Here is a 54,766-nt window from a genome sequence, read left to right as displayed (position 1 = left end):
GCTCGGTGACGGTCGGGTTCTCGCCGCAGACCGCGCAGTTCGGGTCCTTGCGGACCTTGACCTGGCGGTACGTCATCTCCAGGGCGTCGTAGATCATCAGGCGGCCGACCAGCGGCTCGCCGATGCCCGCGAGGAGCTTGATGGCCTCGTTGACCTGGATGGAGCCGATGGACGCGCAGAGCACGCCCAGGACGCCGCCCTCGGCGCAGGAGGGGACCATGCCGGGGGGCGGGGGCTCCGGGTAGAGGCAGCGGTAGCAGGGGCCGTGCTCGGACCAGAAGACGGAGGCCTGGCCGTCGAAGCGGTAGATCGACCCCCACACGTACGGCTTGTTCAGCAGCACGCACGCGTCGTTGACCAGGTAGCGCGTCGCGAAGTTGTCGGTGCCGTCGACGATCAGGTCGTACTGGCTGAAGATGTCCATCACGTTCTCGGCTTCGAGCCGCTCCTCGTGAAGGATCACGTTCACGTACGGGTTGATGCCCTTGACGGTGTCACGGGCGGACTCGGCCTTGGAGCGGCCGATGTCGGACTGGCTGTGGATGATCTGGCGCTGCAGGTTCGACTCGTCCACCTCGTCGAACTCCACGATGCCGAGGGTGCCCACGCCCGCGGCGGCCAGGTACATCAGCGCCGGCGAGCCCAGGCCGCCGGCGCCCACACACAGCACCTTGGCGTTCTTCAGCCGCTTCTGCCCGTCCATGCCCACGTCGGGGATGATCAGGTGGCGGGAGTACCTGCGGACCTCGTCTACGGTGAGCTCAGAGGCTGGCTCAACCAGGGGTGGCAGCGACACGGGGACTCCGTTGGTCGGTCAATCACTACAGATATTCTCCCCGTAACACTGCCACGGCCTTCTTCATTCCGAGACACCCGTTCCGATGCGCGAGACGATTTCGTCCCAGTAGCCGGGCATGGTCTCCCAGGGGTCGCTGCGGCCGCCTCGGTCCGTGCGGTCGGTGAAGTAGATCGTCGCCGCTCCCTGCCAGCGCGCGATACGCAGTGCCTCCTCCAGATGGCCGCGGGGCACGCTGTGCACGAAGTGGCAGAAGCGGTCCGGCGGGTAGTCGGCGGTCCACTCGGCGACCTGCGACCAGCGGTAGTCGGACCAGGGGCCGGAGAAGGTCACCAGTTGATCGGCGTTCTCCGCGTACCCGGGGTGCGGATGGCTGCCGTGGCCGAGGACGATGTGGGCGGTGTCACTGATCGTCCGGAGCGTGGTGACCGCGCGGCGGACTTCGGGGAGCGCGGTGCGGTCGGTGGGGCAGCGGTCCAGCAGGAAGCCGTCGACGCGGTACCAGTCGAGGTGGCGGTGGGCGTCGGAGAGCAGGTCGGCGAAGGCGCGGGTGCCGTGGGCGAGGTCCAGGTGGCCGAGGACCCGGACGCCCGCTCGCCGCAGCCGGCCCGCGGCCTCCAGGCAGTGCGGGTCCGGGCGGGTGCCGGGGCCGGCGGCCACGTTCAGGACCACCCAGTCCAGCGGGGTGCCCGGGCGGGCGAGCTCGGCCCACTGGGCGGGAGCGACGAGGGGGTGGGCGTAGCCGGGGACGCCGATGGCGGTGCGCAGGCCGGTGCTCGTGGCGCCTGCTGTGGTGCTGGTCAGATGCGGCATGCCGCCTCCATCCAGATGTCGGCCAGGGATTCTTCGAGGTTGATGCGGGGCCGCCAGCCGAGCCGGTCGCGCGCGGTGCGCACGTCGGCCTGCTGCCAGCTGCCGCAGCCGTCCGGGTACGGGTACGCCATCGGGGCCGCGTGGTCGGAGTCGGCGCGGGGGTGGCCGATGGCGCTGCGCAGCGGGCCGGGCGGGGCGTCGAGTTCGTGCAGGGCGCCGCCGTATCCGGCCACGCGCGCGAGGACGGCGGCGGCGTCGCGGAGGCGGACGGCGCGGCCGGAGCCGATGTTGATGACGCCCTGCGCGGCGGAGAGCGAGGCGGCGTGCACGGCGCGGGCGACGTCGCGTACGTCGACGAAGTCGCGCTGCACGCCGAGGCCGCCGAGTTTGAGCTCACCGTCGCCGGACTGCATGGCGCGCCGCATGGCCTCGGCGAGCCGGCCCAGCGGGGAGCCGGCCGGGGTGCCGGGGCCGGCCGGGGAGAAGATCCGCAGTACGACGGCGTCCAGTCCGGAGCCGAGGACCAGCTCGGTCGCGGCGAGCTTGCTCACGCCGTACGGGCCGCCGGGGCGCGGTACGGCGTCCTCGGCGGTCGAGGAGCCGGGCTGGCTCGGCCCGTACTCGGAGCTGCAGCCGATCTGCACCAGCCGGGCCCCGCAGCCGCTGCGGCGCAGGGCCTCGCAGACGGTGGCGACGGCCACGGTGTTGTGCCGGGTCAGTTCGCGGGCACCGCCGCGGATGGCGCCGGCGCAGTTGACGACGACCCCGGGGTGGACCGCGTCGAGGAAGCGGGTGAGGGCGCCGGGGCTGCCCGTGGCGAGGTCGAAACGGACGTCGGCGTCGTCGCCGCGGCCGAGCGCGGTGAGCTGTACGGCCGGGTCGGCGAGCAGGCGGTCGGCGACGAAGCGGCCGATGTATCCGTTGGCTCCGATCAGCAGAACCCTCATCGGACGGCTCCCTGGGTGCGGGCGCCGGCCTGACGGGCGGGGCCGAGGTGATGACCGGCAGGGCCCATGTGACCGGCGGCGCCGAGGGGTTCCGTGGGCCGGGAGGGGGCGGCGGGTCCGCTCTCTCCCGCGGTGCCGGCGGATCCGGTGGTTTCCCGGACTCCGGCTCCGGCGGTCCCGGCGGATTGTGCGCCTGCGGCTGCGACTGCTGCGGACGCGCCGGCGGCTCCGGGGTCTCCGGACGCTCCGGGTCGGGAGGTGGTCATCTGGCTTTCTCCTTCAAAAGGCGTGGTGCGGTCGCCTCCGGCGGCGGTTCGGGCCGGTGGCGGAAGATTCAGTCGGGGGCTCCGGTGGGCGCGTGCGCCGAGGCCTGGGTGAGGGTGCGGCCGGCGTGGAACAGCAGGGCCAGCGCGGCCGTGCCGCAGGCGAGGGCCGGGACGGCGGCCTCGCCCCAGGCGTCCAGCAGCGTGCGTACGGGGGCCGTCAGGACGGCACAGCCCGGCAGCCTTCCGGCCAGCGGCAGGGCGAGGGCCACCGCCTCCGTGGCCGCCGCGGCACCGAGCACCACGGCCGGGGCGTGCCGGTGGCCGTGGACGGTGAGCAGGCGGGCGAGCAGCAGCAGGGCGCCCAGGGCGAGGGTCTGCGGGTAGGCCACGGGTCCGTGCAGGACGGTGCCGCACACCAGGAGCAGGGCGGTGAGCGCGCCCAGGAACAGGGCGAACGTGCCGAACAGCAACGGCTTGGCGGCGGCTGTGAAGTCCTCCAGACCCCGGCTGCCGGCGAGCCTGCGGCGGGCGCCCGCGCTGAGCAGGTGGGCGCACCAGGCCGCCGGGGCACAGGCCAGGATCAGGGCCAGGGCGGGGGCGACGGCCGTGGGCCAAGGGCCGTCCGGGATGCCGGTCGGCAGGGCATCGGGGCCACCGGTCGCGACGGCGTGGAGGAGGCCGTCGCCGAGGAGGGCGTACCCGAGCAGCCACAGGGTCCACGCACGCGTGCCGTACGCCGTGCGCCACGCGTGCGTGCCGGGCGGACTGGCGAGGGGGCCGCGGCGCAGCGCGGCGCGCGTGGCGAGGGCCACGGCGAGGATGCCGACGGCGGCGGCCAGGAGGCGGGGGTGTCCGTGGGTGAGGCGCAGTCCGGCCACGGTGGCCGCGCCGAGAGCGCCCGGCAGGAGGGTGAGCAGGATCCAGTCGGCGCGCACGCGGGGTACGGGCAGGGGCTCGGGGTCTGGGCCCTGCTCGCCGCCTCGCGGCACGCGCGCGTACAGCTCCTCGGCGAGCGAGAAGACATCGCGGTGGCGGAAGCGGGCGGCGGTCCGGTCGGTGACACCGTGCGCCTCCAGCCCGGCGGCGATCTCCAGCGGGTCCACGGCCCGCTCGCACAGCTCACGGTGCCGGTGCAGCAGGGCTTTCACGGGGTCGGCGGCGCCACGCCGGGGCGCGGCGACGCGCCGTTTGCCCGACTCCCCGTTGCCCGGGCGGGAGTTGTCCGGCGCCGGCCGTGTGGCGGCGCCCGTGGCGAGCGGTCCAAGGCGGCCCGGCCGCCCGTCCGGCGCGGCGGTGCCGACGGGGCCTCGCGCACCGGAGACGGAGGCGGACGGCGCCGACGAGGTGGCGCCGTACGGGACTTCCTCGGGGCCCCGCTCTGTCCCGAACCACTCCCCCGGCCCCGGGTCCCAGGGCTCAGCCGCGCTGGGCATCCCGGGCCGGTCCATCCCGCCCGGCGCACCGGCCACCCGCCCGCCGTCGTCACAAGCCCCCGGCGCGACGGCCGAACCGGAGCCCTCGGCTCCCTCCGGCACGCCGGTGCCCAGCCCGCTCAGCGCCTCCGGTGCCCCGGCAGCCGAGCCCAAGCTCCCCGCCCCGTCCGCCACCCCGGCAGCCGAACCCGACAACCCCATGTCCGGCGCACCCGGCGCACCCGGCGCCCCGGCGCCCGAATCCGCGTGGCCCAGCCCCGCCGGCGCCCCCCTGCCCAGCGGGCCGAGGTCTCGTAGCGCGTCCCGGTCGCTCAACTCGTCCACCGCCCCGGTGTGGTCTCGGCCCGTGCGGTCGTCCCGTGTGTCCATCACGCCCCCTCAGCGGCGGCCAGTCGTGTCGCGCGCACCGGTGGGGCCGTGGCCCAGCCGGGGACGGTCCGGGGCAGGACGCGGGCCGTGGGGCCGGTCCAGCGGCCGGGGATGTGGGACTCGGCGGGGGTGGCGAACGGCAGGGGTTCGCCGGCCTCGTCGAGGACGACCCGGCGGACCGGGCAGTGCGAGACGATCTGCAGGTAAATGCCGTGGAACGCGGCGACGTTCTGCTCGACGGTGAAGAGTTCGAGCGCGCGGGCGCGCGCGGCGGCGCCGAGGCGCGCACGGCGCTCGGGGTCGCGCAGCAGCGCCACGCACGCCTCGGCGAGTGCCCGCGGATTGCGCGGAGGCACGACGAGTCCCGTGCCCCCGATGACCTCCACCACCGCGCCGACGTCGGTGGACACCGTGGCCCGGCCGCAGAACATGGCCTCGATCAGGCCGACCGGGAAGCCCTCGACCACGCTGGACAGCACGGCGACCGCACCGGCGGCGTACGCCTCGGGCAGCGTGGGGGTCTCCGGGCCGCCGATCTCCTCGAAGGAGACCGGGTTGTCGCCGACGGCGTGCACGCCCTCCGCCTCGTCCGGGAAGAGCTGTGCGGCGAGCGCCCGGCAGTGGCCGAGGTAGGCGGCGCCCTCGGGTCCCGAGGGCGTGCCGACGATCCTGAGGCGCGCCTCGGGCTCCTCCTTGCGGACCTCGGCGAAGGCGTGCAGCAGTGAGATCAGGTCCTTGGCGGGTTCGACGCGCCCGACCCAGACCAGGGTGCCGGGGTCGGCGCGGTCCGGGGCCTCGCCGACCTCCGCGAAGCGGGTGGCGTCCATGCCCGGGTGGACCGTGCGGATCCGGGCCCGGTCGGCCCCGCACCGTTCCTGCCAGCGGCGGGCGTGGGCGTTGCCCGGGGTGAGGATCTCGGCGCGCCGGTAGACCTCGGCGGCGAGCCGGCCGTGGAAGGCGGCGAGCAGTGCGCGTACGGCCGGGGCGGCGGTGTCGGGGCCGAGGGCCAGGTAGTGGGAGCGGAGTTGCACGCCGTACTCGGTGACGAGCAGCGGTACGTCGGCGAAGTGCCGGGCGAGCAGCCCGGGGAGGGCTGCGGAGCCGCCGGCGGCGGCGTGGCTGAGGTCGGCCGCGCCGAGGCCGTCGTCGCCGTACCAGTCGAGGGAGAGGGGGCGCAGGGCGCGTTCGAGGTGCGCGGTGACGGTGAGGAGATCGGGTACGCGCGCCTCGCGCGCCGTGCGCAGCGCGCCGGGGGCGCGGCAGGCGCGTTCGAGGGTGCGTACGGCGGCGTCCGAGCGCAGGGCGGCGACCAGTCCGCCCTCCTCGCGGGCGAGTTCGGCGAGTCCGTACAGCGCGCTGCCGAAACGGTCCGCCAGATCGGTGGACGCCCCCTCGGAGGCGGCACCGGTCCCGTCGCACACCGCTCCGGCCAGTTCGCCGTAACACTCGGTGAAGCGCCGGCGCGTGCGCCGCCCGTAGGCGACCCCGTCATCCTCGGCCGTCCACAGCGGTGCCGTACGCACCCGGCCGACCTGCGGCGGGAGCGCGACCCAGCCGTCGTCCTCCTGGCGCCTGCTGCGGCTGAGCGCGTAGATGTCGAACTCGTGCTGGTCGAGCCCGCGCACGAGCCGGTCGCACCAGAGTCCGGCGTCACCGCTCACATACGGATAGCCACCCTCCGTAAGCAGTCCGATGCGCACGCGTGCACCCCCGATCTCCTGTCCGGTGAGCCGCCGTTCGTCCGGCGGCTCGCAGCGGGACGAACGTAAGCGGACAAGGCGGTGGCGCGACGGACGGTTGTCCATCGCGCCACCAAAAGGGGTGAACGGTCGTAACTTTCGCGTGCGGGTCGCGTTCGGCCGCGCTAAGGCATCACACGGCGATCAACCATGCACGAAACGTTACGCCACGGCCGGTTCGTGTCGCGCCGCGCGCCGCCGTGCCGCCAGTTCCGGGTCGAGTGCAGGTACGGCGGCCAGGAGCTCCCTGGTGTACGGCTCGCGCGGGCTGTCGTACACCTCGTCGGCCGGCCCGTACTCGACGACCCGGCCCCGGCGCATCACCGCGACCCGGTCGCTGACCTGCCGTACGACGGCGAGGTCGTGGGCGATGAAGACCAGCGCGAGGCCGAGTTCCCGCTGGAGCTCGCCGAGCAGCTCGACCACCTGGGCCTGTGTGGTGACGTCGAGCGCGGAGACCGGCTCGTCGCAGACGATGACGCGCGGATCGGCGGCGAGCGCCCGGGCGATGCCGATGCGCTGGCGCTGACCGCCGCTGAACTCGTGCGGGTAGCGGTCGAAGTGCGCCCTTTCGAGCCCCACGCGCTCCAGCAACTCCGTCACACGCCCCCTGATGCGCTCCTCGTCGTGGTCGCCACGCGCGCGGAGCGGGTCGGCGATGGACTCGCCCACGCTGCGGCGCGGGTTGAGGGAGGAGACGGGGTCCTGGAAGACCATCTGGACGGCCGGGTTCACGCCGGTGTGCGGGCGGTCCTCGTAGCGGATCGCGCCGGCGGTCGGCTGCAGCAGCCCGACCAGCATGCGGCCGAGTGTCGTCTTGCCGCTGCCGCTCTCGCCGACCACGCCGAGCGTCTCGCCGCGGCGGACGGTCAGCGAGACGTCGTCCACGGCCGCGAACGCCCGCCTGCCACGCCCGAACTCGCGCCGCAGCCCGGTGGCCTCCAGCACGACCTCGTCGGAGGCCGCGGAGGCGGTGCGGCGGGCGTCCACGCGCGGGACGGCGTCGAGGAGTTCCCGGGTGTACGCCTCGGCGGGCGCCGCGAGGACCGTGCCGACCGGGCCGTGCTCGACGACCCTGCCGTGCCGCATGACGAGGATGTCGTCCACGCTCTCGGCGGCGACGCCCACGTCATGGGTGACGAGCAGCAGGCCCATGCCGGTCTCCTCGCGCAGCGTGTGCAGCAGGTCGAGGATCTGGGCCTGGACGGTGACGTCGAGGGCGGTGGTCGGCTCGTCGGCGATCAGCAGGTCCGGCTCGCAGGCGAGGGCCATGGCGATGAGGGCGCGCTGGCGCATGCCGCCGCTGAACTCGTGCGGGCGGGACCGGGACCGCCGTGCCGCGTCCGGAATTCCAACCCGCTCCAGCACCTGCACGGCACGCGCGCGTGCGCTGCGGCGCGACACGCGCGCGTGCACGCGGTGGACCTCGGCGATCTGGTCGCCGATCGCGTAGTAGGGGTCCAGCGAGGACAGCGGGTCCTGGAAGACCATGGCGGCCTTGGCGCCGCGCAGCCGCCGCAACTCCTCCTCCGGGGCCGCCTGTACCTCCGTGCCGGCGACGCGGACCTGGCCGGTGACCCGGGCTCCGGTGCCGCGGTGCAGGCCCAGCAGGGCGCCGGCGACCGTGGACTTGCCGGAACCGGACTCGCCGACCAGGGCCAGCGCGGCGCCCTTCGCGAGGCTGAAGGAGATTCCGTCCACGGCCCGCAGCGGGCCGAACTCGACGGTCAGGTCCGTGACTTCCACCAGGCTCATCGGAGCACCACCCGTCGGTCGGCCACCGCGTACAGGACGTCCGCGACGGCGTTGGCGAGGACCACGAAGAATCCGATGACCAGGACCATGCCGACGACCACCGGCAGGTCGACGACGTTCACCGCGTGCACCAGTTCCTGGCCGATGCCGGGCAGCCCGAAGAGGGTCTCGGTGAGGACGGCACCGCCGACGGCCGAGCCGACGTTGTTGGCGTTCAGCGCGATCACGGGCGCCAGGGCGCCGCGCAGGGCGTGCCGGCCGACGATCGCGCGCTCCGCGACGCCGTACGCCCGGAAGGTGCGGATGTGGTCCTCGGCAAGGGTCTCCAGCATGGCGGCGCGGGTGAGGCGGGCGAAGGACGCCGCCTCGATCAGGGCGAGCGAGAGCCAGGGCAGCAGCAGGTTCCAGGCCCATTGCTCGGGGTCGTCGGAGAAGTTCACGTACTGCGGGAAGGGCAGCAGCTGCAGTTCGCCGCAGACGACGATCATCAGCACCAGGCCGATGACGAAGACGGGCGTGGCCGTGCCCGCGAGGGTGATCGCGGTCAGCACGCGCTCGGAGATCCGGCCGCGTCGCCACGCGGACAGCACACCGGTGCCGACCCCGAGGAGGAGCCACAGCACCATGGCGCCGAGGACCAGCGACAGGCTGACCGGCAGCTTGGTCAGGATGATGTCCAGGACCTGCTGGTCGGTCTGGTACGACTGCCCCAGGCAGGGCGCGGCGCAGTGCTCGACCGCGGTGCCCGTGGAGAAGTCCTGGCCGACGAACAGGCCCTGCAGGAAGTGCCAGTAGCGCAGGTAGAGGGGGTCGCCGAGCTTCAGCTGCGCGGCGACCTGGTGCACCTGTTCCGGTGAGCAGCGCGGGCCGCAGGTGATCTGGGCGACGTTGCCGGGAGTGACGTAGAAGACGACGTAGACGATCACCGAGATGGCGAGCAGGGTGACCACCACGCCCAGGGCACGGCGCAGCAGAAATCCGCCGAGGCCGCTCATGCGGTTGCCTCCTTGTCACTCATGGCGCCCTCGACGCCCTTGGCGTCCTCGACGTCCTCGACGACCTTGGCGTCTTTGCGGCCCGTGCCGACGCGCAGGCGGGAGGCGGCGCGCGGGTCGAGGGCGGTGCGCACGCCGTCGCCGAGGACGGTGAGGGCGAGGACGGTGACGAACAGGGCGCCGGCCGGCAGCAGCAGGTACTGGGGCGCGGCCTGGTACCAGACGTCCGCGGCGGTCAGCATCTGTCCCCAGGACGGGGTGGGCGGCTTCACGCCGACGCCGAGGAAGGACAGCGCCGCCTCGACGGAGATGTTCGTGGGCACCAGCAGGGCGGCGTAGGTGATGACGGGCGCGGCGAGGCCGGGCAGCAGTTCGCGGCGGGCGACGTGCCAGGTGCCCCAGCCGCTCAGCCGGGCCGCGGAGACGTGGTCGAGCCCCTTGAGCGAGAGGGTCTGGGCCCGCACGATCTTCGCGATGTTGCCCCAGGCGATCAGGCCGATGACCAGGGTGACCAGGACCGGCCGCGGGAAACTGGACGGCACGATGGCCAGCAGTGCCAACGACATGATCATGAGCGGCATCGAGACGATGATGTCCGTGGCACGGCTCAACAGTTGATCAACCCATCGGTTGCCGAGCGCGGATCCCACGCCGACCGCGACACCGATGGCGACCTGCACCACCGTGGCCGCCAGCGCGACGCCCAGCGACACCCGCGCCCCGTACACCAGGCGGGCGAACAGGTCGCGGCCGGTCTGCGGTTCGACGCCCAGCCAGTGGTCGGCGCCGATGCCGCCGAGGGAGCCGATGGGCACGCCCCCGCGCGCGGAGTCGACCAGGGACGGGTGGTAGGTGGTGGGGTCCTGGCCCTCCAGGGCGGTGAGCAGCGGCGCGGCGAGCGCGACCAGGACGAGCAGCGCGACGACGGCCGCGGCGACCAGGGCGGCGCGCTGCGCGCGCAGCCGCCGCCAGAACTGACGGGCCCCCGAAGCCGCCGGGACGGAAGCGTCCGTCCCGGCGGCCCCGACGGCGACGAGTGCCTCGCTCACGGCGCTACTTCACCGCGACCTGGGAGATGTCCAGCACGCCGGTCCAGTCGCTGATGACGATGTTCTTGACGTCCTTGCCGTACAGACGCTTGTAGACCGGGTGGAACAGCGGCACGACGAGGGCCTTCTCGCCGATCTTCTTGTCCAGTGCGCCCCACCGCTCGGCGGCCGCGTCAAGGTCGGTCAACTTGTTGATCGCGTCAATCTCGTCATTGACCGACTTGTCATTGAGCAGGCCCGTGTTGAAGTTCGCGCCGTCCTTGACGATCTGCCGGCCGTCGAAGATCGGCGCGAGGAACGGACCGCCGGAGGGCCAGTCGGCACCCCAGTGCGCGAGGAAGAAACCGGGCTCGGTCTTCACGCTGTGGATCTTGTCCCGGTAGTCGTTGTCCTCCAGGCCCTGCAGCCTGACCGTGATGCCGGCCTTCTTGAGCGCGTCCTGGACGGCGGTCGCGATCTCGGGGCTGGTCTCGAAATCCTTGGCGTTGGAATGGGTCAGCGTCACCGTGAGACCGCTCTTGTAACCGGCCTGGGCGAGCAGTTCCCTGGCCTTGGCCGGATTGCCGGACGCACCGGCCGGGAACGGGTCGTACGGCGTGTGGCCGAAGGACTTCTGGTCGGGCAGGAAGGTGGTGGCGGACTCGGCCAGCGCGCTGCCGCCGGCCGCGTTGACCACCGAGGAGCGGTCGACGGCGTAGGCGATCGCCTGCCGCACCTTCGGGTTGTCGAACGGCTTCACGGTCGGGTTGAACGCGATGTAGTTCGTGTAGCCGAAGTGGCCGGTGCCCACGCGCGCGGCCAGTTCCCTGTCGCCGCTGACCTTGGCGAGCTCGGCCGGGCCGAGGTTGGTGTCCGTGGTGACCGCGGCGGCGTCCACACCCTGGGACGCGGACAGCCGCTGGTTGATCACCGGGGAGTCGAGGCCGGAGCGGACGTCGATGGTGTCCGGGTAGGCCTTGCGCTGGTCGTCGACGGCCGCCGACCAGTACGTGTTGCGCTCCAGGACCAGGTGCTCACCGTCGTTCTCGTTCCTGACGACCTTGTAGGGGCCGGACGAGATCGGGTGCTCCTCGTACTTGGTGCCGTTGTCCTTGCTCCTGGGCACCGGGGTGAACTGCGTCTGCGTGGCGAGGAACGGGAACTCGCCCTCGGGCTTGTTCAGATGGAAGACGATGGTCCGCGCGTCCGGCGTCTCGATCGCCGAGAGCCCCTTCTTGTCCTTGTAGGGCCCCTGGTAGTCGGCCGCACCGACCAGCCAGTCCCGCAAGTAGGGTGCGCCGCCGGAGAGTTCGGGGGCGAAGGAGCGCTCGATGCCGTACTTGATGTCGGCCGCGGTGATCGGGGTGCCGTCCTCGTACTTGAGTCCCGCCTTCAGGGTGTACGTCCACACGGTCGCGTTCTTGCTGGGGCGCCCGGTGTCGGTGGCGAGGTCGGGGACGACCTTGGCGCCGGCCGCGCCGTTCGCGCGGTTGCGCGTGGTGAGGGTGCGGAAGACCAGCGAAGGGACGTTTCCGCCGCCGGAGGTGTAGAGGCGGGCCGGGTCGAAGTCGGTCTGCGGCTGGGAGTTCAGCACCGTGAGGGTGCCGCCCCTGCGGGGCGTGGAGTCGCCACCGGAGCCCTTGGCACCGTTGTCCTTCGGGCCGCAGGCGGCGGCGCCCGCTGCCACGACCAGGCTGACGGATGCCGCTGCCACGCGGCGCGCTATGACGGACGGTTGACGCATCGGAATGACGACCTCTCGAATACTGAGACTTACAGACAAGGGGTGAGACGATTGCGGGCAGACGTCAGCCCCGGCGTCGGTCGTCGAAAATCCGTGACTCACTCACGGACACAAAAGGGAGAAAAGGGTCGCGACGCGAACGCCAGGGAGGCGGCGTCAGCGACAGTGGACGTCGGCCACGCAGAGTGCGGTCACGCCGATGAGCGCCAGCTCGATGGCTGCGCTGTCGGAGGCGGCATGACTAGACCACATGCACAGGAATATGAACGAACTCGCGCCGCATGTCAATGTGACATAAGTGGTATCCGTCAACTCCTGGGATAAGGCCAGGGGTTGGGCAGACAGTGGATTCCGTCATGGTCGAGGAACTTGGTCTGCTGCTGCATGACGGGGGCGAGTTCGCCGTCCTTCTGACACGTCACATGGCCGTGGCCGAGCCGGTGACCGACCTCATGATTGATCAACATCTGCCGGTAGGCGTACATCTTGTCGCCATATGTCGTGCTGCCCTGGGCCCACCTGTAGGCATTGATCATCACTCGTTCGGTGGCAGCCGAGTCGCAGGAGACATTGTCCTCGGTGGTGTCGAGCCCTGACTTGGCGCACCACTCGGCGGTCGTACCGGGGCTCGCCAGCGTGATCACGAAGTCGGGCTTGCCGGAGGAGATCCGCTCGAAGGTGCGGGCGCCGGCGTGGGCCCAACTGCGGTCGTCGTTCAGGGTCTTCTGCACGGCCTCGGCGAACAGCTCGCCGTCCAGGCCGAGTCCCTGCTCGACGTCCACGCGGTAGGTGTACTTCTGCCCGGTGCCGGGCGCCTTGGCGAAACCGGGCACGGAGTCGAACTTCCCCGAGCCCTTCAGCGTGGAGCTGAGCGGGTACTTCCGGTCCATCTTCTGCTCGTACGACAGCGTGGCCGTGCCGGGCGAGGCGGACGGGGTCGCACCGCCGGGGGTGCGTGCGTCCCGGGCCTGGTCGGTGGCGGAGTTCGACTCTGCGCCGCCGTCGTGGTGCGACCCGGTCACCTGGCCGGCGACGACCACCGCGAGCACGGTGGTGACGGCGGCCGCCGCGATTCCGGTGAAGGCCCGTCCCTTGCCGCCGGTGCGCTGCGCGGGCAGGCCGGCGGGGCGCTCGGCGGGCGGGCCGGCCGGGGTTGCGTCATCGGCGTCCGCCTCCGGCGCGTCGGCCGGGTGTTCCACGGCGGGGCGGGGCGTCCCCGTGCGGGGCGTGAAGACGTCGTCGTCGATGTCGTCGTCGAGGCCGACGCCGCGGACGCGCCCGTCGGCGAAGGCGTCGAGGTACTCCTGCCGGGGCCCGGAGCCGGGCCCCGGCCCGGCCGACCGCTGCCGCGGAAGCACCACACCGGGACCGGCCGCCCCCGCGAACCGGCCCCAGCCCCCGCCGGTTTCCCGCTGCTCGGGATGCCCACCACGCGTGGGAGCGCCCTCACGAAGACGGGGGACGCCGTGCGCGGGCGTGCCGTCGGGCAGACGGGGGACGCCGTGTGCCGGGGTGCCGTCGGGAAGCCTCGGGACGCCGTGCGCGGGAGTGCCCTCCGGAAAGCCCGGGACACCGCGCGCGGGAGCGCCATGAGGGAGGCGGGGGACGCCGCGCGCCGGAGTCCCCTCCCCGAAACGCGGCACACCCCGGCCCGGCGTGCCGTCCGCGAACCTCGGAACACCCTGCGCGGGCGTGCCGTCAGGCGGACGAGGCACACCCCGCACCGGAGCCCCCTCCCCGAAACGCGGCACACCCTGGGCCGGAGTCCCCTCCCCGAAACGTGGCGCGTGGTCCTGCGGGAACGTCGGTGGTTCTTGCGGGCCGCGCGGCGGGTATCCGGTTGCGGTTGCGGCATCGGCACTGGTGCCGGCCCCGTCCGTCGGTGCCTGTCGCCGGCCGGGCAGGAGCGGCTGCCCGTCCCGGGCGCCGCCCTTCCGCCTGGCGGCGGGTATGTCCGCGGAGTCGCCCTTCGGAGACGGGCCGCGGCGGCTGTGACGTCCCACGCCGGCCTCAGCTCCCCGTGCCCGAGTCGGTGCCGGCGTCCCCGGTCTCCGCGAGGAGTTCCCGGAAGGCCGTGGCCACCACGCCCGGGTACTCCATCATCGCCACGTGCCCCGCGTCCGGCAGGGACAGCAGGCGCGAGTCGCGGAAGGCGCGGGCGGCCCGGCCGGCCATGCGGAAGCCGACCAGCTGGTCGCGGCCGCCGTAGATCAGCAGGGTCGGCGCGAGCACACGCTCGGCCTGGCGCCACAGCCCGTGCTGTCCGCCGAGCGTGTAGGCGTTGACGATCCCGCGCGCGGAGCGGGCCATCGCGTCCCAGAAGTACGGCAGCTGCAGCCGCCGCTCCAGTTCCTCCACGGCGTGCTGGAACGCCTCGGGCGACACCCGCCCGGGGTCGCCGTAGCAGAGCGCCAGGACACCGCGCACCCGCTGCTCGGCCGTCCACCCCCTGGTGAACCGGGTGAACAGGGCGGCGACGCCGGGCACGCCGAGCAGCGCGGTCGGCGCCGCGGTGCGCTGGATGCGCAGCTCCGGCAGGGCCGGCGACACGAGTGTGAGCGTGCGGACGAGGTCGGGGCGTACAGCCGCCACGCGCGTGGCGACCGCGCCGCCGAGGGAGTTGCCGAACAGGTGGACCGGGCCGCGCCCGGCCGCGTCGAGATAGCGGATCACCGCACGCGCGTGCCCGGTGACGGAGTAGTTCCCGTCGTCCGGGGGCGGGGAGTCGCCGAAGCCCGGAAGGTCGACCGCCTCGCCGTCGACCACGCCGTCCAGCTCGGCCATCAGCGCCGACCAGTTCTGCGAGGATCCGCCGAGCCCGTGGACGTACAGCGCGGGCGGCAGGCCCTCGCGCGCGGGAGGGCGGGAACGGATCGACAGGGTGACTCCGGGCAGCCCCACGGACCGCAGCCGCTCGCCCTCACCGACCCGGACGGGCGCCACCCGCGGAAGCACACTGGCGGCCGGCACGGACGGCGACTCGGTCGAAGACATGCGGCAATGTTACGAGGTGATCACGTCGTGGTTCATGTGTTCGCCGTCACAACCAGCGCATCCGTCACAGAGACGTTTGCACCGGAACCGGCGGGTGAACCCGGAGCGTACCGGCCCGCTACGAACAGGCGCGACGGCATGGCGTCCGGTTCTGCCGTCTCCTAGGCTCGTACACAGGGCACCCGTATGTTGCCCCTGCTGTTCACCAGGGACGTTCGTAGGAAGGGAGCCCACCATGGCCCATGACCCCACCGAGCCCGACACGATCGAGGATCTGGAGGCCGAGACGGCCCCGGAGATCGACGTCGAAGCCCCCGAGGTGGACGCCGCCGAGCAGCACACCGATGTCAGGCCCGACCGTGACGACCCCCTGACGGGCGTCCATGCGGACCGTGCGAACGAGGCCGATCTGATCGAACAGGCGCGTGTGGTTTCGCTCGACGAGGACGACTACCGCTGACCTCGCCGGACTCCCGCGGCCGTGCGCGGAGCCGGCTGCGGCTTTCGTCGCCGTCCGGTACGTGAAATTCTGCGCTCGCACCGCGCACACCACGGTTACCGAAAAGTACGATGGCCGCGCGGCCGACACCGCGATTTGGACGACTTTGGGAGGCGGCGTGACAGCCATCGAGCAAACTGAGGCAGCACGCCCGCGTGGCACTCGCCTGCCACGCCGAGCCCGACGGAACCAGCTGCTGGGCGCTGCCCAGGAGGTTTTCGTCGCGCAGGGGTACCACGCGGCGGCGATGGACGACATCGCCGAGCGGGCCGGCGTGAGCAAGCCGGTGCTCTACCAGCACTTTCCCGGCAAGCTCGACCTCTACCTCGCGCTGCTGGACCAGCACTGCGAGTCGTTGATCCAGTCCGTGCGCAACGCGCTGGCGTCGACGACCGACAACAAGCAGCGCGTCCGGGCGACCATGGACGCCTATTTCGCCTACGTCGAGGACGACGGTGGCGCCTTCCGGCTGGTCTTCGAGTCGGACCTGACGAACGAGCCCGCGGTCCGCGAGCGCGTCGACAAGGTCACCAACGACTGCGCCGAGGCGATCTGCGACGTCATCGCCGAGGACACGGGCCTGTCGCGCGCGGAGTCGATGCTGCTCGCCTCCGGACTCGGCGGTCTCGCCCAGGTGGTGGCCCGCTCCTGGCTGCACAGCGACCGCAGCGTGCCGCGCGACCAGGCGGTGCAGCTGCTGACCTCACTGGCCTGGCGGGGCATCGCCGGCTTCCCGCTGCACGGCACCGAACACCACTGACGGCCGTTTGTTCCCGCACGCTGTTCGCTGACGGCGTTCCGTCCCGCAGCGTGCGGGTCCCCTCACCGGACTAATGTGTGCTGGGTACGGCGCGGAAGATCGCGCACATCACTGACCGTCGGAGGGACATAGCCGTGGAGGTCAAGATCGGCGTGCAGTACGCGCCTCGCGAGATCGTTCTGGAGAGCGGCCAGAGCGTCGAGGAGGTCGAGCGCCTGGTGTCCGAGGCGCTGTCCGGCAAGACGCAGCTGCTGACCCTTGAGGACGAGAAGGGCCGCAAGGTCCTGGTGCCGACGGACCGCCTGGCGTACGTGGAGATCGGCGAGCCGACCGTGCGCAAGGTGGGGTTCGGCGCGCTGTAGGCCGACGTCGTGAGAAGGGCCCGGCGGCCGTGTGCCGCCGGGCCCTTTCGCATGGTGCGGCACCCGCGGCCTTCCGCTGGTGCCGCGCCCGCGGCCTTCCGCATGGTCCGGGCACACAGTTGGAGCACAACTCCTCCACAGCGGAGGATTGCACTCCGCAGGTCACGGGTATGACGGGCTACGACCGTTCAAGGCGGACCGGCCATGGGAGGGACCCCGACATGATCCTGGAAGCACTCGCATCCGCAGTGCTCGGTCTGGCCCTCGCCCTGATCGCGGCGTACCGCCTGCCCCACCGCCTGCCGGCCCGCCCGCTGGTCATCTCGACAGGCATCGCCGGGGCCCTCTTCGGCGACTTCGTCACCCACACCGCCCTCGGCCCCGGCGGGGCCTGGCTGAGCCTCCTGGGCGCCGCGATCATCTCGGCGGCGTCCCTGTCCCTGCTCATCCGCCCGGCAGGCAGGTTGCGCCGATCAGCGACGGCGTAGCAACGGCGCCTTCACGGACGGGGCGAGCAGCAACACCCTGGGGGCGCGGGGAACTGCGCGACCAGCCCCCACGCGCCCCGGCAGCCGCGAAACAACGGCACCCGCCCCACGGAGCGCACCGGCTCTCAGGCCGCGAGGCCCAGCGCAGCCATCCGCTTGGTGTGCGCCTCGGTGATCCGCGAGAACATCCTCCCGACCTCCGCGAGGTCGAACCCGTCGGCAACCCCGCCCACGAGCATCGTGGACAGCGCGTCCCGGTCGGCGACCACCCGCTGGGACTGCGACAGCGCCTCGCCCATCAGCCGCCGCGCCCACAGCGCGAGCCGGCCGCCCACGCGCGGGTCGGCGTCGATGGCGGCCCGCACCTTCTCCACCGCGAACCCGGCGTGCCCGGTGTCGTCGAGGACGGCGAGGACGAGCTCACGCGTGTCCGAATCCAGACGGGCGGCGACCTCCCGGTAGAAGTCGCTCGCGATCGAGTCGCCGACGTACGCCTTGACCAGACCCTCCAGCCAGTCCGAGGGAGCGGTCTGCTTGTGGAAGCCGTCGAGCGCGGCGACGAACGGGTCCATGGCGGCCGTCGGCTCCTCGCCGATCTCGGTCAGCCGGTCCCGCAGCCGCTCGAAGTGGTGGAACTCGGCCGAGGCCATCTTCGCCAGCTCCGCCTTGTCCGCGAGGGTCGGCGCGAGCTTCGCGTCCTCGGCGAGCCGCTCGAACGCCGCAAGCTCCCCGTACGCGAGCGCGCCGAGCAGGTCCACGACGGCGGCGCGGTACTGCGGGTCGACGGCGGCCTGCGCCCAGTCCTGGGCGGCGACACCGGTGGACTCGACGGAGGCGGCGGACGCGTTCTCAGGCTTGTCAGAGCTAGTCATGAGGCGCACAATAGCCCGCTTGCGTGGTGTCGGAAGGTCCTCGCCGATCAGTGTGACGACCACGACGTGACCAAATCGGCCATCGCATGTGCGCGAATCCGGGGTATGGTGGTAATGCGCCTGCAAGAGTGCGTCGACGGTGTTCGACGCCTCCCTACAGGCCGCACGCATGAGGATGCCCGGTCGGTGGCCCGATCGGCTCCGACCCGACAGCCCTCCCCGGCCGTACGGCTCAGTACGTACGACGACCGGAGGGACACCCTCAGCGGTACGAGCGCTAGAGCGTCGGCAGAGGTCCCGTGTCTTACGGCTTGCCTTAGTGGTTCGCCCGTACGGCAGCCGACGTCCCCGGCACGGTCGCACATGACCCCCGCGCTCGCCTCGCGCCGCGCACACAGAAGAGGCATGATCCTGACTACGACGTTTCGAGAACTCGGAATTCTTCCCGAGACCGCCGAGGCCCTGGAGGCCGTCGGCATCATCACTCCCTTCCCCATCCAGGAGATGACGCTCCCCGTCGCCCTTTCCGGCACGGACGTCATCGGCCAGGCCAAGACCGGCACCGGCAAGACGCTGGGCTTCGGTCTTCCGCTCCTCGAGCGCGTCACCGTCCCCGCCGACGTCGAGGCCGGACGCGCCGCCCCCGAGGCCCTCACCGACGCCCCGCAGGCGCTCGTCGTCGTACCCACGCGCGAGCTGTGCACCCAGGTCACCAACGACCTGCTGACCGCGGGCAAGGTCCGTAACGTGCGCGTGGTCGCGATCTACGGCGGCCGGGCCTACGAGCCCCAGGTGGAGGCACTGAAGAAGGGCGTCGACGTGGTCGTCGGCACCCCGGGCCGGCTGCTCGACCTCGCGGGCCAGAAGAAGCTCGACCTGAAGCACGTCAAGTGCCTGGTCCTCGACGAGGCCGACGAGATGCTCGACCTGGGCTTCCTGCCCGACGTCGAGAAGATCATCGACATGCTGCCGGTCAAGCGCCAGACCATGCTGTTCTCGGCGACCATGCCGGGCGCGGTCATCGGTCTCGCGCGCCGCTACATGTCCCGGCCCACGCACATCCGCGCCACCGCGCCGGACGACGAGGGCGCGACGGTCGCGAACATCAAGCAGTTCGTCTACCGCGCGCACAACATGGACAAGCCGGAGATGGTCGCCCGCATCCTGCAGGCCGAGGGCCGCGGACTGGCGATGATCTTCTGCCGCACCAAGCGCACGGCCGCCGACATCGCCGAGCAACTGCAGCGTCGCGGGTTCGCCTCCGGCGCGGTCCACGGCGACCTCGGGCAGGGCGCCCGCGAGCAGGCGCTGCGCGCCTTCCGCAACGGCAAGGTCGACGTCCTGGTCTGCACCGACGTCGCCGCGCGCGGCATCGACGTCGAGGGCGTGACCCACGTCATCAACTACCAGTCCCCCGAGGACGAGAAGACGTATCTGCACCGGGTCGGCCGTACGGGCCGCGCGGGCGCCAAGGGTACGGCGATCACGTTCGTCGACTGGGACGACATCCCGCGCTGGCAGCTGATCAACAAGGCGCTGGAGCTGGACTTCAACGACCCGGTGGAGACGTACTCGTCCTCCCCGCACCTGTTCTCCGACCTCGGCATCCCCGAGGGCACCAAGGGCACCCTGCCGCGCTCGGAGCGGACCCGTGCCGGTCTGGACGCGGAGGAGCTGGAGGACCTCGGTGAGACCGGCGGGCGTGGCGCGCGCGGCCGTGGCCGTGGTGGCCGGGGCGAGCGTGACGGCCGTCCCGGGTCCGGCACCGCCGAGCGCGAGCGTACGGACCGTACGGCGCGCCGTCGCCGCCGCACCCGTGGCGGAGCACTGGTCGACGGCGCCACGGACACCGGGGCCGCCGCGGTGGCGGCCGCCGAGCCGGGCGCCCTGGAGGCAGCCGGCGTGGAGGAGTCCGGCGCGCCCCGCACCCTGCGCCGCCGTCGCCGTACGCGCGGTGGGGCGTCGGCACAGCCGGTGACGGCCACCGAGGCCGCCGTCGAGTCGGTGGACACGGCGGAGGGCCCAGGCCGGCTGGAGACCCCGCAGGCTCCGGAGGCGGTTGAGAAGCCGCGCCGCCGCCGCACCCGCAAGACGGCGGAGCCGGCTGCGACGGGGACGACGCCCGAGGCCACCGCATCGGAGGCGGAGCCGGCGCCTGTCGCCGCCGAGCCGCAGACCGAAGCCGCGCCCGTGGAGGCCCCGGAGGCGAAGCCGCGCCGCCGTACGCGCAAGACGGCCGAGTCCGCCGCCGAGACGGCCGTGGACACGGCCGAGGGCACGGAAGCCAAGCCGCGCCGCACGCGGAAGACGGCCGCCGCCGTCACCGAGGCAGCACCGGCGGACGCGGAGGCGGAGGCCAAGCCGCGTCGCACCCGCAAGAAGGCCGTCGCCGCACCGGAGACGACCGAGACCGCCGAGGCCGAGGCCAAGCCGCGCCGCACCCGCAAGACGGCCGCCGCCGCACCGCAGGCCGAGGCCGCGGTCGACACGGCCGAGGGCACGGAAGCCAAGCCCCGCCGCACCCGCAAGAAGGCCGTCGCCGCACCGGAGACGACCGAGGCCCCCGAAGCCGAGGCCAAGCCCCGCCGGGCCCGCAAGACGGCCGCCGCCGTCACCGAGGCAGCACCGGCGGACGCGGAGGCGGAGCCCAAGCCGCGCCGCACCCGCAAGACGGCCGCCGCCGCACCGGAGACGACCGAGGCCCCCGAAGCCGAGGCCAAGCCCCGCCGGACCCGCAAGACGGCCGCTGCCGTCGTGGAGGCGGACGGGGACGCCGAGGTGGCCGCGCCCAAGGTCCGGCGGACCCGCAAGGCCGTCGCCAAGGCGGTCGCCGCCGAGATTCCGGCGCAGGCCACCGAGGAGCCGGAGGCCAAGCCGCGTCGCCGTACCCGTAAGGCCACGGCGGCCGTCGAGGTCGCCGAGGGCTGATCCGGCACCGACCACCGACGGCCCGGTCCACCGATGTGGACCGGGCCGTCGTATGTGCCGGTCGCGCCCTCGCGGCGCAGGCGCAGGCGGGACGCAGCCCCGCGCCCCTTCGGGGCACTCCGATAACCTCTCCCCATGAGCAGGCCCGCCACCTTCGTCCCGCCTCCCGGTGCCCGTGCGTACGCGCTGCGGACCGCGCGCGGGCAATTCGCCGTTGTCGACGCTCCCGTGGCCGACGGGGCCGAGCCCCGAGGGGTGGCGCTGTTGCTGCCGGGGTTCACCGGGAGCAAGGAGGACTTCAATCCGCTGCACGTGCCGCTCGCGCAGCGCGGTTACCGGACCGTGGCCGTGGACGGGCGCGGGCAGTACGAGTCGGACGGGCCCGAGACCGACGAATCCCCTTATGCGCAGCAGGAGTTGGCGCTGGACGTGCTGGCACAGGCCGAGGCGCTCGGGGAGCCGGTGCATCTGCTGGGACACTCCTTCGGCGGGCAGGTCGCGCGCGCGGCCGTGCTGCTCGACCACGCGCCCTTCCGGTCGCTCACCCTCATGGCCTCCGGCCCGGCGCAGATCTCGGAATCCCAGCAGCAGCGCGTGAAGCTGCTGCGGGACGCGCTCGCGGTGATGACCATGGCCCAGGTGTGGGACGCGATGCGGGCGATGGAGACGCCCGAGGAGACCGAGACGGCGGTACTCGACGGCGGCCTCGACGACCGCGACGACCTGCAGCGCCGCTGGCTGGGCACCAAGCCCGCCCAACTCGTCGCCGCCGGACGCCAGTTGTGCACGGAGCCGGACCGGGTCGGGGAACTGGCGGCGCTGCCGCTGCCGTTCCACGTCCTGTCCGGCGCACAGGACGACACCTGGCCGCTGCCCCTGCTCGACGACATGGCGGTACGGCTCGGCGCACGGCGGACGGTGATCGAGAACGCCGAGCACTCCCCCAACACCGACCAGCCCCTCGCCACGGCCCGCGCGATCGCCGGCTTCTGGGACACCGCGGTCCGGCAGGGTTAGTACTGCGTCTGCAGATGCTCCCAGAAGCCGTCCCTCAGGGCGCGGCGCAGGTCGGCCTGGCCGCGCAGGGAGTACTGGAGCAGGCCCTCGGCCTCGACCAGCAGGTCCTGGTCGACGGAGCCGGGGAGGTAGGGATGGCCGGGGAGCAGTTCGACCAGGGACTCACGGCCCCGCTCGGCCAGCCACTTCGCGGCGATCCGGGCGCCGACGAAGCGGACGTTCTCACGGGTGGGGCGGGTGCCGGCGGTGGCGTCGTAGGCGGCGGCCGTGCGGCGGGAGACGTACGGCTTGAAGAACTCGAGGTCGAGGGTGCGCTGGCTGTCGACCTCCCACAGCAGCGGCTCGGCCTGGTTGCGGCCCTCGGGTGCCTCGATGCCCCAGAGGTGGACGCGGGCGCCGTAGCCCTGCGCCGCCTCGACCGCCGAGACCAGGTCCTCGTCGCCGCCGAGCAGGGCCGCGTCGCTGATCGCGCGGTGCCTCGCCAGTGACTCGAGGTCGCTGCGGATCAGGGAATCGACGCCCTTCTGCTGGTTGTTGGCGTTGAGGTTGCCCAGGCGGACCTTGACGTCGGGGAGTTCGGCGATGGACTGCTGCTCGGCGGTGTGGATGCGGCGGCGGGCGCCGTCGTACCAGTACACGCGCAGCAGTCGGCTGTCCGCGAAGACCTGGCGGGCCCGGTCGATGAGGGCGTCGATCAGGCCCTCGGCGTCGAGGTCGAAGGCCCGGCGGTCCTCGGTCCCGGCGACCAGCCGGCCCGCGGCCGCGTACAGATAGCCCGCGTCGACGAAGATCGCGTGGGTGGAGGGCGTCTTCGCCACCTCGGCGAGCATGCGTTCCAGCAGCTCGTTCGTGCGGTCGATGCGGGCGCCCAGGGCCGCCAGGTCGTCGTTCATCGCCTCCATTGTCCCGGTGGTCACGCTGCGAACACAACCGGCCCCTGTCGGTCCGGGCGACCTACTTACCGGTCAGTAATTAGACGTTCGAAAATTTTCTTTAGCGTAGGGAATGTTTGTAACAAGCGGCGCGTTGACTCCCTGTGAACGCCGGATACGGATCCGGCGCATCAAGTAGTTCTCCGCAGGAGGATGACCAGACGAAGGGAGAAGCCTGTGCGCTTCGAGATCATGCGACTCGACGAGGTCGACGGCACCACCGTGGACAGCACCGTCGTGGACGCCGCCTCCGTCAACCGGATCGTTCAGCAGGCCGCCGCCATCGGACAGCGCCTGTGGATCCGCCCGGCCGAGGCCCAGGCCTCGTAACGCTCACGCGCTGCGCGCCACTCAAGCTTTCCGGGGGAGCCGAGCCGACGAGGGCTCAGCTCCCCCGGATCACCTGAGTGATGCCGTTGATGATCTGCTGTACGGCGATCGCGGAGAGCATCATGCCCGCGAGCCGCGTCACCAGCACGACACCGCCGTCCTTGATGACCCGGATGATCAGCAGCGAGTAGCGCATCACCAGCCACAGCACGACATGGATCGCGAGGATCGCGGTCCACACCGACACCTGCGTGGCCACGCTGCCGGCCTTCTGCACGGCCAGGATCACGGACACGATCGCACCGGGCCCGGCCAGCAGCGGCATGCCGAGCGGTACGAGCGCCACGTTCACGTCCTTGGTCTGCTTCGGCTCGTCGGTCTTGCCGGTGAGCAGGTCCAGCGCGATCAGCAGAAGCAGCAGACCGCCCGCGATCATCAGCGCGGGGACGGAGACGTGCAGGTAGTCGAGGATCTGGTGGCCCAGGACACCGAAGGTGGCGATGACCCCGCCGGCCACGCAGACGGCCTGGAAGGCCATCCGCTTCTGCACCTTGGCCGGACGCCCGGCGGTCAGGGCGAGGAAGATCGGGGTGATCCCGGGGGGATCCATGATGACAAAAAGGGTCAGGAACAGAGAGCCGAAGACGGCGACGTCGAACATGGGGAAGTACTGGCCTTGCTGGAAAAGGGTGGAATGGGGGCGCGTGAGAGCCGTCGGCGGCCTCAGACTCCGCCGGTGCCCGGCACCGGGAACGCACCGGTCGCCCGCCGCGTGATCTCCCCGTACACCTCGGGGTCCGTCGTGTACGCGCCCAGTGACACGGTCTTGCGACTGCCGTGGTAGTCCGAGGAGCCGGTGACCAGCAGATCCAGGTCCTTCGCCAGGCCCCGCAGCCGGTCGCGCGCGTCGGCGTCGTGGTCCATGTGGTCGACCTCGATGCCGTCCAGACCGGCCTCGGCCATCTCGGCGATCCGCGCCTCGGGGACCGTACGACCGCGCTTGGCGGCGGCCGGGTGCGCGAACACACAGACCCCGCCCGCGTTCTTGACCAGCCGGATCGCCTCGAAGGGGTCCGTCTCGTGCTTCTCCACGAAGGCCCGGCCGCCGTCGGCCAGCCACTCCTCGGTGAACGCGTCGCTCACCGTCGGCACGACACCCAGCTCGACCAGCGCCGTCGCGACATGCGGGCGCCCCACGGACCCGCCGGCCGCGATCCGCTCGACCTGTTCCCAGGTGACCGGCACGCCCAGTGCGTCCAGCTTGGCGATCATGCCCTTGGCCCGCGGCACCCGGTCGTCCCGCACCAGTTCGCGCTCGGCGAGCAGGGCGGGCTCCGCGGGGTCGAAGAGGTAGGCCAGCATGTGCATCGAGATGCCGTCGACACGGCAGGACAGCTCGGCCCCGGTGACCAGGGTCAGCCCCTCGGGCAGCGCGGCGATCGCCTCGGCGTACCCCCGGGTGGTGTCGTGATCGGTCAGCGCGACGACGTCCAGGCCGGCAGCGGCGGCATTGCGCACCAGCTCGGCCGGGGTGTCCGTACCGTCAGAGGCCGTGGAGTGACAGTGCAGATCGATGCGCACGGTGACTCCAGACGGGGACGGCTACGGAAGGGGACACCTAAGGATAGCGGGGATTTGAAGCCCGGCTGTCACACCCGCAACCTGGAAGCACCCCCTACTGAACCCACCCAAGGGGCACGGGGAACTGCGCGAGCAACCACGAAGCACCTGCACCCGCCGACGCACAGAACCCCCCACCCCAGTGGGCGCTACGGCCGGAGCAAGCGCGGCGACAACGCTCCGAAGGGCACCAGATCCAGCTCCGCCCCCGCATCCCGCAGATCCGTCAGCACCAGCTCGTCGTACATCAGCAGGCCCGCCTGCTCGGGCCACATCACCGCCCACAGCCACATACCGAGGGCCTCACCGGCGAAGACGGCCCGGTCGTCGGGGGTGCGGTAGACGTGCCAGAGCGGGGTCGGGCGACCGACGGCCAGCACCTTGGCCTGGGGCGGCTTCTCGACGTTCATGTACGACCCCGGGTCCGGGCCGTCGATGCCCGCGTACCGCGCACCGAGGCCGACGCCGAGCTCCTCGGCGACCAGGATGAGTTCGGCCGGGCCGCCGAGCGGGCCGGGTCCGGAACAGGCGACGGCGGTCGCGCGGCCCCCGCTGCGGTCGTCACCCGCGTAGGCCGCGCCCGTGAAGAGCCAGCCGACGGGGAGCGGCCAGGGCATCCACAACGGGACGTGCGTGCGGTGCACGATGGCACCGAGGGCCTCGACACTGGGCGGGATCACGGGCTGCAGCGGATACACCGTGCCGTGCACATCGCACTGCCACGCATCGGCGAAGAGACCGGGCGCCCTGACCCGGCCACCGCACCTCGGGCAACTGGGTTCGCCCCTCATAGGGCTCCACGGTCCTACCCCTGCCCGCCCACGTCAAGGACGATCACCCGTCCGGCAAACTCGATGTCACCTACATTGATCAGCTGCGCCGCCGAGGACGGTGTCACCGCCCTTGCCAACTGACGGGCCCCCGCCCTGCGTTGGTGAGATCGGTCACGTCCGGATCAGTCGAGCGGGACGGACCTGCGGGCGGGATCCCTCAGGTCCGTCCCGCGCGCGAGCCACCGCTCCTGGAGGGCCTGGGCGCCGTGCACCCGCTTCCAGGCCGCCTCGTTCGGGGTCATCGGCAGCAGCGGCAGGAACCGCACGGGCTCCATCGGGTCGTCCAGCTCCAGGTCCTCGACCAGGCCGCCGGGCTCACCCACCAGGAACGAGGTGAAAGGAGCACCGGGCCACAGCGGCTCCCCGACGTCCAGGGAGGCTCCCGGGGTCACGATCAGACCCTCCACCTGCGGGGACGCGGCCAGCACGGCGAGCGGCCGGAGCACCTTGTCGGTGTCGGCGAGGCCCGCGCGCACGGAGAGGACCAGCTCGGCGCGGGGGCCCTTGACCGGGTCGGCGAGCATCGCGGTGGGGTCGGTCATGGGGTGGGCGGACATGCCGAGGGTCGCGTACCGCAGGACGTCCCCCTCCTGGAACCGGAGCACCTCGATGCGGTCCGTGCCGAGGAAGGTGACGGCGGCGCGCGCGTCCGGTTCGCCCAGGGCGGTGGTCAACCGCGCCTCGACCAGAGGAAGAACATCAACCATGACGCGAGCATAGAACTCGTCAGCAGCGGGCAAAGCGGCGCCTTGACACATCGGGCGGCTGCTACGCTGAGCCGGTGGTTCGGGGCAGCACGCAGAAGCGTCGCTATCGAGTCCCGACGCCGATGAGACTCCCTTACGAGGGACCGGCCGGAGGAGGTGGGGCTGTCATGGATCGAAGTCGACCGTGCAGTACCACTCGCTCTTCCGCCCGTTGATGTAGTCACTGGCTGGTTTCCGGCTGCTCTACGCCTTCCCGTGCACGTCGCCCTTCGGAAGAGCACTTCGTCTCGCTTTGCCCTGATCGTCTGATCACCCGATCCGTCTGATCGAATCAGTTCTGCATCAGTAGCGAAGTCGCCACCGCGACGGTGCGGTGCTCCCCGCTTTGTGGACGTGCCAAACATCCTTCCCCTGCCTCGAGGGCGGGGAGACCCCTTGTCAGGACGTCCCCATTCCGGGTAGTTCCACCCGTCGTCGGCGGTCTTTCGTTGCCTGTCGCGAAGGAGCCTGCCCATGTCGATGATCCGCGACCTGCGCGCCGTGGTCCGTCCGTCCCGCGTCTCGCTGCGCAAGCCCACGAGCGCGTCGAGCGTGTCGTACGACACCACCCGTGACCCCGCCACCCCGTCGGCCGTGGTCGACTGCGCCGTCTACCGCGACGGCGTGCGCGTGCGCAGCGACAAGCCGCTCAGCCCGCACGAGGCGATGCGGCTGGTGCGGCGCGACGGCGGCTTCGTGTGGATCGGGCTGCACGAGCCGACCGAGGCCGAATTCGCCGGTATCGCGAGCGAGTTCGGGCTGCACCCGCTGGCCGTGGAGGACGCGGTGCAGGCGCACCAGCGGCCCAAGCTGGAGCGGTACGACGACTCGCTGTTCACCGTCTTCAAGACGATCCACTACGTCGAGCACGACCGGCTCACCGCCACCAGCGAGGTCGTGGAGACCGGCGAGGTCATGTGCTTCACCGGCCGGGACTTCTTCATCACCGTCCGGCACGGCGGCCAGGGATCGCTGCGGGCGCTGCGCCACCGGCTGCAGGACGACCCGGAGCTGCTGGCCAAGGGCCCCTCGGCCGTGCTGCACGCGATCGCCGACCATGTGGTGGACGGCTACATCGCGGTCGCCGACGCCGTGCAGGACGACATCGACGAGGTGGAGACGGAGGTCTTCTCGCCGGGCCGCAAGGGCGGGGTCTCCCGTGGTGTGGACTCGGCGCGGATCTACCAACTCAAGCGTGAGGTACTGGAGTTCAAGCGCGCGGTGGCTCCCCTGCTGCGCCCGATGCAGCTGCTGAGCGAGCGGCCGATGCGGCTGGTCGACCCGGACATCCAGAAGTACTTCCGGGACGTCGCCGACCACCTCGCCCGGGTCCAGGAGCAGGTGCTGAGCTTCGACGAACTCCTCAACTCCATCCTCCAGGCCAACCTCGCCCAGGCGTCCGTCGCGCAGAACGAGGACATGCGCAAGATCACGGCCTGGGCCGCGATCATCGCCGTACCGACGATGGTGACCGGCGTGTACGGGATGAACTTCGACCACATGCCCGAGCTGCACTGGAAGTACGGCTACCCGCTGGTCCTGGGCGTCACCATCGCCATGTGTGTGGGCATCCACCGGGTGCTCAAGCGCAACGGCTGGCTGTGAGCGGGCACTGGATAGGCTGGGCGCCATGACAAGCGAGCTGCTCGACCGGGCCCTCATCGAGGAGGCCTCGAAGAAGTCCGGCCTCATCTGGGTCAGGGGCGCCGGGGCCTCCGCCGCGCGTGCGCTGTGGCACGTGTGGCACGAGGGCGCGGTGTGCCTGGTCGGCGACGGGCCCGGCGAGCAGCCGCTGGAGGGGCTGGTCGACGGGGGCACCGCCGAGGTGACCGTGCGCAGCAAGGACAAGGGCGGGCGGCTGGTGACCTTCCCGGCGGCCGTGTCCGAGCTGCCCTCCGGCTCCGAGGAGTGGGAGGCGGCCGTCGCCGAGCTGAAGGGCAAGCGCCTGAACGCCCCCGACGGCGAACAGATGCCGGCCCGCTGGGCCCGCGAGTGCCGGGTGCTGCGCCTGACTCCGGCCGGGTCCCCGGCGCCGTTGCCGGACGGCAGCCTGGCCGAGCGGCCGGTCGCGACTCCGGCGACCACGCGGCGACCGGTGCCGGCGGGCCTGCCGAAGCTTCTCGTCAAGCGCCGGAAGAGGCGGTAGCGCCGGGGGCCGAAAGGCCGAGCAGGGTTCGGCACCTCCCCCACCGCCTCAAAGGCGTGAGGGACCCCTGGATGCGCCGCCGTGGCCGGGCGCCGCTAGGACGCCGGCAGCTGCTGCCCGTAATCCACCGTGTCGGACTGGGCGGGCTCGGCGACGGCGAAGTCCTTGCCCCAGTCGGAGAAGCTGAGCGTCCCCGCCCCGCCGCCACGGACCAGGCGGAGGGGATACGGCGTGCCCTCCAGGGAGACGTCGAGGCTGCCGCCGGAGCCCTTGTCGCCGGTGATGCGGATGGTGCGGGTACCCGCGTCGTCGTGGTGGCCGTCGGTCGCCAGTGGGCCGTGCAGTGCGAGCAGCCCCTCGAGGAGGACGTCCTTGTCCGTGAAGCCGCTGAACTTCCTGTACGCGGGGTCGTCCTGCGGCACCTTGACGTACTTGCCGTTCAACGCGGCGGCCGCGCCGTCTCCGCCGGCGCCGCCCTTGCCGCCGGCCTGGTTCCAGAAGTCCGCGTCGGCCTTCAGATACAGCTGCTTCCCGACCCGCAGCAGCTTGAAGGTCGCCCCCTTCGCGGTCACCGACCCGGTCCCGCCGTCGGCCTTCAGCCGCATGTCCAGCCGGTACGTCCGGCCGCTGGTGACGACGGTGCCGGACAGCCGTACCGCCGGTGCCCCCTGGGCGGCCGCGCGGGTCTTCGCCTGGATCGTGTCGGCGGGCAGCCTGCCCACGCCGTTCGTCCCCGCGTCCGGATCCTCGCTGCCGCACCCGCTCAGCACCGCCGTCCCCGTCAGGGCGCATACGCAGATCGAGGTGACCAGCGCGGCCCGGCGGGTACGGCCCTGGGGAATCGCAGTCACAGGTGGGGTCGCCTTTCTGACGGTTCCTGAGCGGTGGACCGCAGCGTACCGGTGCCTCGCCCGCGCGGCGGAGCGAGTCCGTCCGGACCCCCCACCAGGGCGTATCCGACCGGTACGGGCTAGCCTGAAGCGCACCCGAGCGGGCAATTCCGAGCAATTCACAAAGAAAGCGGAACACCCCGGAGAGGGGCGATTCCCAGGCCACGTCAGCAGAGGAAGCAGAGCCATGGCAGCCGGCGCCCCCCGGATCTTCGTCTCGCACCTCGCCGGGGTCCCCGTCTTCGATCCGAACGGCGACCAGGTGGGCCGCGTGCGCGACCTGGTCGTGATGCTGCGCGTGGGCCGCAAGCCCCCGCGCCTCCTGGGGCTGGTCGTCGAACTGGTCACCCGGCGCCGTATCTTCCTGCCCATGACCCGGGTCACCGGCGTCGAGTCCGGGCAGGTCATCACCACCGGCGTGATGAACGTCCGGCGCTTCGAGCAGCGGCCCACCGAGCGGCTGGTCTTCGGCGAGCTGCTGGACCGGAGGGTGACGCTGGCGGAGACCCGCGAGGAGGTCACCGTCCTCGACCTGTCCGTGCAGCAGCTGCCGGCCCGCCGCGACTGGGAGGTCGACCGCGTCTTCGTGCGCAAGGGCAGGAAGGCGAGCGCCTTCCGGCGCGCCAAGGGCGAGACGCTGACCGTCGAGTGGTCGGCCGTCACCGGCTTCTCCCTGGAGGAGCACGGACAGGGCGCCGAGAGCCTGCTCGCCACCTTCGAGCAGCTGCGCCCCGCCGACCTCGCCAACGTCCTGCACCACCTCTCCGCCAAGCGGCGCGCCGAGGTCGCCGCCGCCCTGGACGACGACCGGCTGGCCGACGTGCTCGAGGAGCTGCCGGAGGACGACCAGATCGAGATCCTCGGCAAGCTGCAGGAGGAGCGCGCGGCGGACGTCCTGGAGGCCATGGACCCCGACGACGCGGCGGACCTGCTCGGCGAGCTGCCCGAGGAGGACAAGGAGCGGCTGCTGAGCCTGATGCAGCCGAGCGACGCGGCCGACATGCGCCGCCTGATGTCGTACGAGGAGCACACGGCCGGCGGTCTGATGACCACCGAGCCGATCGTGCTGCGCCCGGACGCCACGGTCGCCGACGCGCTCGCCCGGGTCCGCAACGCCGACCTCTCCCCCGCGCTCGCCGCCCAGGTCTACGTCTGCCGCCCGCCGGACGAGACCCCGACGGGCAAGTACCTGGGCACGGTGCACTTCCAGCGGCTGCTGCGCGAGCCGCCCTACTCCCTGGTCAGCTCCCTCGTCGACACCGACCTGCAGCCGCTCGCCCCGGACGCGGCGCTGCGCGTCATCGCCGGGTTCTTCGCCACGTACGACATGGTCGCCGCGCCCGTGGTGGACGAGTCCGGGTCGCTGCTCGGCGCGGTCACCGTGGACGACGTGCTGGACCACATGCTGCCGGAGGACTGGCGGGAGACCGAGTTCCACCTGAACGACGAGAACGAGGGGGTGGGGACCCATGGCTCCTGAGCGCGAGCGCGACACCGCGACCCGCGAGCGCACCCCGGCGGGCGCCACCGCCGCCACCCGGCCGCGCACGCCCCGCCTGGACCAGCCGCGCCCGCCGCGCCGCCGGGTGCTGCCCGAGTGGGACCCGGAGGCCTTCGGCCGGCTGTCGGAGCGGATCGCCCGCTTCCTGGGCACGGGACGCTTCATCGTCTGGATGACGGTCGTCATCTTCGTGTGGCTGACGTGGAACATCACCGCGCCCAGCCACCTGCGGTTCGACCCGTACCCGTTCATCTTCCTGACGCTGGTGCTGTCCCTCCAGGCCTCCTACGCGGCCCCGCTGATCCTGCTCGCGCAGAACCGGCAGGACGACCGCGACCGCGTCAACCTGGAGCAGGACCGCAAGCAGAACGAGCGGTCCATCGCCGACACCGAGTACCTGACCCGGGAGATCGCCGCGCTGCGCATGGGCCTGGGCGAGGTCGCGACCCGCGACTGGATCCGCTCGGAGTTGCAGGACGTGGTCAAGGAGCTGGAGGACAGGCGCCGGCACGACGGGCACCCCGGGCATGTCGTATTCCCGGCGGAACGGTCAGATCGGTCTCCCGGACGTGACACAGACGACCGCTGAGGGGCATCCCGGACGCCCCTCGGCGCGCCGTACCATCGTCCTTATGGCTACGGAAGACGCGGTGCGCGAGGCACTGGCGACGGTGAACGACCCCGAGATCAACCGACCCATCACCGAACTGGGGATGGTCAAATCGGTGGAGATCGGGGATGACGGCGCGGTCGCCGTCACCGTGTACCTGACGGTCTCCGGCTGTCCCATGCGCGAGACGATCACCCAGCGCGTCACCGAGGCGGTCTCCCGGGTCGAGGGCGTCACCCGCGTCGACGTCACCCTCGACGTGATGAGCGACGAGCAGCGCAGGGAGCTGGCGGCGGCCCTGCGCGGCGGCCAGGCCGAGCGTGAGGTCCCCTTCGCCAAGCCGGGCAATCTCACCCGTGTCTACGCGGTCGCCTCCGGCAAGGGCGGCGTCGGCAAGTCCTCGGTGACGGTGAACCTGGCGGCCGCCATGGCCGCCGACGGCCTGAAGGTGGGCGTCGTCGACGCCGACATCTACGGCCACAGCGTGCCGCGCATGCTGGGCGCGGACGGCCGTCCCACCCAGGTCGAGAACATGATCATGCCGCCGTCGGCGAACGGCGTGAAGGTCATCTCCATCGGCATGTTCACCCCGGGCAACGCGCCCGTCGTCTGGCGCGGCCCGATGCTGCACAGGGCGCTCCAGCAGTTCCTGGCGGACGTGTACTGGGGCGACCTGGACGTCCTGCTCCTGGACCTGCCCCCCGGCACCGGCGACATCGCCATCTCCGTCGCCCAGCTGATCCCGAACGCCGAGATCCTGGTGGTGACGACCCCGCAGCAGGCGGCGGCCGAGGTCGCCGAGCGCGCCGGCTCCATCGCGGTCCAGACCCACCAGAAGATCGTCGGCGTGGTCGAGAACATGTCCGGTCTGCCCTGCCCGCACTGCGGCGAGATGGTCGACGTCTTCGGCACGGGCGGCGGCCAGGTGGTCGCCGACGGCCTCACCCGCACCACGGGTACGACGGTCCCGGTGCTCGGCAACATCCCGATCGACGTCCGCCTCCGCGAGGGCGGCGACGAGGGCAAGCCGGTGGTCCTGACCGACCCGGACTCCCCGGCGGGCTCGGCCCTGCGGGCGATCGCGGGGAAGCTCGGCGGCCGGCAGCGGGGTCTGTCGGGCCTGTCGCTGGGGATCACACCGCGGAACAAGTTCTGAGGACTCGTCGAAGAGCCTGCTGAAGGCCTTGACGACGAAGGGGCGCCGACATCGGTCGGCGCCCCTTCGTCGACTGCGTGCGCGGATGTCACGCGTAGGCGGCAACGTCCTTCACCACGGCGAACCCGAGACCGTACGCGCTCATGCCCCGCCCGTACGCCCCCAAGTGCACCCCCGCCTCAGTAGTACCGGCGAGCACCCATCCGAACTCGGACTCCCGGTAGTGGAAGGAGGCGGCGACCCCGTCCACCGGAAGGGAGAGCCGACTCCACTCCGGCCCCTCCAGATCGTCGGCCAGAGCCCACGCCGTCTCGGTCTGCTGCTCCAGCCAGTCGTCCCGCAGGCTGTGGTCCATCTGCCCGGGCCACGTGAACGACAGCAGCCCCACCCCGGCCAGCCACGCCGCCGAGGAGACCGACGTGGCCTCCAGCAGCCCCGTACCGTCGGCGCTCCTCCGGGACGGCTGCGCGGCGACGGTGACGACCACCGCGAACTTCTCCCGCGGCTCACCGGCGGAGCCGGCCTCGCCGCGCACGGAGGGCTCGTCGCCGTGCCCGATCGACCCGTGCTCGACGGCACCGTCGGCCGCCGTCCCCACCTGCATCAGCCAGCGCGGCCCGGTGAACGCCTCGTCGAGGCCGTACCAGGGGAAGGATGCCTGCAGATAACCGTCGACCGTGCGCCGGGCGGAGGGGAGCTGCTGCGCACCCTCCGCGGCCGGCGCCTGCGCGCCCACCCGACTCGTCGTCTCCATCTGCCCGGACGCCTCCTCGCTCTCGTCGGACCGGCGGTGGCCCGCCCCCCTTCGGGCGTACTCGTCCGGTCCGCACAACAACTCGGCAGCATATCCACACCGGTGAGAGGCTCAGGGCAGGCGCTGGATGCGTGGGTCGCGCGAACGGCCTGTTCAGGCCGTGTGCGACGGGGGCGTGCTATGAAACGCGTCACGTGCGCGGCATGCGCCCGTGTGCGCGTGTCGGCGCCGGAGGATGCGCCCGGGTGGCGTCCGCTACGTGGCGTCCGCTAGGTGGCGTCCGCGTCGAAGGGCGGCCGCTCGTCCTTGGCGAGCTCCTCCGGCTTCTTGGTCATGTCGATACGGCCCGAGGCGGCCGAACCCGAAGAAGACGCGGACGACGGGACGGCTTCGCTCTCCCGCCCGTTGACGGCGTCCGTGACCTCGGCCATCTCCTTCTTCAGGTCGAACCCGTTGCGGATCTCCTTCAGGCCCAGCTCGTCGCCGTCCAGCTGCTTGCGGATGAACGTCTTCGGGTTGAGGTCCTCGAACTCGAAGTCCTTGAACTCCGGACCCAGTTCGTTGCGGATGTCCTGCTTGGCACTCTCCGAGAACTCGCGGATCTTCCGGATCGTGCGCGTGACGTCCTGGATGACCTTCGGGAGCTTGTCCGGACCGAAGACGAGCACCGCGAGCACGATGATCGTCAGCAGCTCCAGTGGCCCTATGTCATTGAACACCTGACGCTCCTTGCGATGTCCTCGGTCGCTCAACGGTACCCGGCGTTGCTGTCCGGCCGGTACCGTCCCGAGGTGAGACTTGTGTCAGTTCTGCTCCGCCGCGCCCAGTCGGAGCGGGACCTCCCGGTCCGTGCCGTCGCGTCGGACCGTCAGCCGCAGCTGGTCACCGGGCCGGTGGGCGCGGATCTTGACGATCAGTTCCTCGGCGGTGTGCACGGGCTGCCCGTCGACCTCGGTGATGACGTCGCCGGCCTTGAGACCGGCCTGTTCACCGGGGCCGCCCTTGCTCACGGCGGGGCCGCCGCCCGCGCTCCTGCTGTCGATACGGGCGCCGTCGCCGGTGTACGCCATGTCGAGCGTGACGCCGATCACGGGGTGGGTCGCATGGCCGTCGCTGATCAGCTCCTCGGCGACACGCCTGGCCTGGTTCACGGGGATGGCGAAACCGAGACCGATGGAACCGGCCTGGCCGCTGTCCGAGTCGGAGCCGCCGTCGGCGGAACGGATGGCGGAGTTGATGCCGATGACCTGGGCCCGGGAGTCGAGGAGCGGGCCACCGGAGTTGCCCGGATTGATGGGGGCGTCGGTCTGCAGCGCATCGACATACGAGACGTCACTGCCGTCGCCCTTCTCTTCTCCGGCCGTGATGGGCCGCTCCTTGGCGCTGATGATGCCGGAGGTGACGGTGTTGGCGAGGTCGAAGGGGGCGCCGATGGCGACGACGGGGTCACCGACGCGGACGTCGTCGGAGTTGCCGAGGGGCAGCGGGGTGAGCCCGGTCAGGCCGTGGACCTGGACGACGGCGAGGTCGTAGCCGCTGTCGTGGCCGACCACCTCGGCCTTGACGGTGTCGCCGCTGCTGAACGTCACGGATATGGCGCCGCTTGATCCGGCCGGCGCGACGACGTGGTTGTTGGTGAGGATGTGCCCCTGGGTGTCGAGCACGAAGCCGGTGCCGGTGTCGCTCTGCTCGGTCCCGGTGACGTGCAGGGTGACGACACTGGGCAGCGCGCGGGCGGCTATCCCCGCCACGCTGTCCGGCGCCCGCCCGGCGGGCACGTGCCCCGCCTGCGGCAGGTGGACGTCGTCGCCCAGCCCGTGGCGCTCGACCCAGGCACCGGCCACCCCGCCGATACCCGCGGAGACGACGGCGACCACGAGGGTCCACACGACCAACAGCCTCTTCCCCCGCCGCTTGCGCTGCGTGTCCGTCAGCACCCCCACACCGCTCTGCTGCAACGCCCCCTGCCCCCATACCTGCTCCTTGGGGGACCCCACAGCCCAGGGGTCATAACGCAGAGCCGCCTCCCCTCCCGAGGGGGGCGGCGCCGGGGCACCCGCGGGGGCGCCGGGGGCCGGAGGACCGGCGGCCGGAGCGCCGGGCTCGGGCGCCTCGGGTGCCGGGACGGGAGTGGTGCCGCCGGGTACGGGTGTCCCGGCTCCCGGTGTGGGCGGTCCGGGTTCGAACGCCGGAGCCCCCGGTGCCGTGCTCAGGGGTGGCGTGGGCGGAGCCGTAGGGGGCGGCACGGGTGTTCCCTGGGCCGCGGTGACCGCCGGGTGCTGTACGGGCGGTGCGGGCGCCCAGGGGCCCGGCTCGCCGTACGGCGGGGTGCTGTAGGGGTCGGGGTCGTGCAACGGCTTCGGCCGCTCGCCGGGAGCCGCCCAGGCGCCTTCCCCGGGCTGCTCGACCGACACGTCGGCCCCGGTGGCCTCATCCGCCTCGGCACCTGCCGTCGCCCCCGGCACCGGCTTGGCCAGCTCGAAGTCCCCGTCGGCCCCGGCCGACCCGATGCCACCCGGCGTCCGACGCTGCCCGGCGCTCTCCCGCTCCGCGGTGTCGGTCCGGTCGGTCGGTGTCGCCCCCGCCGTACCCTCCGGGTCGTCCTCCGGTGGGACACGGTTCCCCTCGTTCATGCTCTCCCCACGGCTGGCCGCGGCCGCACGCTTCGGCGGCGGCCGCGGAACGTCGACTACGCCCCCGGGTCATCGCCGCGGGAACGGCCCTCACCGGATTCAACCAGGTTCACGGGCCGTGGCGTAGTGGCCGGTCGGGGGCAGATCAGGGGGTCCGGTCGGGTGCGGAGGGGGATGGCGTGGCGGCGGGGGTGGCGCCGGGCGCGGGGGCGGACAGCAGGCCGGAGCCGTTCACTCCGGGAACGGCGGACCAGGCGTTGAGCGGGTACACCACCGTGTCGTCGAGCGGACGTATCAGCGGGGAGACCGCGGCCGCACCGGCCATCACCGGCGCGGCCAGTCCGCTCGTGGTGGCGTCGCCCTGGGTCCGACCGGTGGCGGGGGTCGGCAGTCCGGGCACCAGCGGCGCGGTCATCGAGGTGGGGACGGCCGGCATCGGTCCGAACTGTGTACCGCCCTGGGCGAACAACGGCCCCAACGAGCGGCGGCGCTGGCCGTCCGGCGTGGCCGCCCCCGAGCCCGCCCCGGTGCCCGCCGAACGCGCCGGGATCACGTTGTTGCCGGTGCCGGAGCCGCCGCGGCCGTCCGCGGTGGTGTCACCGGGGATGGCGGTGGTCACGCCGCCGAGGGCGACCGCGGCCAGCGACACCGCACCGGCGGCGGCGAACGCGAACCGCAGACCGCGCGAGGCGGAGCGGCCGTCGTCCGGTCGGCCGACGGGATGGATACGGAAGCCGCGCTCCTCGGCGGCCGGGACAGGGCTGTCCGGATGCGCGGGGCCGTGCGGGCGGGCGGGGACGTAACCGAACGCGAAGCGGTCGCCGCGCCTCACTCCGAAGACCCCGAAGACGCCGGAGACGCCCGACGCCCCGGGGAGTTCGTCGCCCCCCGAGCCGCGGCCGAAGAGTCCCCCGGGCGGCGACATTCCGTCGCCGTCCAGGTCACCTCCTCCGGGGAGGCCCTGCAGGCGGGCCAGGAGGCTCGCCGAGGGAGGCGGCGGGGCCGCCTCCGCGAACACGTTCTTCAGCCGGCGCTGGGCGTCCGCCTCCGCCTTGCACCGGGCACAGGTGGCCAGGTGCGCGAGGACCCGCTCACGCGACTCATGACCGAGCTCTCCGTCCACCAGGGCGGAGAGCCGGTCTCCCAGGTGCTGCTCTGCGAGGTGTGCCTCCGCAGGTTTGGGCCGGGATCCACTCACGCGGTCGCGCCCCCTCCCCCCAGAGCGGGGACACGGGTCAGGAAGGAGCGCCGCTCGGCCGCCCGGGCCTCCGGGGAACGGTGCGCGAGGGCCTTGCGGAGCTGGGAGCGACCACGGTGGATACGGGAGCGGACCGTGCCGAGCTTGACGCCGAGGGTCGCGGCGATCTCCTCGTACGACAGTCCCTCGATGTCGCACAGGACGACGGCGGCGCGGAACTCGGGCGCGAGGGTGTCCAGGGCCTGCTGGACGTCGGCGTCGAAGTGCGCGTCGTTGAAGAGCTGCTGCGGGGTGGGCTCGCGGCTGGCCAGGCGCTCGGCCGCGTCGTCGCCGAGGGCGTCGAAGCGGATGCGCTGCTTGCGCCGGACCATGTCCAGGAAGAGGTTGGTCGTGATGCGGTGCAGCCAGCCCTCGAAGGTGCCCGGCGAGTACGTGGACAGGGAACGGAAGACGCGGACGAAGACCTCCTGGGTGAGGTCCTCGGCGTCGTGCTGATTGCCGGTCAGACGGTAGGCCAGCCGGTAGACCCGGCCGCTGTGCGTGCTGACGATCTCCTCCCACGTGGGCGGAGTCCACGCCTGCCCGTCCGCGTCGGTGGAGAAGGTCGCGGTCTGGGCCTCGCCTGCGGCGAAACCGGCGTGGTGGTCAGCAGCGGTGTCGGTCACGGATTTCGGCCTGCCCGCCGACCCGAGGAAGCGCCGCAGCACTCCACCCCGGTCTCCGGGCGCAGCCGCACCTCCCCTGTCAGCTCTGGTGGTGTCCAGTGGAGCCCCTACCATAGCCACCTCGCCCGTTAGCTCCCCATAAGCGGTTTTACGAGAATTTGATCTGGGCTGATACGGCTCATACGGCTGCGTCAGCTGTCGCTCGGCGTCCTGATCCACCCCTTGCACTCCCGTCCTGCCCCCCTCACATCCCGGGCCACCGTCTCCCCCCTTTAAACGCCCGGTCCCATCTGCGGGTTCCCGGCGCCAACGGATACAGTCACGCCCAGGCAACCACGGGGACAGGAGAGGGTCATTACCGGCAACCGGCAGACGAGCTGGGCGTTCGCCGACGCCTTTGTCGCCGAGGACGAGGCGCTGCGGTGGGCCCGAGACCGGGCCCGCGACGCAGGCCTGCGCTCGGTGTCGCCCGGCACCGGCGCCGCGCTGCGACTGCTCGCCGCCTCCGTGGACGCGAAGGCGGTGGCGGAGATCGGCACGGGCTGCGGGGTGTCCGGAATCCATCTGCTGCACGGCATGCGCCCGGACGGCGTGCTCACCACGGTCGACCCGGAGCCGGAGCACCAGCAGTTCGCCCGGCAGGCCTTCCGCGCCTGCGGTTTCGCCAGCAACCGGGCCCGCTTCATACCGGGCCGCGCCCTGGACGTACTCCCCCGGCTCGCGGACGCCGGCTACGACCTCGTCTTCTGCGACGGCGACCGGCTGGAGTACCTGGACTACCTCGCTGAATCGTTGCGCCTGCTGCGGCCGGGCGGTCTGGTGGTCTTCGAGGGCGTCTTCGCCAACGGCCGTACGGTGGACTCGGGCCCCCAGCCCACGGAGGTGCTGCGGCTGCGGGAGCTGCTGCGCGCGGTGCGCGAGAGCCAGGAGCTCGTCCCTTCGCTGCTGCCGGTGGGCGACGGGCTGCTGTGCGCCGTCAAGCGATGACCGGCCGCCGCGGGACGGGACACGCGACTGCCCCGGCACCGCGTACGATGCCGGGGCAGTCCGAAGGACAAGATCGCTGGGATGTCAGACGACGACCTTCTTGAGGGCGTCGCCGAGCGCCTCGGCCTCGTCAGGGGTCAGCTCGACGACGAGTCGACCGCCGCCTTCGAGCGGAACGCGCATGACGATGCCCCGCCCCTCCTTGGTCACCTCGAGCGGGCCATCACCCGTCCGCGGCTTCATGGCCGCCATGCTCGTTCCCCTTCCTGAAACCAGCTCATCGTCTGCCGAGAGCCCTGGGAGGGCATCCGCGGTTCCGTAACGGACACGCGACACCGGCATCGAACACATTGCTTCCCAGCCATTATCCCGCATGGCAGGACCCGATGACCAACATCAGTCGGCATCGCTTGGGCAACGCGCGCGAGCAAAACCACCCAATTCGGCGATGTGGCTGCGATACTGCACCGCCGCACGGAGATCCAGCGGTCGGCTCCGCTCTGGTTTTCTTTGATCCAGGTCACATGTCCGGTCCGGCCCTTGGGCGGCGATCTCCGCCATGCTGTCCTTCATACCAGGACGTACTGAGCGGTACGTCACCCGCGAACCGGAGGGGATGCGCCATGGCCGACACCGTGCTCTACGAGGTGAGCGACGGACTCGCGACGATCACGCTGAACCGCCCCGAGGCGATGAACGCGCTGAACGTCGCGACCAAGGTCGCCCTCCGGGAGGCGGCGGAATCCGCGGCAGGCGACACGGCCGTACGGGCGATCCTGCTGACCGCCGCCGGGGACCGGGCGTTCTGCGTCGGCCAGGACCTCAAGGAGCACATCGGGCTGCTCGCGGCGGACCGCGAGACCGGGTCCGGGCAGACGATGAGCACGGTCAAGGAGCACTACAACCCGATCGTGCGGGCCCTCGCCGGGGCGCCCAAGCCGGTGGTCGCCGCGGTGAACGGGGTCGCGGCCGGGGCCGGCTTCGGCTTCGCGCTCGCCGCGGACTACCGGCTGGTCGCCGACACGGCCGCCTTCAACACCTCCTTCGCCGGTGTCGCGCTGACCGCCGACTCCGGGATCTCCTGGACCCTGCCCCGGGTGATCGGCCCGAGCCGCGCCGCCGACCTGCTGCTCTTCCCGCGCAGCATCAGCGCCCAGGACGCGCTGGAGCTGGGCATCGCCAACCGGGTCGTCCCCGCGGCCGAGCTGCGCGCCGAGGCCGAGAAGACGGCGCGGGCGCTGGCCGAGGGCCCGACCGTGGCGTACGCGGCCCTCAAGGAGGCGGTGGCCTACGGCCTCACGCACTCCCTCACCGAGACCCTGGAGAAGGAGGACGAGCTGCAGACCCGGGCCGGCCGGTCCGAGGACCACGCGATCGCCGTGGAGGCGTTCGTGAACAAGGAGAAGCCGAAGTACCTGGGCCGGTGAGGCGCCGTCCGGGCCGATGGGACACCGCCGTCAGCCACTCAAATCGTCGGCCCCGGCAGCCCCCGTCCGAAGAGCTCATGGCGCCACCGGCCCGGCCGCACCGCCTCGAACTCGGGGCGGCCTGGTCAGGCACCCGCTCCTCTCGCCACGCACGCTTCCAGGTGGTCGTCGACCAGGCCGCAGGCCTGCATCAGCGCGTACGCCGTCGTCGGGCCGACGAATCCGAGGCCCCGTTTCTTCAGGGCCTTGGACAGGGCCGTGGACTCCGGGGTCACGGCCGGGACATCGGCGAGGGTCCTCGGGGCCGGGCGGCCGGCCGGGTCGGGTGCGTGGGACCAGATCAGCTCGTCCAGCTCGCCTTCCGCCCAGTCGGCGAGCACGCGCGCGTTGGCGAGCGTGGCGTCGATCTTGGCGCGGTTGCGGATGATGCCCGCATCCGCCAGCAGGCGCTCGCGGTCCTCGTCCGTGAACGCGGCGACCTTCTCGATGCGGAAGCCGGCGAAGGCGGCACGGAAGCCCTCGCGGCGGCGCAGGATCGTGATCCAGGACAGGCCCGACTGGAAGGCCTCCAGGCTGACCCGCTCGAAGAGGGCGTCGTCGCCGTGCACCGGGCGGCCCCACTCCTCGTCGTGGTACGACACATAGTCGTCGGTGGACAGGGCCCAGGGGCAGCGCAGGGCACCGTCGGGCCCGGCGCGGGCGGCGCCGTCGCTCATCGCCGGTCCTCGGGGCGCTCGGGCTTCTCCATGTGGACGTGGGCCGCCGCGGCTCTGGCGCCTGCCAGCGCCGACTCCAGGTCGGCGATACGGGCGTCCCGCTCGGCGAGCTCGGCACCGATCCGGCCGAGGGCGTCGTCGACGTCCGCCATGCGGTAGCCGCGCGGGGCGACCGGGAAGCGCAGGCCGTCCACGTCCGCGCGGTTCACCGGGCGGTCCGGGGGCAGCGGGTCCTGCAGCCGCTCGGGTGCCACCTCGGGCAGCGGGCCGCTTCCGCTGCCGCCCACCACGGCGAGTGTCACCGCGCCGACCACGACGGCCAGCGCGACGACCAGGAACAAGAACATCACCATCGCCAGGGTCCCCACGCTCCGTGCCGGACGTTTGTGCCGGACGCTGAAACTGTCTGGGTCCGATCGTGCCATGCGAGTCGGACAGTTAGGGTCACAGGCGGTTGTACCGCGGGACGTACGAGGAGAGGTCACAGCTGATGCTCAGGCTGGGCAAGCGGGAATTCGGGCCCCATGAGCCGGTGATCATGGCGATCGTGAACCGGACTCCGGACTCCTTCTACGACCGAGGGGCCACGTTCCGTGACGAGCCGGCCCTCGCCCGCGTGGAGCAGGCCGTGGCCGAGGGCGCCGCGATCATCGACATCGGCGGGGTGAAGGCCGGGCCGGGCGAGGAGGTCACGGCCGAGGAGGAGGCGCGGCGGACGGTCGGTTTCGTGGCCGAGGTACGGCGGCGCTTCCCGGACGTGGTCATCAGCGTGGACACCTGGCGGGCCGAGGTCGGCGAGGCGGTGTGCGCGGCGGGAGCGGATCTGCTGAACGACGCGTGGGGTGGCGTCGATCCGGGGCTCGCGGAGGTCGCCGGGCGGTACCAGGTGGGGCTGGTGTGCACGCATGCGGGGGGTGTGCAGCCGCGTACGCGCCCGCATCGGGTGACGTACGAGGACGTGATGGCCGACATCCTCGACGTCACCGTGGGTCTGGCCGAGCGGGCGGTCGCGCTCGGGGTGCCGCGGGAGTCGGTGCTGATCGATCCCGGGCACGACTTCGGGAAGAACACGCGGCACAGCCTGGAGGCGACGCGGCGGCTGGACGAGATGGCCGCCACGGGATGGCCGGTGCTGGTGTCGCTGTCCAACAAGGACTTCGTCGGGGAGACGCTGGACCGTCCGGTGAAGGAGCGGTTGATCGGTACGCTGGCGACGACCGCGGTGTCCGCGTGGCTCGGGGCGCAGGTGTACCGGGTGCACGAGGTGGCGGAGACCCGGCAGGTGCTGGAGATGGTGGCGTCGATCGCCGGGCACCGGGTCCCCGCGGTGGCCCGGCGGGGTCTGGCCTAGGTACCCAGCGGGCTCCGCCCCCTGGGTACCCGTCCTGCCCACCACACGGCCGAAGCCCCGCGCTAGCGGCCCGCCTCCTTCGACACCAGGGCCACCGCCTCGTCCACCTCGTCCGTGACGTGGAACAGCAGCAGGTCCTTCTCCGCCGCCTTGCCCTGGGCCACCAGGGTGTTCTCCAGCCAGGCCACCAGGCCGCCCCAGTACTCGCTGCCGAAGAGGACGATCGGGAAGCGGGTGACCTTCTGGGTCTGGACCAGGGTCAGCGCCTCGAAGAGTTCGTCGAGGGTGCCGAGGCCGCCGGGCAGAACCACGAACCCCTGGGCATACTTCACGAACATCATTTTTCTGACGAAGAAGTAGCGGAAGTTCAGCCCGATGTCGACGTAGGGGTTCAGCCCCTGCTCGAAGGGCAGCTCGATGCCGAGGCCGACCGAGACGCCGCCCGCCTCACAGGCGCCCCTGTTGGCCGCCTCCATCGCGCCCGGCCCGCCGCCCGTGATGACGGCCCAGCCCGCCTCCACCAGGCCCCGGCCGAGCCGCACCCCGGCGTCGTACTCCGGCGAGTCCACCGGCGTACGTGCCGAGCCGAACACGCTGATGGCGGGCGGGAGTTCGGCCAGCGTGCCGAAGCCCTCGATGAACTCCGACTGGATGCGGAGCACGCGCCAGGGGTCGGTGTGGACCCAGTCCGAGGGGCCGCCGGCGTCCAGCAGGCGCTGGTCGGTCGTGCTGGCCGTCACCTGCCCGCGCCGCCGGAGGACCGGTCCGAGCCGCTGCTCGTCCGGCGGGATCTTCTTCCCCTCGGGGTTGCCGGTAGGCATGTGCGCTCCCTCCGCTCGGGGGTGGTTCCACCTCAGCGTAGATCCACGTCGGTTACGGAGGGGGGACAAGCGCATGTCCGGCACGCGTGCGCCGTAGGGGCGTCTTACGGCGCCTTGCGCCGCCCTGCGGCAGCTCACCGCCTCCTACGCGGTGAGCCAGGTGCGCAGGCGTTCCTCGCCCGCGAGGATCTTCGCCGTCTCCACCCGCTCGTCCCGCTTGTGGGCCAAGTGCGGGTTGCCGGGGCCGTAGTTGACGGCCGGGATGCCCAGCGCGGAGAAGCGGGAGACGTCGGTCCAGCCGTACTTGGGGCGGGGGGTGCCGCCCACCGCCTCGATGAAGGCCGCGGCGGCCGGGTGGGAGAGCCCGGGCAGCGCGCCGCCGCTGTGGTCGTCGACCACGAACTCCTCCACGCCGCAGTCCGCGAACACCTCGCGGACGTGGGCGATCGCCTCCTCCTCGGTGCGGTCGGGGGCGTAGCGGAAGTTGACCGTCACCACGCACTCGTCGGGGATGACGTTGCCGGCGACGCCGCCGCTGATGCCCACCGCGTTCAGGCCCTCGCGGTACTCCAGGCCGTCGATCACGGGGTAGCGGGGCTCGTAGGCGGCCAGCCGGGCCAGGATCGGGGACGCCGCGTGGATGGCGTTGGAGCCCATCCAGGAGCGTGCCGAGTGGGCACGCTCGCCCTTCGTCTTCAGCAGCACCCGCAGGGTGCCCTGGCAGCCGCCCTCGACCTCGCCGTCGGAGGGCTCCAGCAGGACCGCGAAGTCGCCCTCGAGCCACTCCGGGTGGGCCATGGCCACGCGCTTGAGGCCGTTGAGTTCGGCGGCGACCTCCTCGTTGTCGTAGAAGACGAAGGTCAGGTCGCGGTTGGGGGCGGGGACCGTGGCCGCGATGCGCAGCTGCACCGCGACGCCCGACTTCATGTCGCAGGTGCCGCAGCCCCAGAGCACGCCGTCCTCGTCCAGGCGTGAGGGCACGTTGTCCGCGATCGGGACCGTGTCGATGTGGCCGGCCAGGACCACCCGCTCGGCGCGGCCCAGGTGCGTACGGGCGACGACGTTGTTGCCGTAGCGGTCGACCGTCAGGTGCGGCAGGGCGCGCAGGGCGGTCTCGATCGCGTCCGCGAGCGGCTTCTCGGTGCCGCTCTCGGAAGCGAAGTCCACGAGCTGCGCGGTGAGCGCGGCGGCGTCGAGCGTGAGGTCAAGCGAGGTGTCGGCCATGGCGTCGACCCTAGCGCGCCGCCTGCCGGGGGCGGCGGGTAAGCGCTGTCCCGGTAACCCCCCGTGAGCTCCCGCCGGGCCTCAAGTACCTTGTACGCGTGCCAGAGCCGTCCCCCACCCGTCCCAAGCGTCGCGGCCGCCTCCTCCGTTTCGGTGCGGCCCTGTTGGTCCTGTGCGGCGTCGCCGCGTACCTCGTGGTGCAGTACGTCACCGGAGGCGGCGGAGCGCACGGCTGCAAGGTGGTCTCGGACGACGGTGACAGAACGTCGTACGAGTTCACGCCGGAGCAGGCGGTGAACGCGGCGACGATCGCGGCGGTCGGCACCGGGCGCGGGATGCCCGAGCGGGCGGTGACGATCGCGCTGGCGACCGCTCTGCAGGAGTCCGGGCTGCGCAACATCGAGCACGGCGACCGGGACTCGCTGGGCCTGTTCCAGCAGCGGCCCTCGCAGGGCTGGGGCACCGCACAGCAGATCATGGACCCGGCGTACGCGGCGGGCATCTTCTACGCACACCTGGCCAAGGTGCCGGACTACACCGGTCTGCCGCTGACCAGGGCGGCCCAGGAGGTCCAGCACAGCGGCTACCCGGAGGCGTACGCCAAGCACGAGCCGGACGCGCAGCTGCTGGCGGCGGCGCTGACCGGGCGCTCGGCGGCCACGCTGACCTGCGACGGGCGCCCGGAGACCACGGCCTCGGCGACGGGTCCGGACGCGGTACGGGCCGCGCTGGTACGGGACTTCGGGCGGGACGCGCTGCAGGAGACCGGTGCGGAGGTGGGCGGTACGCCCGTGCCGCCGCCTTCTCCCTCACCCAGCGTGACCGCGACCGCTCAGGGGCGGACCGTGACCGTGCCGGTGCCGCAGGGCACGAAGGTGGACGCGATCGGGCGCGGCGAGCGGCAGCGGGGCTGGCAGCTCGCGCAGTGGGCCGTGGCCAACTCCTCGGCGCTGCACATCCAGCGGGTGGCGTACGCGGGGCGGGAGTGGGCCGCGGGAAGCGGCGGCGGGCAGTGGAAGCCGGCCGCTTCGGACGGGACCGGCGGTGCGGGGGCGTCCCTGGGGACCGTCCGGATCGTCACCGGACAGTAGTACGGGAGATCCCTCCCAGGGGTTGTACGGCGCCGGTCGGGGCGGCGGCGGGGACGGGAGGCGTGCCGCCTTGCGAGTTCCCCGGAAAATCAAGGGCCGTAAGGATTCTGCGGGATTTCGGGCAGACGTTCTTTGCCCGTTTTTATCCACACCTGATAATGCGATGCGTTATCCATTCTTTACCTGGGGCCTCCGCAACCTTCGCGGGCTTCGAGCGGTAGTCACGGCGTCCGGGCCACGACACGGACCGGACACACAACACCGTTCTCTTCCGTCGAATGGAGCATCATGTCCCTCCCTCTGACCCGCCGGATCGCCCGTGCCGCGCTGCTCGTCGCAGCGGGAGCGGCAGCCGGGGTCGGTGCGGCCGGCTCCGCCGGTGCGGCCACGAACCTGCCGGCGGCGGCCCCGAACGTGGGTGGTCTGACCGCCCTGGACGGAGCGCACGTCGCCAACAGCGTCGACGGTGCCGCGCAGAACGTCACCTCGCTCGCGGGCCACGCGGGCGGCAAGGCGGTCGAGCAGACGGTGCCGGCCGCGGCCAAGACCGGCGGCGGTGCCGTGAAGAAGGCGGCCCCGGTGGCGCAGCGGGCCGCCGGCGGCGCTGCCGGGGCGGCGGGGGAAGTCCTCGGGGGCGCCGCGTCCGACGCAACGAAGGGCGGGGCGACTGACCTGCCGGTGCAGGGCCTGCCGCTGGGTGGCTGAGCGCCGCTTCGACCGCTGACGGGGCCCAGGGACTTCCCTGGGCCCCGTTGCCTTGTGTGTGCTGCCGGTACGGCGGGCTCTACGCCGTCAGGCGCGTCACCGCTGCCTGGACGCGTTCGTCCGTTGCCGTCAGGGCCACGCGGACGAACTTCTCGCCCGCCTCGCCGTAGAAGTCGCCGGGGGCGACGAGGATGCCCAGGTCGGCCAGGTGGGCGACCGTGGTCCAGCAGGACTCGTCGCGGGTGGCCCAGAGGTAGAGGCTCGCCTCGCTGTGTTCGATGCGGAAGCCGTGGCCCAGCAGCGCGGTCCGCAGGGCGTCGCGGCGGGCCGCGTAACGCTCGCGCTGGACGCGGACGTGCTCGTCGTCGCCGAGGGCCGCCACCACGGCCGCCTGGGTCGGCGCCGGGGTCATCATGCCGCCGTGCTTGCGGATCTCCAGCAGCGGGCCCAGGACGGCCGGGTCGCCGGCGATGAAAGCCGCGCGGTAGCCCGCCAGGTTGGAGCGCTTGGAGAGGGAGTGGACGGCGACGATGCCGTCGTAGGAGCCGCCGTTGACGTCCGGATGCAGGACGGAGACCGGGTCGGCCTCCCAGCCCAGTTCCAGGTAGCACTCGTCGGAGAACAGCAGGACGCCGTGCTCGCGGGCCCAGGCCACGATGCCGGTCAGGTCCTCCTTCGGGATGACCTTGCCCGTCGGGTTGGACGGGGAGTTCAGCCACAGGAGCTTCAGGCCGGCCGGGTCGAGGTCGCGCGGGTCGTCGTAGACCTCGTAGTCGGCGCGGGCCAGGCGGGCGCCGACCTCGTAGGTGGGGTAGGCGAGGCGCGGGTAGGCCACCTTGTCGCCGGGGCCGAGGCCGAGCTGGGTCGGCAGCCAGGCGACCAGTTCCTTGGAGCCGACGACCGGCAGGACGTGGCGGTGGGTCACGTCCTGGGCACCGAGGCGGCGCCGGAGCCAGCCGGTGATCGCGTCGCGCAGCGCAGGGGTGCCCCAGACGGTCGGGTAGCCCGGGGAGTCGGCCGCGTCGATCAGGGCCTTCTGGATCGGTTCGGGCACCGGGTCGACCGGGGTGCCCACGGAGAGGTCGACGATCCCGTCCGAGTGCGCCGCGGCCGTCTTCTTGTACGGCTCGAGCTTGTCCCAGGGGAAGGTCGGCAGGCGGTCGGAGACTGCGGACACGGTCGGTGGCTCTCTTTCGTCGGTGGCGGCAAACGCCTCGGTCCCGTACGGCCGCGATCTGGGCGATCGGGCCGTACGGGACCGAGGCGGCGCGGTTGGTGCGGGCCGCTTGGCGCTCAGACGGTCACTCGCCCTGCGGCGGCAGCGCGGCGATGAAGGGGTGGTCGCGCTCGATCAGCCCCAGCTTGCTGGCACCGCCGGGAGAGCCCAGCTCGTCGAAGAACTCGACGTTCGCCTTGTAGTAGTCCTTCCACTCCTCCGGAGTGTCGTCCTCGTAGAAGATCGCCTCGACCGGGCAGACCGGCTCACAGGCACCACAGTCGACGCATTCGTCCGGGTGGATGTACAAGGACCGCTGGCCCTCGTAGATGCAGTCGACCGGGCACTCCTCGATGCACGCCTTGTCCTTGACGTCGACACAAGGCTGCGCGATGACGTAGGTCACGCTGTCGTTCCTCCTCGATAGGGCGCTGGCGGGCCTCCTCAGGCTCCGCCGCCTGGCGCGCGGGAGCGCGGCGTCGTCGATGCCCGCCCCTAGTATCTCCGTTCCGGAGCATGATCCGAACAGGAGGGGTGAACTGACCAGTGGAAATCTCGGCGACAGGACACTTGGAAGTCCGCATCACCCCTTCTGACGTGGGAAAACGTGTCTCCGTACGGCGCTTGAGCGAAACTGGTGCGGCGCAAGAGAAGTTCACCGACACGGTGGGTGTTCTCACATCATGGGATGCTGGCGTGCTCATGATCACACGCCGGGACGGGCAGAGCGTGCGGATCGCCGAGTCCGCACTGGTCGCGGGCAAGGTCGTACCGGCCGCCCCGGCGCGGCGCCGGGGCCCCGCCGCCTCGTACGAGGAACTCGCGCGGGTCTGCGCGCGCGGCTGGCAGCCGCTCGAGAGCGAGCGGCTCGGTGAGTGGGAGCTGCGGGCCGCCGGCGGGTTCACGCGGCGCGCCAACAGCGTGCTGCCGCTCGGCGACCCCGGCCTTCCCCTCGACGCGGCCCTGGCAGCCGTACGACGCTGGTACGGCGAGCGTGGCCTGCCCGCCTACGTCCAGACGGCCACCGGCGCCGAGGGCACGCAGGAGCTGCTGTGCGCGGAGCTGGAACGGCGCGGCTGGGTGCGGGAGGTGACCGCCGAGGTGTGGACCGGTGCCCTGGCGCCGGTCGCGGACCGGGCCGAGGGCACCGGTGTGGTGCTGTCCCGGCAGGCGGACGAGGCGTGGCTCGCCCGGTACCGGCGCAAGGGGGTGAGCGAGGTGGCCCTGCGGGTGCTCGGCGGGGCTCCGTCGGTGTGGTTCGCGACCGTGCCCGGTGCCGGGGGTGAGCCTCCGGCGGCGATCGGGCGGTGTGTCGTGGACGGGCGGTGGGCCGGGTTCGCGGCGGTCGAGGTGGATCCCGGGCGCCGCCGGCAGGGGCTCGCCACCGAGGTGATGGCCGCGCTGGCCCGGCGGGCGCTGGACGAGGGTGCCTCGGCGGCCTGGCTGCAGGTCGAGACGGACAACGAGGAGGCCCGCGCGCTGTACACCGCCCTCGGCTTCACCCCGCACCACACGTACCACCACTACCGCGCACCGGAGGCGCCGGAGTCCGACGACCGGAACCACGAGACGGACGCGGTCACGGGCGCACACCGGCACACGCGAGCGGCCACCGATCCCGGCCGGAGCCCGGCGGGCGATTCCCGGCCGGGCGGGTCGTAGAAGCGCCGTGGAAGGGCATGAGCCTGGCATGCGTCACCCGTATCTGCCGCCGCCGTACCCGCCCCCGCCGGAGCGGTCGGCCGAGTTGCGCCGGAGGTTCGCCGAGGAGGCGCGGTCCGAGCGGCCGGATCTGTCGGCGCTGTGCCTGCTGATCGGCGCCGAGGCGGACGGTTCGCTGGACGAGGCCGGGATCGACGCCGCGCAGCTGGAGCTGGACCGGCTGGCGGGCGAGCTGCCGTACCGGCCGGGCGGGCCGCACGCGTGGGCGGAGGCCGTACGTCGGCTGCTCGGCGGCCGGTACGACTTCCACGGCACCCCGGCCGACTACGACCGGCTGGAGTCCTCCCTGCTGCACGAGGTGCTGCGCCGGCGGCGCGGGCTGCCGATCCTGCTGTCGGTGGTGTGGCTGGAGGCCGCGCGGCGGGCCGGGGCCCCGGTGTACGGCGTCGCGCTGCCGGGGCACTTCGTGGTCGGCTTCGGGCCGGCGGAGGAACAGGTGCTGGCCGATCCGTTCGACGGGGGACGGCTGCTGACCGGGGCCGATGCGGAGATGCTCGTGGTGGGGGCCACGGGAGCGCCGCTGGACGCCTCGATGCTGGAGCCCGCGGCGCCGCTGGAGGTCGTCCAGCGGATCCTGAACAACATCCGCGCGTGGGCCTCGGCCCGGCCCGAGCGGTCGGACGTGGCGCTGTGGGCCGTGGAGCTGGCGCTGCTGGTGCCCTCGCATCCGGCCCGGCTGCGGTACGAGCGCGGGCAGCTTCTGGTGCAGCGCGGGGAGTTCGCCTCGGGCGCGGAAGAGCTGGAGTACTACGCGGACCTGATCGAGGTGGTGGACGAGTCGACCGCGCGGACGGCACGGCAGCAGGCGCACACCGCGCGCGCGATGCTCAACTGACCCCTCAGAGCCAGCCCTTCTCCCTCGCCGTCCGCACCGCCTCCGCCCGGTTGCGTACCGCCAGTTTCTGGATGGCCGTGGAGAGGTAGTTGCGGACCGTGCCCTGGGAGAGGTGGAGGGCCCTGGCCAGTTCGGCGTTGGTGGAGCCGTCGGCGGCCGCGCGCAGCACCTCGCGTTCGCGCTCGGTGAGCGGGTTCGCGCCCTCGGCGAGCGCGGCGGCGGCGAGCGTGGGGTCGATGACCCGCTCGCCGGAGAGCACCTTGCGGATGGCCTCGGCGAGCTGTGCGGCCGGGGCGTCCTTGACGAGGAAGGCGTCGGCGCCCGCCTCCATGGCGCTGCGCAGATAGCCGGGGCGGCCGAAGGTCGTCAGGACGACCAGTTTGACCTGCGGGAACTCCCGGTGGACCTGGGCCGCCGCCTCGATGCCGGTGCAGCCGGGCATCTCGATGTCGAGCAGCGCCACGTCCACGCCGTGCGCGCCGACGGCGGCCAGCACCTGGTCGCCGCGCGCGACCTGGGCGACGACCTCGATGTCCTCCTCCAGGCCGAGCAGCGCGGCCAGGGCCTCGCGGACCATCGACTGGTCCTCGGCGAGAAGGACCTTGATCGTGCTCGTCATGCCCCGGATCCTACGTCCCCCACAGGGGCCGCGGGGACGCGGGCGACCAGCCGGAACCCGTGCCTGATCCGGCCCGCCTCCAGGGTGCCGCCGGCCTTCTCCAGCCGCTCGGTGAGGCCGATCAGACCGTTGCCGGGTCCGCTGCCGGAGCCGCCGGATCCGTTGTCCTCGACGGAGAGTTCGAGCATCGCGCCGTCCAGGGTCTGGCGGCGGGTGAGCTGGACGAGGCACTTGTCGGCGCCGCTGTGCCGGACCACGTTCGTGACCGCCTCGCGCAGCGCCCAGGCGAGCGCGGACTCCGACTCCTCGGGGACGCCGTCGAGATCGGGCTCGGCGGGCACCTCGGCGATGACCCCGGCGGCGGTCAGGGCGACCTGGGTACCGGCGAGCTCGGCGGCGAGCCGGGGGCGCCGGTAGCCGGTGACGGCCTCCCGGACGTCGACCAGGGCCTGCCGGCTGACCTGTTCGATGTCGGCGACCTGCTGGGCCGCCTTGTCGGGCTGGTCGGGCAGCATCCGGCCGGCCAGCTCGCTCTTCAGCGTGATCAGGGAGAGCGAGTGGCCGAGCAGGTCGTGCAGGTCGCGGGCGAGGCGCAGCCGCTCCTCGTTCGCGGCGAGCTGGGCGACGGTGGCCCGGGCCTTGCGCAGCTCGACGGTCGTACGGACAAGTTGGCCGACGCCGATCATCGCGAACCCGATCATCGGGACGAGGAGCAGGGTCACGTCCGGCTTCTCGTGCCAGCGCAGTCCGACGAGGACCATCATCACGGTCGCCGCGGGGATCGCGCAGAACGCGGCCCGGACCGGCATGGTGGCCCCGCAGGCGACGGAGAGGTAGACGAACAGGCCGAGCCAGGCGGGACCGAGCGTGTAGACCAGGAGGGGGGCGAGGACGGCCATGACCGAGATCATCGAGACGACGATCCTCGGCGAGAAGGGCCGCCCCATGTTGCGGAAGACCAGCGACAGGTAGGTGACGACGAAGGCGGTCAGGCCGAGCGCGCCCGCCACCGTGCCGCCCGCGGTGTGCCGGCCGCTGGTCAGATCCTGGACCGGGGAGCTGAGAAAGACCAGCCAGACCCCGATCCACAGCGTCTTGACCACGAGCTCGCGCCGGTTGCGCGGCCCCTGGCCGATCCGCACCTGGTGCTCCGGCCGCCGCTCGCAGGCCCGCGGGTCTTCCGTCATCGTGCTCACGCCTTCAGCGTGTCCTTCCGGTACAGCCAGGCCGCGCCGCCCGCGAAGATCAGGAAGAAGGCGACGAGGATGGCGATGTCCTGGGCGTGGGGAGCCTGGCTCTGCTCGATCGCCCGCCCCAGTGCAGCGTACGCGTGCGTGGGCAGCCACTTCGCGATGTCCTGCAGCCAGGTCGGGAAGGAGGAGGACGGCATCCACAGGCCGCCGAGGATCGACAGCCCGAAGTAGACGATCATCGTGATCGGGCGGACCGCGTCCCCGGAGGCGAGGTAGCCGATGGCGACGCCGAGCGCGGCGAAGACCAGGCTGCCGGCCCAGATCGCCCCGGTGAGCGCGGCCCACTGCCAGGCGTCCAGGCGTACGTCCTTCACGGCCGCGGCGACCAGGAAGACGACCACGATGGACGGCAGGCTGACGACGGCGGCGCCGGCGGTCTTGGCGAGGACGTACCCGCGCCCGGGCAGCGGGGTGAGCCGCAGCTGCCGTACCCAGCCGCCCTCCCGCTCCTTGGCGATGCGCTCGCTGTTGCCCATCAGGACGGCGGTCAGGGCGCCGAAGGAGGCCATGGAGACCATGACGTACTTCGCGACGCTCAGGCCGGTGCCGTCGACGTCACCCGTCTGGTTGGAGACGAGCAGGAAGATCACCGATGGGTAGATCACCGAGAAGAACAGGAACTTGCGGTTGCGCAGGGCCCGGGTGAGCTCCAGCTTGATCAGGGCGTTCATGACTGCTTGGCCTCCTCGGCCTCCGTGATGGCGACGAAGGCCTGCTCCAGACCGAGACCGGCGACTTCGAGGTTGCGGGGGTAGACACCGAGGCCGTACAGGGCGTGCACGGTGGCGTCGGCGTCGGACGACTGGATGCGGACGGTCTGGCCCGACACGTCGATCGACGTCAGGAACGGCAGGGCGCGCAGGGCGGCCTCGTCGATCTCGCCCTCCAGGTCGAAGGAGACGCGGCGGGCGCCGGCCTTGGCCTTGATCTCGGCGGCGGTGCCGTCGGCGAGGAGCCGGCCGCGGTGCAGCACCAGAACCCGGTCGGCGATGGCGTCGGCCTCTTCGAGGTAGTGGGTGGCGAAGAGGATCGTACGGCCCTGGTCGGCCTGCTCGCGCATGGTGGCCCAGAAGGCCTGGCGGGCGGAGACGTCCATGCCGGTGGTCGGCTCGTCCAGGATGATCAGGTCGCTGTCGCCGGCGGTGGCGAGGGCGAAGCGGACACGCTGGGCCTGGCCGCCGGAGAGCTTGTTGACCTTGCGGTCGGCGATCTGCGCGATGCCCGCGCGGGCCATCACGTCCGCGGCCTTGTACGGCTTCGGGTGCAGCGAACAGCCCAGCTTGACCAGTTCCTCGACGGTGACCTCGTCCATCAGCCCGCCGCTCTGCAGCATCGCCCCGACCCGCCCGGCGACGATCGCGTCACGCGGGGTGCCGCCGAAGAGGTTCACCGTGCCGCTGTCGGGGTGCTTGAGACCGAGGAGCAGGTCGAGGGTGGTGGACTTGCCGGCCCCGTTCGGGCCGAGGAGGGCGACGGTCTCGCCCGGGTACAGCCGGAGCGAGAGCCCGTCGACGGCCCGCACGCTCCCGTACGTCTTGGTCACCTGGTCGAAGCCGACCACCGGGGTGGTGGTGGCCGGTGCCGCAGTTGTCGTCATGGCAACCATGCTCGCGGCGCGGGCCGGGTGCCGGGCAGTGTCGGGGGTCCTGAGTGCCGGATGACAGATGTCATGCCGAACGGGTGACGGGGACGGCGAAGGGGGCGCCCGCTGAACGCCGGACGCCCCCTGCCGTGTGTGGCGCGGCTACTTGGGGTTGGTGTCGATGACCGCGACCCGGTTGGTGGTGCTCATCAGGGCCTGGCGCAGGGCGACATAGACGTCCTGCGGGGTGACGGCCGTCTTCTTGCCGTTGGCGCGGGTGATGAGCACGCCGTCGAAGGCCCCGCGGTAGAGCTGCTTCAGGGCGTTCAGGTCGGGCTTGTCGACCAGCTTGCCGTCGGCGGTGGGCACCACCCTGAGGAACTTCCAGAGCGATTTCTCCGGGCTCATCAGCACCACGTGCCCCGGGCCCGCCGACACGGTCACCTTGGCCGACATCGCCGGCTTCGCGAACAGCTTCATCTCCTGGTCGACCGCCGCGTTCGACACCGTCGGCTGCTTGGTCGTCGTCGGCACGGTGACCGGGGTCGCCGTGCCCGTCTCCACCAGCGTGCGGTAGGCCTGTTCGACCGCCTGGGTCGACTGGGCGGCGTCGATGGCCTTGCCCGCCTTGCCGTAGACGGCGACCGCCTGGCCCGGCTTGAAGTCGATGCCGCCCTCGACGACCGAGCCGGAGCCGCCGCCGGCCTGCTGGAGCGCGGCCTGGAGCTTCTCCTCGTCCACCGGCATGTCGGGCTCGATCACCCGCTTCTGCCCGAAGAGGGAGCCGATGACGTGAACGGGGTTGTAGTCGCTGGTCGCGGCCTGGCTCACGGTGGCCTGGAAGTCGAACTGGAGACCGGCGTTCTCCGGGGTGAGGGTGACCGTGTTGCCGCCGACGGAGAGCTTCAGCGGCTTGTTCACCCGGCTGCCGAAGGCGTCGTCGAGCTTCTTGACGGCGTCGTCACGGGTGCCGCCGCCGATGTCCACGCCGAGGACCGTGGTGCCCTTGGGCACGTCGGTGTGGTTCATCAGCAGTCCGGCGCCGTAGGCACCGCCCGCGACGACGACCACGCCGGCGCCCAGGAGCACCAGCTTGCTGCGGCCCTTCTTCTTCGGCTTGGCCTGTGCCTTGGGCGCGCCGGAGGACTCCGGCTTGGCCGGGGCCTGCGGGGCCGTGCCGCCGAACGAGGAGGCACCGGCTCCGGGGACCACCGGGATGCCGCTGGTGACGGTGTGTCCGGAGACGTTGTCGGCCGGGCGGTAGCCGGGCGTGCCCGGTTCGGGGGCCGGCTTCTGCGGGGTGAGGATCGCGGTGTCGTCGCTGAGCCCGCCGCCCGGGCCGAGACCGCTCGGGCCGGGGCCGGCAGCCGGGGCGCCGGGTCCGGCGGGTCCGCCGCC

The 54,766-nt window shown here is 72.3% G+C and carries 55 protein-coding genes and 2 pseudogenes (1 of these 57 cut by a window edge); 19 read left to right on the top strand and 38 right to left on the bottom strand.

What is annotated here, in order from left to right:
• The 12 genes from moeZ to ABT288_RS18050 all read right to left on the bottom strand — a co-directional run.
• Positions 1-796 carry the 5' portion of an adenylyltransferase/sulfurtransferase MoeZ gene (gene moeZ / locus ABT288_RS18105; protein WP_351608401.1) on the bottom strand. The gene continues 383 nt to the left of window position 1, outside the view, so 796 of the gene's 1,179 nt are visible here — the first part of the coding sequence; its start codon is at positions 794-796; its stop codon lies off the left edge, out of view.
• A 63-nt stretch (positions 797-859) separates the two neighbouring features.
• Complete coding sequence (locus ABT288_RS18100; protein ID WP_351608398.1) at positions 860-1,609, bottom strand: spherulation-specific family 4 protein; 750 nt, start codon at positions 1,607-1,609, stop codon at positions 860-862.
• Positions 1,597-2,556: an NAD-dependent epimerase/dehydratase family protein gene (locus ABT288_RS18095; RefSeq protein ID WP_351608395.1), complete on the bottom strand. Its 960-nt coding sequence runs from the start codon at positions 2,554-2,556 to the stop codon at positions 1,597-1,599. The genes ABT288_RS18100 and ABT288_RS18095 overlap by 13 nt, the downstream gene beginning before the upstream one ends.
• A 334-nt stretch (positions 2,557-2,890) precedes the next feature.
• Complete coding sequence (locus ABT288_RS18090) at positions 2,891-4,270, bottom strand: hypothetical protein (RefSeq protein WP_351608445.1); 1,380 nt, start codon at positions 4,268-4,270, stop codon at positions 2,891-2,893.
• A gap of 353 nt (positions 4,271-4,623) precedes the next feature.
• Positions 4,624-6,324 carry a DUF3492 domain-containing protein gene (locus ABT288_RS18085; RefSeq protein ID WP_351608392.1) on the bottom strand — a complete coding sequence of 567 codons (1,701 nt, stop codon included), beginning with the start codon at positions 6,322-6,324 and terminating at the stop codon, positions 4,624-4,626.
• Positions 6,325-6,525: 201 nt separating this feature from the next.
• The gene (locus tag ABT288_RS18080; RefSeq protein WP_351608389.1) at positions 6,526-8,118 is read right to left on the bottom strand and encodes a dipeptide ABC transporter ATP-binding protein; all 1,593 of its coding nucleotides are present in this window, start codon (positions 8,116-8,118) and stop codon (positions 6,526-6,528) included.
• Positions 8,115-9,113, bottom strand: coding sequence for an ABC transporter permease (locus ABT288_RS18075; protein WP_351608387.1), 999 nt, complete (start codon positions 9,111-9,113; stop codon positions 8,115-8,117). Before ABT288_RS18075 ends, ABT288_RS18080 begins: the two co-directional genes overlap by 4 nt.
• Positions 9,110-10,162, bottom strand: a complete 1,053-nt coding sequence (locus ABT288_RS18070; protein WP_351608384.1) for an ABC transporter permease — start codon at positions 10,160-10,162, stop codon at positions 9,110-9,112. The genes ABT288_RS18075 and ABT288_RS18070 overlap by 4 nt, the downstream gene beginning before the upstream one ends.
• A gap of 4 nt (positions 10,163-10,166) precedes the next feature.
• Positions 10,167-11,885 (bottom strand): ABC transporter substrate-binding protein, encoded by a 1,719-nt coding sequence (locus ABT288_RS18065; protein WP_351608381.1) that lies wholly within the window; start codon positions 11,883-11,885, stop codon positions 10,167-10,169.
• A gap of 156 nt (positions 11,886-12,041) precedes the next feature.
• Positions 12,042-12,137 carry an Ms4533A family Cys-rich leader peptide gene (locus ABT288_RS18060; RefSeq protein ID WP_351608378.1) on the bottom strand — a complete coding sequence of 32 codons (96 nt, stop codon included), beginning with the start codon at positions 12,135-12,137 and terminating at the stop codon, positions 12,042-12,044.
• A gap of 56 nt (positions 12,138-12,193) precedes the next feature.
• Positions 12,194-13,888, bottom strand: a complete 1,695-nt coding sequence (locus ABT288_RS18055) for a DUF3152 domain-containing protein (protein ID WP_351608375.1) — start codon at positions 13,886-13,888, stop codon at positions 12,194-12,196.
• Positions 13,889-13,895: 7 nt separating this feature from the next.
• Positions 13,896-14,879: an alpha/beta fold hydrolase gene (locus ABT288_RS18050; protein ID WP_351608372.1), complete on the bottom strand. Its 984-nt coding sequence runs from the start codon at positions 14,877-14,879 to the stop codon at positions 13,896-13,898.
• Between the two features lie 235 nt (positions 14,880-15,114).
• On the opposite strand from ABT288_RS18050, the gene ABT288_RS18045 reads away from it, so the two are divergent.
• The 4 genes from ABT288_RS18045 to ABT288_RS18030 all read left to right on the top strand — a co-directional run bounded on the left by ABT288_RS18045 (position 15,115) and on the right by ABT288_RS18030 (position 16,988).
• Positions 15,115-15,339, top strand: a complete 225-nt coding sequence (locus ABT288_RS18045) for an Rv3202a family protein (RefSeq protein WP_351608370.1) — start codon at positions 15,115-15,117, stop codon at positions 15,337-15,339.
• A gap of 157 nt (positions 15,340-15,496) precedes the next feature.
• On the top strand, positions 15,497-16,138 hold the full coding sequence (locus ABT288_RS18040) for a TetR/AcrR family transcriptional regulator (RefSeq protein WP_132853227.1): 642 nt from the start codon (positions 15,497-15,499) through the stop codon (positions 16,136-16,138).
• A gap of 134 nt (positions 16,139-16,272) precedes the next feature.
• Positions 16,273-16,500 carry a DUF3107 domain-containing protein gene (locus ABT288_RS18035; protein ID WP_351608368.1) on the top strand — a complete coding sequence of 76 codons (228 nt, stop codon included), beginning with the start codon at positions 16,273-16,275 and terminating at the stop codon, positions 16,498-16,500.
• Positions 16,501-16,721: 221 nt separating this feature from the next.
• The gene (locus ABT288_RS18030; RefSeq protein ID WP_351608365.1) at positions 16,722-16,988 is read left to right on the top strand and encodes a hypothetical protein; all 267 of its coding nucleotides are present in this window, start codon (positions 16,722-16,724) and stop codon (positions 16,986-16,988) included.
• A gap of 125 nt (positions 16,989-17,113) precedes the next feature.
• Here the strand turns inward: ABT288_RS18030 and ABT288_RS18025 are convergent, their stop codons facing one another.
• Positions 17,114-17,860 (bottom strand): ferritin-like fold-containing protein, encoded by a 747-nt coding sequence (locus ABT288_RS18025; RefSeq protein ID WP_502972769.1) that lies wholly within the window; start codon positions 17,858-17,860, stop codon positions 17,114-17,116.
• A gap of 105 nt (positions 17,861-17,965) precedes the next feature.
• Here ABT288_RS18025 and ABT288_RS18020 point away from each other — a divergent pair.
• Positions 17,966-19,267: pseudogene (locus ABT288_RS18020) on the top strand (DEAD/DEAH box helicase); the annotation flags it as partial.
• Here ABT288_RS18020 and ABT288_RS18015 read toward each other — a convergent pair.
• On the bottom strand, positions 19,264-20,925 hold the full coding sequence (locus ABT288_RS18015) for an AbfB domain-containing protein (RefSeq protein WP_351608443.1): 1,662 nt from the start codon (positions 20,923-20,925) through the stop codon (positions 19,264-19,266). The pseudogene ABT288_RS18020 and the gene ABT288_RS18015 overlap by 4 nt on opposite strands.
• Here ABT288_RS18015 and ABT288_RS18010 point away from each other — a divergent pair.
• A complete protein-coding gene (locus ABT288_RS18010) occupies positions 20,924-21,805 on the top strand; it encodes an alpha/beta fold hydrolase (RefSeq protein WP_351608359.1) in 882 nt (293 codons plus the stop codon). The genes ABT288_RS18015 and ABT288_RS18010 overlap by 2 nt on opposite strands.
• On the opposite strand, the gene ABT288_RS18005 is transcribed toward ABT288_RS18010, so the two are convergent.
• On the bottom strand, positions 21,802-22,698 hold the full coding sequence (locus ABT288_RS18005; protein ID WP_351608357.1) for an NYN domain-containing protein: 897 nt from the start codon (positions 22,696-22,698) through the stop codon (positions 21,802-21,804). The two genes, ABT288_RS18010 and ABT288_RS18005, sit on opposite strands and share 4 nt — an antisense overlap.
• Positions 22,699-22,914: 216 nt before the next feature.
• On the opposite strand from ABT288_RS18005, the gene ABT288_RS18000 reads away from it, so the two are divergent.
• Entirely contained in the window at positions 22,915-23,067 is a 153-nt protein-coding gene (locus ABT288_RS18000; RefSeq protein WP_351608354.1) for a DUF8834 family protein, read from the top strand.
• 55 nt (positions 23,068-23,122) lie between these two features.
• Here ABT288_RS18000 and ABT288_RS17995 read toward each other — a convergent pair whose 3' ends face one another.
• From ABT288_RS17995 to ABT288_RS17980, 4 genes are all read right to left on the bottom strand, one after another.
• Complete coding sequence (locus tag ABT288_RS17995) at positions 23,123-23,728, bottom strand: MarC family protein (protein WP_351608351.1); 606 nt, start codon at positions 23,726-23,728, stop codon at positions 23,123-23,125.
• Positions 23,729-23,790: 62 nt separating this feature from the next.
• Positions 23,791-24,648, bottom strand: a complete 858-nt coding sequence (locus ABT288_RS17990) for a PHP domain-containing protein (protein WP_351608349.1) — start codon at positions 24,646-24,648, stop codon at positions 23,791-23,793.
• 188 nt (positions 24,649-24,836) lie between these two features.
• Positions 24,837-25,478 carry a DUF6758 family protein gene (locus tag ABT288_RS17985; protein ID WP_351608347.1) on the bottom strand — a complete coding sequence of 214 codons (642 nt, stop codon included), beginning with the start codon at positions 25,476-25,478 and terminating at the stop codon, positions 24,837-24,839.
• Positions 25,479-25,642: 164 nt separating this feature from the next.
• Positions 25,643-26,227, bottom strand: a complete 585-nt coding sequence (locus ABT288_RS17980; protein ID WP_351608346.1) for a suppressor of fused domain protein — start codon at positions 26,225-26,227, stop codon at positions 25,643-25,645.
• A 513-nt stretch (positions 26,228-26,740) separates the two neighbouring features.
• Between ABT288_RS17980 and ABT288_RS17975 the strand changes: the two genes are divergently transcribed.
• Together ABT288_RS17975 and ABT288_RS17970 are read left to right on the top strand one after the other, a co-directional pair.
• Positions 26,741-27,871: a magnesium and cobalt transport protein CorA gene (locus tag ABT288_RS17975; protein WP_351608344.1), complete on the top strand. Its 1,131-nt coding sequence runs from the start codon at positions 26,741-26,743 to the stop codon at positions 27,869-27,871.
• 25 nt (positions 27,872-27,896) lie between these two features.
• Entirely contained in the window at positions 27,897-28,412 is a 516-nt protein-coding gene (locus ABT288_RS17970) for a hypothetical protein (protein ID WP_351608341.1), read from the top strand.
• 95 nt (positions 28,413-28,507) lie between these two features.
• Here the strand turns inward: ABT288_RS17970 and ABT288_RS17965 are convergent, their stop codons facing one another.
• Positions 28,508-29,263: a hypothetical protein gene (locus tag ABT288_RS17965; protein WP_351608338.1), complete on the bottom strand. Its 756-nt coding sequence runs from the start codon at positions 29,261-29,263 to the stop codon at positions 28,508-28,510.
• A 226-nt stretch (positions 29,264-29,489) separates the two neighbouring features.
• On the opposite strand from ABT288_RS17965, the gene ABT288_RS17960 reads away from it, so the two are divergent.
• Genes ABT288_RS17960 through ABT288_RS17950 form a run of 3 tightly spaced genes read left to right on the top strand, consistent with a single transcriptional unit; the run spans position 29,490 to position 32,569 of the window.
• Entirely contained in the window at positions 29,490-30,782 is a 1,293-nt protein-coding gene (locus tag ABT288_RS17960; protein ID WP_351608336.1) for a magnesium transporter MgtE N-terminal domain-containing protein, read from the top strand.
• Positions 30,772-31,392: a DUF1003 domain-containing protein gene (locus ABT288_RS17955; RefSeq protein ID WP_351608333.1), complete on the top strand. Its 621-nt coding sequence runs from the start codon at positions 30,772-30,774 to the stop codon at positions 31,390-31,392. The genes ABT288_RS17960 and ABT288_RS17955 overlap by 11 nt, the downstream gene beginning before the upstream one ends.
• Before the next feature lie 43 nt (positions 31,393-31,435).
• Positions 31,436-32,569 (top strand): Mrp/NBP35 family ATP-binding protein, encoded by a 1,134-nt coding sequence (locus ABT288_RS17950; RefSeq protein ID WP_351608332.1) that lies wholly within the window; start codon positions 31,436-31,438, stop codon positions 32,567-32,569.
• 88 nt (positions 32,570-32,657) lie between these two features.
• On the opposite strand, the gene ABT288_RS17945 is transcribed toward ABT288_RS17950, so the two are convergent.
• The 5 genes from ABT288_RS17945 to sigE all read right to left on the bottom strand — a co-directional run bounded on the left by ABT288_RS17945 (position 32,658) and on the right by sigE (position 37,861).
• Complete coding sequence (locus tag ABT288_RS17945; protein ID WP_351608329.1) at positions 32,658-33,323, bottom strand: hypothetical protein; 666 nt, start codon at positions 33,321-33,323, stop codon at positions 32,658-32,660.
• 269 nt (positions 33,324-33,592) lie between these two features.
• On the bottom strand, positions 33,593-34,042 hold the full coding sequence (locus ABT288_RS17940) for a sec-independent translocase (RefSeq protein WP_351608328.1): 450 nt from the start codon (positions 34,040-34,042) through the stop codon (positions 33,593-33,595).
• Positions 34,043-34,126: 84 nt separating this feature from the next.
• Positions 34,127-35,956: a trypsin-like peptidase domain-containing protein gene (locus ABT288_RS17935; protein WP_351608327.1), complete on the bottom strand. Its 1,830-nt coding sequence runs from the start codon at positions 35,954-35,956 to the stop codon at positions 34,127-34,129.
• A gap of 145 nt (positions 35,957-36,101) precedes the next feature.
• A complete protein-coding gene (locus ABT288_RS17930; RefSeq protein WP_351608325.1) occupies positions 36,102-37,154 on the bottom strand; it encodes a zf-HC2 domain-containing protein in 1,053 nt (350 codons plus the stop codon).
• Positions 37,151-37,861, bottom strand: coding sequence for an RNA polymerase sigma factor SigE (gene sigE / locus ABT288_RS17925; protein WP_351608322.1), 711 nt, complete (start codon positions 37,859-37,861; stop codon positions 37,151-37,153). The genes ABT288_RS17930 and sigE overlap by 4 nt, the downstream gene beginning before the upstream one ends.
• Positions 37,862-38,107: 246 nt before the next feature.
• Here sigE and ABT288_RS17920 point away from each other — a divergent pair, with 246 nt between their 5' ends.
• Positions 38,108-38,806 carry an O-methyltransferase gene (locus ABT288_RS17920; RefSeq protein ID WP_351608440.1) on the top strand — a complete coding sequence of 233 codons (699 nt, stop codon included), beginning with the start codon at positions 38,108-38,110 and terminating at the stop codon, positions 38,804-38,806.
• 84 nt (positions 38,807-38,890) lie between these two features.
• Here ABT288_RS17920 and ABT288_RS17915 read toward each other — a convergent pair whose 3' ends face one another.
• Both ABT288_RS17915 and ABT288_RS17910 read right to left on the bottom strand, forming a co-directional pair.
• Positions 38,891-39,058, bottom strand: a complete 168-nt coding sequence (locus ABT288_RS17915; protein WP_018544333.1) for a DUF3117 domain-containing protein — start codon at positions 39,056-39,058, stop codon at positions 38,891-38,893.
• A gap of 144 nt (positions 39,059-39,202) precedes the next feature.
• Positions 39,203-39,367, bottom strand: a complete 165-nt coding sequence (locus tag ABT288_RS17910; protein WP_351608320.1) for a hypothetical protein — start codon at positions 39,365-39,367, stop codon at positions 39,203-39,205.
• Between the two features lie 62 nt (positions 39,368-39,429).
• On the opposite strand from ABT288_RS17910, the gene chcB reads away from it, so the two are divergent.
• On the top strand, positions 39,430-40,233 hold the full coding sequence (gene chcB, locus ABT288_RS17905; RefSeq protein WP_351608317.1) for a 2-cyclohexenylcarbonyl CoA isomerase: 804 nt from the start codon (positions 39,430-39,432) through the stop codon (positions 40,231-40,233).
• Between the two features lie 125 nt (positions 40,234-40,358).
• On the opposite strand, the gene ABT288_RS17900 is transcribed toward chcB, so the two are convergent.
• Complete coding sequence (locus tag ABT288_RS17900) at positions 40,359-40,949, bottom strand: DNA-3-methyladenine glycosylase I (RefSeq protein ID WP_351608315.1); 591 nt, start codon at positions 40,947-40,949, stop codon at positions 40,359-40,361.
• The gene (locus ABT288_RS17895) at positions 40,946-41,302 is read right to left on the bottom strand and encodes a DivIVA domain-containing protein (protein ID WP_351608312.1); all 357 of its coding nucleotides are present in this window, start codon (positions 41,300-41,302) and stop codon (positions 40,946-40,948) included. The genes ABT288_RS17900 and ABT288_RS17895 overlap by 4 nt, the downstream gene beginning before the upstream one ends.
• Before the next feature lie 137 nt (positions 41,303-41,439).
• On the opposite strand from ABT288_RS17895, the gene folP reads away from it, so the two are divergent.
• On the top strand, positions 41,440-42,300 hold the full coding sequence (gene folP, locus ABT288_RS17890) for a dihydropteroate synthase (protein WP_351608310.1): 861 nt from the start codon (positions 41,440-41,442) through the stop codon (positions 42,298-42,300).
• A gap of 62 nt (positions 42,301-42,362) precedes the next feature.
• On the opposite strand, the gene ABT288_RS17885 is transcribed toward folP, so the two are convergent.
• Positions 42,363-43,121, bottom strand: coding sequence for an LOG family protein (locus tag ABT288_RS17885; protein WP_351608307.1), 759 nt, complete (start codon positions 43,119-43,121; stop codon positions 42,363-42,365).
• A gap of 144 nt (positions 43,122-43,265) precedes the next feature.
• Positions 43,266-44,345 (bottom strand): succinyl-diaminopimelate desuccinylase, encoded by a 1,080-nt coding sequence (gene dapE, locus ABT288_RS17880; RefSeq protein WP_351608305.1) that lies wholly within the window; start codon positions 44,343-44,345, stop codon positions 43,266-43,268.
• Between the two features lie 98 nt (positions 44,346-44,443).
• On the opposite strand from dapE, the gene ABT288_RS17875 reads away from it, so the two are divergent.
• The gene (locus ABT288_RS17875) at positions 44,444-45,436 is read left to right on the top strand and encodes a VldE C-terminal domain-containing protein (RefSeq protein WP_351608303.1); all 993 of its coding nucleotides are present in this window, start codon (positions 44,444-44,446) and stop codon (positions 45,434-45,436) included.
• A gap of 288 nt (positions 45,437-45,724) precedes the next feature.
• Positions 45,725-46,141: an ATP-binding protein gene (locus ABT288_RS17870; RefSeq protein ID WP_351608301.1), complete on the top strand. Its 417-nt coding sequence runs from the start codon at positions 45,725-45,727 to the stop codon at positions 46,139-46,141.
• A gap of 79 nt (positions 46,142-46,220) precedes the next feature.
• Here ABT288_RS17870 and ABT288_RS17865 read toward each other — a convergent pair whose 3' ends face one another.
• Together ABT288_RS17865 and fdxA are read right to left on the bottom strand one after the other, a co-directional pair.
• Positions 46,221-47,318, bottom strand: a complete 1,098-nt coding sequence (locus ABT288_RS17865) for a bifunctional succinyldiaminopimelate transaminase/glutamate-prephenate aminotransferase (RefSeq protein WP_351608299.1) — start codon at positions 47,316-47,318, stop codon at positions 46,221-46,223.
• A 124-nt stretch (positions 47,319-47,442) separates the two neighbouring features.
• Positions 47,443-47,763 (bottom strand): ferredoxin, encoded by a 321-nt coding sequence (gene fdxA, locus ABT288_RS17860; RefSeq protein ID WP_018561461.1) that lies wholly within the window; start codon positions 47,761-47,763, stop codon positions 47,443-47,445.
• A gap of 140 nt (positions 47,764-47,903) precedes the next feature.
• On the opposite strand from fdxA, the gene ABT288_RS17855 reads away from it, so the two are divergent.
• Together ABT288_RS17855 and ABT288_RS17850 are read left to right on the top strand one after the other, a co-directional pair.
• Complete coding sequence (locus ABT288_RS17855; protein ID WP_351608296.1) at positions 47,904-49,019, top strand: GNAT family N-acetyltransferase; 1,116 nt, start codon at positions 47,904-47,906, stop codon at positions 49,017-49,019.
• Positions 49,020-49,047: 28 nt separating this feature from the next.
• The gene (locus tag ABT288_RS17850; protein WP_351608294.1) at positions 49,048-49,914 is read left to right on the top strand and encodes a transglutaminase family protein; all 867 of its coding nucleotides are present in this window, start codon (positions 49,048-49,050) and stop codon (positions 49,912-49,914) included.
• Between the two features lie 4 nt (positions 49,915-49,918).
• On the opposite strand, the gene ABT288_RS17845 is transcribed toward ABT288_RS17850, so the two are convergent.
• The 5 genes and pseudogenes from ABT288_RS17845 to ABT288_RS17825 form a co-directional block, all read right to left on the bottom strand.
• The gene (locus ABT288_RS17845) at positions 49,919-50,533 is read right to left on the bottom strand and encodes a response regulator (RefSeq protein WP_351608291.1); all 615 of its coding nucleotides are present in this window, start codon (positions 50,531-50,533) and stop codon (positions 49,919-49,921) included.
• The gene (locus tag ABT288_RS17840; RefSeq protein WP_351608437.1) at positions 50,530-51,720 is read right to left on the bottom strand and encodes a sensor histidine kinase; all 1,191 of its coding nucleotides are present in this window, start codon (positions 51,718-51,720) and stop codon (positions 50,530-50,532) included. Before ABT288_RS17840 ends, ABT288_RS17845 begins: the two co-directional genes overlap by 4 nt.
• 5 nt (positions 51,721-51,725) lie before the next feature.
• Positions 51,726-52,457, bottom strand: coding sequence for an ABC transporter permease (locus ABT288_RS17835; RefSeq protein ID WP_351608288.1), 732 nt, complete (start codon positions 52,455-52,457; stop codon positions 51,726-51,728).
• Positions 52,454-53,383 carry an ABC transporter ATP-binding protein gene (locus tag ABT288_RS17830; protein ID WP_351608286.1) on the bottom strand — a complete coding sequence of 310 codons (930 nt, stop codon included), beginning with the start codon at positions 53,381-53,383 and terminating at the stop codon, positions 52,454-52,456. The genes ABT288_RS17835 and ABT288_RS17830 overlap by 4 nt, the downstream gene beginning before the upstream one ends.
• 147 nt (positions 53,384-53,530) lie before the next feature.
• Positions 53,531-54,766 (bottom strand): annotated as a pseudogene (locus ABT288_RS17825) (hypothetical protein); the annotation flags it as partial.

The sequence above is a fragment of the Streptomyces sp. NPDC001093 genome (genome assembly GCF_040298985.1).
Taxonomy (GTDB): domain Bacteria; phylum Actinomycetota; class Actinomycetes; order Streptomycetales; family Streptomycetaceae; genus Streptomyces.
The sequence above is the reverse complement of the archived record's forward strand: the minus strand, read 5'-3'. Positions and strand labels throughout refer to the sequence as shown.

What these genes read in the sequence shown, in the direction of transcription:
- ABT288_RS18090 (WP_351608445.1), bottom strand. Translation starts at nt 4,270, where the DNA reads ATGGACCGGCCCGGGATGCCCAGCGCGGCTGAGCCCTGGGACCCGGGG.
- ABT288_RS18080 (WP_351608389.1), bottom strand. Translation starts at nt 8,118, where the DNA reads ATGAGCCTGGTGGAAGTCACGGACCTGACCGTCGAGTTCGGCCCGCTG.
- ABT288_RS17960 (WP_351608336.1), top strand. Translation starts at nt 29,490, where the DNA reads ATGGCAGCCGGCGCCCCCCGGATCTTCGTCTCGCACCTCGCCGGGGTC.
- ABT288_RS18030 (WP_351608365.1), top strand. Translation starts at nt 16,722, where the DNA reads ATGATCCTGGAAGCACTCGCATCCGCAGTGCTCGGTCTGGCCCTCGCC.
- ABT288_RS17830 (WP_351608286.1), bottom strand. Translation starts at nt 53,383, where the DNA reads ATGACGACAACTGCGGCACCGGCCACCACCACCCCGGTGGTCGGCTTC.
- ABT288_RS17995 (WP_351608351.1), bottom strand. Translation starts at nt 23,728, where the DNA reads ATGTTCGACGTCGCCGTCTTCGGCTCTCTGTTCCTGACCCTTTTTGTC.
- ABT288_RS17885 (WP_351608307.1), bottom strand. Translation starts at nt 43,121, where the DNA reads ATGCCTACCGGCAACCCCGAGGGGAAGAAGATCCCGCCGGACGAGCAG.
- ABT288_RS18100 (WP_351608398.1), bottom strand. Translation starts at nt 1,609, where the DNA reads ATGCCGCATCTGACCAGCACCACAGCAGGCGCCACGAGCACCGGCCTG.
- ABT288_RS18065 (WP_351608381.1), bottom strand. Translation starts at nt 11,885, where the DNA reads ATGCGTCAACCGTCCGTCATAGCGCGCCGCGTGGCAGCGGCATCCGTC.
- ABT288_RS17955 (WP_351608333.1), top strand. Translation starts at nt 30,772, where the DNA reads ATGGCTCCTGAGCGCGAGCGCGACACCGCGACCCGCGAGCGCACCCCG.
- ABT288_RS18015 (WP_351608443.1), bottom strand. Translation starts at nt 20,925, where the DNA reads ATGGGGAGAGGTTATCGGAGTGCCCCGAAGGGGCGCGGGGCTGCGTCC.
- ABT288_RS17835 (WP_351608288.1), bottom strand. Translation starts at nt 52,457, where the DNA reads ATGAACGCCCTGATCAAGCTGGAGCTCACCCGGGCCCTGCGCAACCGC.
- ABT288_RS17935 (WP_351608327.1), bottom strand. Translation starts at nt 35,956, where the DNA reads ATGAACGAGGGGAACCGTGTCCCACCGGAGGACGACCCGGAGGGTACG.
- folP (WP_351608310.1), top strand. Translation starts at nt 41,440, where the DNA reads ATGCTCAGGCTGGGCAAGCGGGAATTCGGGCCCCATGAGCCGGTGATC.
- dapE (WP_351608305.1), bottom strand. Translation starts at nt 44,345, where the DNA reads ATGGCCGACACCTCGCTTGACCTCACGCTCGACGCCGCCGCGCTCACC.
- ABT288_RS17910 (WP_351608320.1), bottom strand. Translation starts at nt 39,367, where the DNA reads ATGGCGGAGATCGCCGCCCAAGGGCCGGACCGGACATGTGACCTGGAT.
- ABT288_RS17845 (WP_351608291.1), bottom strand. Translation starts at nt 50,533, where the DNA reads ATGACGAGCACGATCAAGGTCCTTCTCGCCGAGGACCAGTCGATGGTC.
- ABT288_RS18060 (WP_351608378.1), bottom strand. Translation starts at nt 12,137, where the DNA reads ATGTGGTCTAGTCATGCCGCCTCCGACAGCGCAGCCATCGAGCTGGCG.
- ABT288_RS17840 (WP_351608437.1), bottom strand. Translation starts at nt 51,720, where the DNA reads ATGACGGAAGACCCGCGGGCCTGCGAGCGGCGGCCGGAGCACCAGGTG.
- ABT288_RS17915 (WP_018544333.1), bottom strand. Translation starts at nt 39,058, where the DNA reads ATGGCGGCCATGAAGCCGCGGACGGGTGATGGCCCGCTCGAGGTGACC.
- ABT288_RS17980 (WP_351608346.1), bottom strand. Translation starts at nt 26,227, where the DNA reads ATGGTTGATGTTCTTCCTCTGGTCGAGGCGCGGTTGACCACCGCCCTG.
- ABT288_RS18005 (WP_351608357.1), bottom strand. Translation starts at nt 22,698, where the DNA reads ATGAACGACGACCTGGCGGCCCTGGGCGCCCGCATCGACCGCACGAAC.
- ABT288_RS17945 (WP_351608329.1), bottom strand. Translation starts at nt 33,323, where the DNA reads ATGGAGACGACGAGTCGGGTGGGCGCGCAGGCGCCGGCCGCGGAGGGT.
- ABT288_RS17895 (WP_351608312.1), bottom strand. Translation starts at nt 41,302, where the DNA reads ATGGTGATGTTCTTGTTCCTGGTCGTCGCGCTGGCCGTCGTGGTCGGC.
- ABT288_RS17975 (WP_351608344.1), top strand. Translation starts at nt 26,741, where the DNA reads ATGTCGATGATCCGCGACCTGCGCGCCGTGGTCCGTCCGTCCCGCGTC.
- ABT288_RS18050 (WP_351608372.1), bottom strand. Translation starts at nt 14,879, where the DNA reads ATGTCTTCGACCGAGTCGCCGTCCGTGCCGGCCGCCAGTGTGCTTCCG.
- ABT288_RS18025 (WP_502972769.1), bottom strand. Translation starts at nt 17,860, where the DNA reads ATGACTAGCTCTGACAAGCCTGAGAACGCGTCCGCCGCCTCCGTCGAG.
- chcB (WP_351608317.1), top strand. Translation starts at nt 39,430, where the DNA reads ATGGCCGACACCGTGCTCTACGAGGTGAGCGACGGACTCGCGACGATC.
- ABT288_RS17985 (WP_351608347.1), bottom strand. Translation starts at nt 25,478, where the DNA reads ATGAGGGGCGAACCCAGTTGCCCGAGGTGCGGTGGCCGGGTCAGGGCG.
- ABT288_RS18045 (WP_351608370.1), top strand. Translation starts at nt 15,115, where the DNA reads ATGGCCCATGACCCCACCGAGCCCGACACGATCGAGGATCTGGAGGCC.
- ABT288_RS17900 (WP_351608315.1), bottom strand. Translation starts at nt 40,949, where the DNA reads ATGAGCGACGGCGCCGCCCGCGCCGGGCCCGACGGTGCCCTGCGCTGC.
- ABT288_RS17970 (WP_351608341.1), top strand. Translation starts at nt 27,897, where the DNA reads ATGACAAGCGAGCTGCTCGACCGGGCCCTCATCGAGGAGGCCTCGAAG.
- ABT288_RS17950 (WP_351608332.1), top strand. Translation starts at nt 31,436, where the DNA reads ATGGCTACGGAAGACGCGGTGCGCGAGGCACTGGCGACGGTGAACGAC.
- ABT288_RS17870 (WP_351608301.1), top strand. Translation starts at nt 45,725, where the DNA reads ATGTCCCTCCCTCTGACCCGCCGGATCGCCCGTGCCGCGCTGCTCGTC.
- ABT288_RS18095 (WP_351608395.1), bottom strand. Translation starts at nt 2,556, where the DNA reads ATGAGGGTTCTGCTGATCGGAGCCAACGGATACATCGGCCGCTTCGTC.
- ABT288_RS17850 (WP_351608294.1), top strand. Translation starts at nt 49,048, where the DNA reads ATGCGTCACCCGTATCTGCCGCCGCCGTACCCGCCCCCGCCGGAGCGG.
- ABT288_RS18075 (WP_351608387.1), bottom strand. Translation starts at nt 9,113, where the DNA reads ATGAGCGGCCTCGGCGGATTTCTGCTGCGCCGTGCCCTGGGCGTGGTG.
- ABT288_RS18010 (WP_351608359.1), top strand. Translation starts at nt 20,924, where the DNA reads ATGAGCAGGCCCGCCACCTTCGTCCCGCCTCCCGGTGCCCGTGCGTAC.